General features: G+C 71.8%; 44 protein-coding genes, 2 tRNA genes and 1 pseudogene. 33 read left to right on the top strand and 14 right to left on the bottom strand.

Features of this window, described 5'->3' with window-relative positions; genetic code table 11:
• The first annotated feature begins 184 nt into the window (after positions 1–184).
• The 4 genes from ABZ135_RS32125 to ABZ135_RS32110 all read left to right on the top strand — a co-directional run bounded on the left by ABZ135_RS32125 (position 185) and on the right by ABZ135_RS32110 (position 3,370).
• Positions 185–1,051 carry a pyridoxamine 5'-phosphate oxidase family protein gene (locus tag ABZ135_RS32125; protein WP_356700767.1) on the top strand — a complete coding sequence of 289 codons (867 nt, stop codon included), beginning with the start codon at positions 185–187 and terminating at the stop codon, positions 1,049–1,051.
• A 28-nt stretch (positions 1,052–1,079) separates the two neighbouring features.
• Positions 1,080–1,625 carry an HPP family protein gene (locus ABZ135_RS32120; RefSeq protein ID WP_356700765.1) on the top strand — a complete coding sequence of 182 codons (546 nt, stop codon included), beginning with the start codon at positions 1,080–1,082 and terminating at the stop codon, positions 1,623–1,625.
• 9 nt (positions 1,626–1,634) lie between these two features.
• Complete coding sequence (locus ABZ135_RS32115) at positions 1,635–2,105, top strand: NUDIX hydrolase (protein ID WP_356700763.1); 471 nt, start codon at positions 1,635–1,637, stop codon at positions 2,103–2,105.
• A 104-nt stretch (positions 2,106–2,209) separates the two neighbouring features.
• Positions 2,210–3,370 carry a serine hydrolase domain-containing protein gene (locus ABZ135_RS32110; protein WP_356700761.1) on the top strand — a complete coding sequence of 387 codons (1,161 nt, stop codon included), beginning with the start codon at positions 2,210–2,212 and terminating at the stop codon, positions 3,368–3,370.
• Between the two features lie 21 nt (positions 3,371–3,391).
• Here ABZ135_RS32110 and ABZ135_RS32105 read toward each other — a convergent pair whose 3' ends face one another.
• Both ABZ135_RS32105 and pepN read right to left on the bottom strand, forming a co-directional pair.
• Entirely contained in the window at positions 3,392–4,222 is an 831-nt protein-coding gene (locus ABZ135_RS32105; protein WP_356700759.1) for a hypothetical protein, read from the bottom strand.
• Between the two features lie 187 nt (positions 4,223–4,409).
• Entirely contained in the window at positions 4,410–6,977 is a 2,568-nt protein-coding gene (gene pepN, locus ABZ135_RS32100) for an aminopeptidase N (protein WP_356700757.1), read from the bottom strand.
• Between the two features lie 134 nt (positions 6,978–7,111).
• Between pepN and ABZ135_RS32095 the strand changes: the two genes are divergently transcribed.
• Positions 7,112–7,747 (top strand): DsbA family protein, encoded by a 636-nt coding sequence (locus ABZ135_RS32095; protein WP_356700755.1) that lies wholly within the window; start codon positions 7,112–7,114, stop codon positions 7,745–7,747.
• A 157-nt stretch (positions 7,748–7,904) separates the two neighbouring features.
• Here ABZ135_RS32095 and ABZ135_RS32090 read toward each other — a convergent pair whose 3' ends face one another.
• Complete coding sequence (locus tag ABZ135_RS32090; protein WP_356700753.1) at positions 7,905–8,549, bottom strand: superoxide dismutase; 645 nt, start codon at positions 8,547–8,549, stop codon at positions 7,905–7,907.
• Between the two features lie 410 nt (positions 8,550–8,959).
• Here ABZ135_RS32090 and ABZ135_RS32085 point away from each other — a divergent pair, with 410 nt between their 5' ends.
• Together ABZ135_RS32085 and ABZ135_RS32080 are read left to right on the top strand one after the other, a co-directional pair.
• Positions 8,960–9,955 (top strand): hypothetical protein, encoded by a 996-nt coding sequence (locus ABZ135_RS32085; protein WP_356700751.1) that lies wholly within the window; start codon positions 8,960–8,962, stop codon positions 9,953–9,955.
• A 196-nt stretch (positions 9,956–10,151) separates the two neighbouring features.
• Complete coding sequence (locus ABZ135_RS32080; RefSeq protein ID WP_356700749.1) at positions 10,152–10,388, top strand: hypothetical protein; 237 nt, start codon at positions 10,152–10,154, stop codon at positions 10,386–10,388.
• A gap of 112 nt (positions 10,389–10,500) precedes the next feature.
• On the opposite strand, the gene ABZ135_RS32075 is transcribed toward ABZ135_RS32080, so the two are convergent.
• From ABZ135_RS32075 to ABZ135_RS32055, 5 genes are all read right to left on the bottom strand, one after another.
• Positions 10,501–11,277 (bottom strand): ABC transporter permease, encoded by a 777-nt coding sequence (locus tag ABZ135_RS32075; protein ID WP_356700747.1) that lies wholly within the window; start codon positions 11,275–11,277, stop codon positions 10,501–10,503.
• Positions 11,274–12,047 carry an ABC transporter ATP-binding protein gene (locus tag ABZ135_RS32070; RefSeq protein ID WP_356700745.1) on the bottom strand — a complete coding sequence of 258 codons (774 nt, stop codon included), beginning with the start codon at positions 12,045–12,047 and terminating at the stop codon, positions 11,274–11,276. Before ABZ135_RS32070 ends, ABZ135_RS32075 begins: the two co-directional genes overlap by 4 nt.
• A gap of 210 nt (positions 12,048–12,257) precedes the next feature.
• Positions 12,258–13,313: a polyprenyl synthetase family protein gene (locus ABZ135_RS32065; protein WP_356700743.1), complete on the bottom strand. Its 1,056-nt coding sequence runs from the start codon at positions 13,311–13,313 to the stop codon at positions 12,258–12,260.
• Between the two features lie 326 nt (positions 13,314–13,639).
• Positions 13,640–15,079 carry an amino acid permease gene (locus ABZ135_RS32060; RefSeq protein ID WP_356700742.1) on the bottom strand — a complete coding sequence of 480 codons (1,440 nt, stop codon included), beginning with the start codon at positions 15,077–15,079 and terminating at the stop codon, positions 13,640–13,642.
• A 147-nt stretch (positions 15,080–15,226) separates the two neighbouring features.
• Positions 15,227–16,612, bottom strand: coding sequence for an amino acid permease (locus ABZ135_RS32055; protein WP_356700740.1), 1,386 nt, complete (start codon positions 16,610–16,612; stop codon positions 15,227–15,229).
• Between the two features lie 261 nt (positions 16,613–16,873).
• On the opposite strand from ABZ135_RS32055, the gene ABZ135_RS32050 reads away from it, so the two are divergent.
• Positions 16,874–17,491 (top strand): biotin transporter BioY, encoded by a 618-nt coding sequence (locus ABZ135_RS32050; protein ID WP_356700738.1) that lies wholly within the window; start codon positions 16,874–16,876, stop codon positions 17,489–17,491.
• 24 nt (positions 17,492–17,515) lie between these two features.
• On the opposite strand, the gene ABZ135_RS32045 is transcribed toward ABZ135_RS32050, so the two are convergent.
• On the bottom strand, positions 17,516–18,829 hold the full coding sequence (locus ABZ135_RS32045; protein ID WP_356700736.1) for an FAD-binding oxidoreductase: 1,314 nt from the start codon (positions 18,827–18,829) through the stop codon (positions 17,516–17,518).
• A gap of 94 nt (positions 18,830–18,923) precedes the next feature.
• A complete protein-coding gene (locus ABZ135_RS32040; protein ID WP_356700734.1) occupies positions 18,924–20,384 on the bottom strand; it encodes an amino acid permease in 1,461 nt (486 codons plus the stop codon).
• Positions 20,385–20,590: 206 nt separating this feature from the next.
• Here ABZ135_RS32040 and ABZ135_RS32035 point away from each other — a divergent pair, with 206 nt between their 5' ends.
• Together ABZ135_RS32035 and ABZ135_RS32030 are read left to right on the top strand one after the other, a co-directional pair.
• Positions 20,591–21,082: a ribose-5-phosphate isomerase gene (locus ABZ135_RS32035; RefSeq protein WP_356700732.1), complete on the top strand. Its 492-nt coding sequence runs from the start codon at positions 20,591–20,593 to the stop codon at positions 21,080–21,082.
• A gap of 9 nt (positions 21,083–21,091) precedes the next feature.
• The gene (locus ABZ135_RS32030; protein WP_356700730.1) at positions 21,092–21,901 is read left to right on the top strand and encodes a DNA-formamidopyrimidine glycosylase family protein; all 810 of its coding nucleotides are present in this window, start codon (positions 21,092–21,094) and stop codon (positions 21,899–21,901) included.
• Positions 21,902–21,919: 18 nt separating this feature from the next.
• On the opposite strand, the gene ABZ135_RS32025 is transcribed toward ABZ135_RS32030, so the two are convergent.
• Positions 21,920–23,149 carry a GNAT family N-acetyltransferase gene (locus ABZ135_RS32025; protein ID WP_356700729.1) on the bottom strand — a complete coding sequence of 410 codons (1,230 nt, stop codon included), beginning with the start codon at positions 23,147–23,149 and terminating at the stop codon, positions 21,920–21,922.
• 109 nt (positions 23,150–23,258) lie between these two features.
• On the opposite strand from ABZ135_RS32025, the gene ABZ135_RS32020 reads away from it, so the two are divergent.
• From ABZ135_RS32020 to ABZ135_RS32010, 3 genes are all read left to right on the top strand, one after another.
• Positions 23,259–24,404 (top strand): PP2C family protein-serine/threonine phosphatase, encoded by a 1,146-nt coding sequence (locus tag ABZ135_RS32020; protein ID WP_356700727.1) that lies wholly within the window; start codon positions 23,259–23,261, stop codon positions 24,402–24,404.
• 4 nt (positions 24,405–24,408) lie between these two features.
• Positions 24,409–24,870 (top strand): HD domain-containing protein, encoded by a 462-nt coding sequence (locus tag ABZ135_RS32015; protein WP_356700725.1) that lies wholly within the window; start codon positions 24,409–24,411, stop codon positions 24,868–24,870.
• 159 nt (positions 24,871–25,029) lie between these two features.
• Positions 25,030–25,224 (top strand): hypothetical protein, encoded by a 195-nt coding sequence (locus tag ABZ135_RS32010; protein ID WP_345488297.1) that lies wholly within the window; start codon positions 25,030–25,032, stop codon positions 25,222–25,224.
• Positions 25,225–25,284: 60 nt separating this feature from the next.
• Here the strand turns inward: ABZ135_RS32010 and ABZ135_RS32005 are convergent, their stop codons facing one another.
• Positions 25,285–26,304 carry a hypothetical protein gene (locus ABZ135_RS32005; RefSeq protein ID WP_356700723.1) on the bottom strand — a complete coding sequence of 340 codons (1,020 nt, stop codon included), beginning with the start codon at positions 26,302–26,304 and terminating at the stop codon, positions 25,285–25,287.
• A gap of 210 nt (positions 26,305–26,514) precedes the next feature.
• Positions 26,515–26,585: transfer RNA gene (locus tag ABZ135_RS32000), tRNA-Gly, on the bottom strand.
• A 132-nt stretch (positions 26,586–26,717) separates the two neighbouring features.
• Here ABZ135_RS32000 and ABZ135_RS31995 point away from each other — a divergent pair.
• From ABZ135_RS31995 to clpX, 5 genes are all read left to right on the top strand, one after another.
• A tRNA-Pro gene (locus ABZ135_RS31995) sits at positions 26,718–26,794 on the top strand.
• A gap of 150 nt (positions 26,795–26,944) precedes the next feature.
• A complete protein-coding gene (gene tig / locus ABZ135_RS31990) occupies positions 26,945–28,333 on the top strand; it encodes a trigger factor (protein ID WP_356700721.1) in 1,389 nt (462 codons plus the stop codon).
• Between the two features lie 281 nt (positions 28,334–28,614).
• Complete coding sequence (locus ABZ135_RS31985) at positions 28,615–29,232, top strand: ATP-dependent Clp protease proteolytic subunit (protein ID WP_356700719.1); 618 nt, start codon at positions 28,615–28,617, stop codon at positions 29,230–29,232.
• Positions 29,233–29,295: 63 nt separating this feature from the next.
• Entirely contained in the window at positions 29,296–29,958 is a 663-nt protein-coding gene (locus tag ABZ135_RS31980; protein WP_345488304.1) for an ATP-dependent Clp protease proteolytic subunit, read from the top strand.
• A 168-nt stretch (positions 29,959–30,126) separates the two neighbouring features.
• Positions 30,127–31,410 (top strand): ATP-dependent Clp protease ATP-binding subunit ClpX, encoded by a 1,284-nt coding sequence (gene clpX / locus ABZ135_RS31975; protein WP_030494070.1) that lies wholly within the window; start codon positions 30,127–30,129, stop codon positions 31,408–31,410.
• A gap of 107 nt (positions 31,411–31,517) precedes the next feature.
• On the opposite strand, the gene ABZ135_RS31970 is transcribed toward clpX, so the two are convergent.
• Entirely contained in the window at positions 31,518–32,489 is a 972-nt protein-coding gene (locus ABZ135_RS31970) for a hypothetical protein (protein WP_356700717.1), read from the bottom strand.
• A gap of 138 nt (positions 32,490–32,627) precedes the next feature.
• Here ABZ135_RS31970 and ABZ135_RS31965 point away from each other — a divergent pair, with 138 nt between their 5' ends.
• The 15 genes and pseudogenes from ABZ135_RS31965 to ABZ135_RS31895 form a co-directional block, all read left to right on the top strand.
• A complete protein-coding gene (locus ABZ135_RS31965) occupies positions 32,628–35,249 on the top strand; it encodes a valine--tRNA ligase (RefSeq protein WP_356700715.1) in 2,622 nt (873 codons plus the stop codon).
• Positions 35,250–35,381: 132 nt separating this feature from the next.
• The gene (locus ABZ135_RS31960) at positions 35,382–36,518 is read left to right on the top strand and encodes an ATP-binding protein (protein WP_356700713.1); all 1,137 of its coding nucleotides are present in this window, start codon (positions 35,382–35,384) and stop codon (positions 36,516–36,518) included.
• 93 nt (positions 36,519–36,611) lie between these two features.
• Positions 36,612–38,111, top strand: a complete 1,500-nt coding sequence (locus tag ABZ135_RS31955; protein ID WP_356700711.1) for a folylpolyglutamate synthase/dihydrofolate synthase family protein — start codon at positions 36,612–36,614, stop codon at positions 38,109–38,111.
• Positions 38,112–38,114: 3 nt separating this feature from the next.
• Positions 38,115–38,471, top strand: a complete 357-nt coding sequence (locus ABZ135_RS31950; RefSeq protein ID WP_356700709.1) for a DUF4233 domain-containing protein — start codon at positions 38,115–38,117, stop codon at positions 38,469–38,471.
• Positions 38,472–38,536: 65 nt separating this feature from the next.
• Positions 38,537–38,950, top strand: a complete 414-nt coding sequence (ndk, locus tag ABZ135_RS31945; RefSeq protein WP_345488316.1) for a nucleoside-diphosphate kinase — start codon at positions 38,537–38,539, stop codon at positions 38,948–38,950.
• 282 nt (positions 38,951–39,232) lie between these two features.
• On the top strand, positions 39,233–40,252 hold the full coding sequence (locus ABZ135_RS31940) for a rod shape-determining protein (RefSeq protein WP_356700707.1): 1,020 nt from the start codon (positions 39,233–39,235) through the stop codon (positions 40,250–40,252).
• 105 nt (positions 40,253–40,357) lie between these two features.
• Positions 40,358–41,443 carry a rod shape-determining protein MreC gene (mreC, locus tag ABZ135_RS31935; protein ID WP_356700705.1) on the top strand — a complete coding sequence of 362 codons (1,086 nt, stop codon included), beginning with the start codon at positions 40,358–40,360 and terminating at the stop codon, positions 41,441–41,443.
• Complete coding sequence (gene mreD, locus ABZ135_RS31930; RefSeq protein WP_356700703.1) at positions 41,440–42,108, top strand: rod shape-determining protein MreD; 669 nt, start codon at positions 41,440–41,442, stop codon at positions 42,106–42,108. Before mreC ends, mreD begins: the two co-directional genes overlap by 4 nt.
• A gap of 19 nt (positions 42,109–42,127) precedes the next feature.
• Entirely contained in the window at positions 42,128–44,314 is a 2,187-nt protein-coding gene (mrdA, locus tag ABZ135_RS31925; RefSeq protein WP_356700702.1) for a penicillin-binding protein 2, read from the top strand.
• A 4-nt stretch (positions 44,315–44,318) separates the two neighbouring features.
• Positions 44,319–45,518: a rod shape-determining protein RodA gene (gene rodA / locus ABZ135_RS31920; RefSeq protein WP_356700700.1), complete on the top strand. Its 1,200-nt coding sequence runs from the start codon at positions 44,319–44,321 to the stop codon at positions 45,516–45,518.
• A 43-nt stretch (positions 45,519–45,561) separates the two neighbouring features.
• Complete coding sequence (locus ABZ135_RS31915) at positions 45,562–47,076, top strand: CYTH and CHAD domain-containing protein (RefSeq protein ID WP_356700698.1); 1,515 nt, start codon at positions 45,562–45,564, stop codon at positions 47,074–47,076.
• A gap of 51 nt (positions 47,077–47,127) precedes the next feature.
• Positions 47,128–49,059 (top strand): TIGR03960 family B12-binding radical SAM protein, encoded by a 1,932-nt coding sequence (locus ABZ135_RS31910; protein ID WP_356700696.1) that lies wholly within the window; start codon positions 47,128–47,130, stop codon positions 49,057–49,059.
• Positions 49,060–49,132: 73 nt separating this feature from the next.
• Complete coding sequence (locus ABZ135_RS31905) at positions 49,133–50,428, top strand: hypothetical protein (RefSeq protein WP_356700694.1); 1,296 nt, start codon at positions 49,133–49,135, stop codon at positions 50,426–50,428.
• A gap of 124 nt (positions 50,429–50,552) precedes the next feature.
• Positions 50,553–51,344, top strand: coding sequence for a TIGR03936 family radical SAM-associated protein (locus ABZ135_RS31900; RefSeq protein WP_356700692.1), 792 nt, complete (start codon positions 50,553–50,555; stop codon positions 51,342–51,344).
• A 233-nt stretch (positions 51,345–51,577) separates the two neighbouring features.
• A pseudogene (locus ABZ135_RS31895) lies at positions 51,578–52,137 on the top strand (ribonuclease E/G); the annotation flags it as partial.

Below are 52,137 nucleotides of genomic sequence, written 5' to 3'. Positions count from 1 at the left end.
CGCCGATGTCCCCCAGGCTTCGCCCGGGAGGTGCCCCCACCGCATGGACTCCCTCCTCCGCCTTGCGATCGCACGCACCAGACGCCGCTCCCTGACCCGGCCTGATCCAAAAGACACGGCCTAGCCCCCGCGCCGCCCACCCTGACCGACCTCACCCCACCCGTACCCGGAGGCCCCCGTGTCCGTGACCGCCTACCACCCCGGTTCCCTCGCCGTGCAGGACCGCCTCGGGGTCCGGCGGCTCGCCGAGCACGTGGGCCGCTCCATCGGGCCCGGCATCCGCCCCGTCGCCGCCGCCTTCCTGGAGGCGCAGCCCCTGCTGGTGCTCGGCGCCGCCGACGCGGACGGGCGGATGCGGGCGAGTCTGCTCACCGGTCGCCCCGGCTTCGTCCGGGCGACCGGCCCCCACACCGTCTCCGTGGCGGCCGACCTGCCCGAGGGCACCCCCGACGGCGCGCCCGTCGGCACGATCGCCCTCGACCCGCGCACCCGCCGCCGCATGCGGCTCAACGGCATCGCCCGGCGCAGCGCCCGCGGCTTCACCGTCGAGGCCGAGCAGGTCTTCTCCAACTGCCCCAAGTACCTCCAGAGGCGCGAGCTGTACGGCTTCGCCGACGCCCCCGGCCACCGGGCCGGTGCCGTGCGGCACGGCACGGCGCTCACCCCCGGCCAGGAGCGCCTGGTCCGTGCCGCCGACACCTTCTTCGTGGCGACCGCCGGGCCCGACGGCGCCGACGCCAGCCACCGCGGCGGCAACCCCGGCTTCGTCACCGTCGCCTCGCCCACCGAGCTGAGCTGGACCGACTACCCGGGCAACGCCATGTTCCTCACCCTCGGCAACCTGGAGGCCGACGGCCGCGCCGGCCTGCTCTTCCTGGACTGGGAGACCGGCACCACCCTCCAGCTCTCCGGCCGCGCGCACACCGTGTACGGCACGGGCGGCGACCGCGCCGTCCGCTTCCGCCTCGACCGGGTGACCGAGACCCCGGGCGCGAGCCCCCTGCGCTGGTCGGCACCCGAGTACTCCCCGGCCAACCCGCCTCTCTCCTGAAGCCAGGCCCCGAAGCCAAGGACCGCCCATGACCACGGCCCCACCGCCCACCCCCGCCACCCCGACCTCACCCGCCGCCCCGCCGCCGGCCCCGCCGCCCGCGAAGGCCCCCGCCCGCCCGCGCCCCCGCGTCCTGCTCGCCTCCACCGCCGTCAGCGTCACCGCGCTGCTCCTGCTGGTCGCCGTCGGCACCCTCCTCCACGAGCCGCTGCTCATCCCGCCGCTCGCCGCGAGCATGGCCCTCGTCGCGGGCGCGCCCGACCTGCCGCTCGCCCAGCCCCGCTCGGTCGTCGGCGGCCAACTCCTGTCCGCCCTCACCGGCTTTGCCGTCCTCGCCCTCACCGGCCCCGGCCTGTGGGGCGCGGCCGTCGCCGGCGGTCTCGCCCTCGGCGTGATGGCCGCCGCCCGCACCCCGCACTCACCGGCCGCGGCGACCGCCGTGATCGTCACCCTCCAGAATCCGCCGTTCCGGCCCTTCCTCGCCCTGCTCGCCCTCGCCGCCCTCCTCCTCGTCGCCACGGGCGTGGCCGGCGCCCGCGCGACGGGCCGCCGCTACCCCGCGTACTGGCTCTAATCTCCCTCTATGAAGACCGAGTTGAGGGTGGCGGCCTACGCCGTGTGCGTGCGGGACGGCGAGATACTCCTCGCCCGTTGGGTGACGCGGGACGGGCGCAAGCTCTGGACCCTGCCCGGCGGCGGGATGGACCACGGGGAGCTGCCCGTCGAGGCCCTCGTGCGGGAGGTCGAGGAGGAGACCGGGTACACGGCCGAGCCCGTCGCGCTGCTCGGCATCGACTCCATCCGCCGCCGCGACCGGACCACCCGCCTCGGCCGGCCCCTCGACTGGCAGGGCCTGCGGATCATCTACGAGGCCCGCGTCACCGGCGGCACCCTGCGCAACGAGGACGGCGGCTCCACCGACCTCGCCGCCTGGCATCCGCTGGAGGCCGTGCCCTCCCTCGACCGGGTCGAACTCGTCGACATCGGCCTCCAGCTCCGGCGCGACCGGCCGCCCGTGGGCCACTCGCACCTCTACGATCCGGCGAACGGCTGAAAACGGCTCAACCGTCGCGAGCGGTCTCAACCCGGCCCCCGCCTGCCGTGGTCCCCTCCCCCGACCGCAGCACAGCGATCAGCACAACGAACAGGGGAGCCCGTATGTCAGCCGCACGCACCACCCGCACCACCCGCACCGTCGTCGCCACCGCGCTCGTGGCCGGCCTCGCCGCCACCGCGCTCGCCGCCCCCGCCGTCGCCGCCGGCCCGCCGAAGCCGGGGGCGGGCCACGCGGCCACCCAGCAGGCCCTCGACGCCGCCGTGGCCGCGGGCGTGCCCGGCGCGGTCGCCCAGGCCCGCGACGGGAAGGACCGCTGGACCGGCACCGCGGGCGAGCGGAAGGGAAACGACCGCTACCGGGTCGGCTCCATCACCAAGACCTTCGTCGCCACCGTCCTGCTCCAGCTCCAGGCCGAGGGCCGGCTCGACCTCGACGACCCGGTCGAGAAGTGGCTGCCCGGCGTGGTCCGCGGCAACGGCAACGACGGCCGCAAGGTCACCGTCCGCCACCTGCTCAACCACAGCAGCGGCATCCACAGCTACACCGAGGACCCCGGCTTCCAGAAGAAGATCCTGGGCCCCGGCTTCCTGGAGCACCGCTACGACACCTGGACCCCGCGGCAGCTCGTCGACATCGCCATGACCCACGAGCCGGACTTCGCGCCCGGCACCTCCTGGAACTACTCCAACACCAACTTCGTCCTGGCCGGCATGGTGATCGAGAAGGTCACCGGCCGCCCGTACGGCAAGGCCGTCGAGAACCGGATCATCAAGCCGCTGAAGCTGCGCGCCACGAGCGTCCCCGGCACCGACGCCTCGATGCCGAAGCCCCACTCCCGGGCCTACTCGACGCTCACCCCCGACAACACCGCGGGCGAGGTGCACGACGTCACGCGCATGAACCCGAGCTTCGCGCACGCGGCGGGCGAGATGATCTCCGACTCCAACGATCTCCAGACCTTCTACCGCGCCCTGCTCAAGGGCCGGCTGCTGCCGAAGGCCGAGCTGCGCGAGCTCACGACCACGCTTCCGGTCTCCGCCGAACAGCCGCAGTACCGCTACGGGCTCGGGATCTCGTGGCAGAGGCTCGGCTGCGGCAAGGAGATCTGGGGGCACGGCGGCGGCATCCACGGCTCCCTCTCGGAGGCGCACGCCACCCGCGACGGCGAGCACTCCCTCGCCGTGAACATCAACGCCGACTGGACCGGCGACACGCAGAGCGTGCTCGAGGCCGAGTTCTGCGGAACGGCCCCGAAGAAGTAGGGCAGTCCGGACCCGGGAGGTTCAGCGGGGCAGGACGACGACGTAGGCGGCCGGCTGCCGGTCGGACGCGGCCATCAGGGCCGTACGGACCACGGTCGCCTGCTGGTCCATCGCCTCGCGCAGCTTGCGCGGGGTGATGTGGACGACGGTGATGCCGAGCCGCTCCAGGTGCTCGCGCTTGCGCGTGTACTCCGACCACAGCGCGTCGTCGTCCTGCCGGGGCGCCCGGGTGTCCAGCTCCACGGCGACCGCCTGGTCCGGCCAGTAGGCGTCCAGGCCGCCCAGGTGCGGGCCGCCCGGTAGCCGCAGGTCCACGTTCCACAGCGGGTCCGGCAGCCCGAACTCGCGCACCATCCGGTAGAGCCGCTCCTCGGCGATCGCCCGCCCCTCGGCGAGCAGCGCGTCCACCGCGTCCACCACATGCGGGCGGTTGAGCAGCCGGGCCCGGCTCAACTCCCGTACCACCGCGCCCGGTTCGCAGTGCCCGCCGCTCACCGCCTCGGTGAGCAGCCGGCGCACCACGCCCGCGTCGGACAGGGTCGAGACGGCGTCGGCGAGCGCGCGCGGGACCGGGGCGACCGGCAGCCCCTCGATCTCGGCGGCCCGCGGCAGCTCGGCGGTGCGCACCACCCGGACGTGACCGGTGGAGCGCGGCCGGCGGGTGCGGGCCACGAGGACGTCGACCCGGTCGACGAGACCGGGCGGGGGAGCGGAGGCGAAGCGGTGCAGGGAGAGCGCGGCGAGCCCGGTGATCATCCCCTCGGAGCGGGCGTGGCGCAGGGCCTCCCGGAACCGGTCGACACCGGTGTGGGGGAGGGGGGAGAGGGGGGCGTCGGGGGTGTTGTGGTTCATGCCGACGGTCTTCCGCCGTCCGGCGCTTCCTTAACCGCTGTTACACGCCCGTCGACAAACAGGGACAACCCCGCACTAAAGTACGTGCGTTCGAGTGCCGATGAACAGGGGTTTCCCACGCGAAGGCCCCCGGCGGCACATCCGCCGGGGGCCGTCAGCGCGTCGTGCGCCGGTCCGTCCGTACGGGCTACGCCGACGCGCGCCCGTCGCACTCCTGCGCCCGCAGCGCCCGCGCCAGGTCGTCGCGCGCCTCCAGGACGAGACGGCGCAGCGCCGGAGCGGCCGAGGCGTGCGCGGTCAGCCACGCGTCCGTCGCGGCCAGGGTCTCCGCACGGTCCTGGAGCCCCGGGAACAGGCCCCGCACCACGTCCATGCCGATCTGGATGGACCGGTCCGCCCAGATCCGCTCGATCGCCGCGAAGTACTTCTCCGCGTACGGCGCGATCAGCTCGCGCTGCGAGGGCTGCGCGAAGCCCGCGATCGTCGCCTCCACCAGCGCGTTGGACAGCGTGTCCGACTCGACGACCTGCGCCCACGCCTGCGCCTTGACCGCGGCCGAGGGCCGCGCGGCCAGGCAGCGCACCTGGTGGCGCTTGCCGGTCGCCGTGTCGTCCCGGGCCAGCTCCTCGCCGATCCGGGTCTCGTCGGCGCGGCCGTGCGCGGCCAGCGGCTCCAGGAACGCCCAGCGCAGCTCCTGGTCGACGTCGAGACCGTCGATCGCGGCCGTGCCGTCGAGCAGACCCTCCAGAAGCTGGAAATCGGCTTCCGTGGAGGCCACGGAGGCGAAGAAGCGCGCCCAGGTGAGCTGGTGCTCGCCGGCCGGCTCGGCGAGCCGCAGCTCGCGCAGACCGCCCTCGGCGAGCAGCCGCCCGCCCTCGGCCCGCCAGTCCGGCGCCGCGTAGTGGGTGACGGCCGACCGCGCCCAGGCGTGCACCATCTGGAGCACGCCGATGTCGGTCTCGCGGCCGGCGAAGTCGAGCACGACCTTGACGAAGTCACGGGCCGGCATGAGGCCGTCGCGGGTCAGGTTCCACAGCGCCGACCAGCACAGGGCGCGCGCCAGCGGGTCGGTGATGTCGCCGAGGTGGGCCCGCAGGGTGGCCAGCGAGCCCGCGTCGAAGCGGATCTTGCAGTAAGTGAGGTCGTCGTCGTTGACCAGGACCAGGTCGGGGCGCTCCTGACCGGCGAGCTCGGCCACGACCGTGCGGGTGCCGGTGATGTCCGCCTCGGCCCGCGCGTACCGGGTCAGCGTGCCGTCCGGCGCCACCCGGTAGAGGCCCACGGCGGCGCGGTGCGGGCGCAGCTCGTCGCCGTCCTGGAGCACGGCGAGCTCGGTGATCCGGCCCTCGGCGTCGTGGGTGACGGACGGCGTGAGGGTGTTGACGCCGGAGGTCTGCAGCCAGGACTTGGCCCACGCCTTCATGTCCCGGCCCGAGGTCTCCTCCAGGACGGTCAGCAGGTCCGCCAGAGCGGTGTTCTTGTAGGCGTGGCGCTTGAAGTAGCGGCGCGCGCCCTCCAGGAAGGCGTCCCGGCCCGCGTACGCCACGAGCTGCTTCAGGACGGAGGCGCCCTTGGCGTAGGTGATGCCGTCGAAGTTGAGCTTGGCGTCCTCCAGGTCACGGATGTCGGCCGTGATCGGATGCGTGGACGGAAGCTGGTCGGCGCGGTACGCCCAGGACTTGCGGTTGTTGGCGAAGGTCACCCAGCTATGGGTGAAGCGGGTCGCCTCGGCCAGCGAGAAGGAGCCCATGAAGTCGGCGAAGGACTCCTTCAGCCACAGGTCGTCCCACCACACCATGGTGACCAGGTCGCCGAACCACATGTGGGCCATCTCGTGCAGGATCACGTTGGCCCGGCGTTCGTACGCCGCCTGCGTCACCTTGCCGCGGTAGATGTACTCCTCGCGGAAGGTGACCATGCCCGGGTTCTCCATGGCGCCGAGGTTGTACTCGGGCACGAACGCCTGGTCGTACTTCCCGAAGGGGTACGGGTAGTCGAAGTGGTCGTGGAAGAAGTCGAAGCCCTGCTTGGTGATCAGGAAGACGTCGTCCGCGTCGAAGTGCTTCGCGAGCCCCTTGCGGCACATCGCGCCGAGCGGGATCTCGATCTCGGTGCCGTCGGCGAACGCGCGCTTGTAGGTGTCGGTGACGTAGTGGTACGGCCCCGCGACGACACACGTGATGTACGTGGAGATGGGCGCCGTCTCCGCGAAGCGCCACACCCCGTCCGCGCCCTGCTCGCCCACGCCGTTCGACCAGACCGTCCAGCCCTCGGGCGCGGTCACCTCGAAGCGGTACGGGGCCTTGAGGTCCGGCTGCTCGAAGTTGGCGAAGACCCGGCGGGCGTCGGCCGGCTCGTACTGGGTGTAGAGGTAGACCTCGCCGTCCTCCGGGTCGACGAAGCGGTGCATGCCCTCGCCGGTGCGGCTGTAGGCGCACTGGGCGTCCACCACCAGCACGTTCTCGTCGGCGAGACCGTCGAGCGCGATGCGCGAGCCGTCGAAGACGGCGGCCGGGTCGAGCGCCCGGCCGTTGAGGGTGACCGCGTTCACGGACGGGGCGATCAGGTCGGCGAAGGTGGCGTCGCCCTCGCCGGTCCGGCGGAAGCGGATCGTGGTCACCGAGCGGAAGGTGCGCACGTCCTCGGCGGACTCACCGACCGCCGAGCGCAGGTCGAGCGCGACCTCGTACCCGTCGACGGACAGCAGCGCGGCCCGCTCGTGGGCCTCGTCGCGGGACAGATTCTCACCGGGCACGGTCACTCCTTCGTGGCGCGTTCGAAACAGCACCGATCCTGCCATGTGCCACTGTCGCCCGGTACACGGGAATGCGGCCCGGTGGCCGTGATGTTGCCCTGCGTGGCGCACCCGACCACCTTCCGAGGAGTGACATGTCCGAGAACAGGACCACCGCCGACTTCTTCTTCGACCCGCTGTGCCCGTGGGCCTGGATGACCTCCCGGTGGATGCTGGAGGTGGAGAAGCTCCGCCCGGTCGACGTGCGCTGGAAGGTGATGAGCCTGGCCGTCCTGAACGAGGACCGCCTGGACGAGGTGTCGCCGGAGTACCGGGAGATGCTGGAGACCCAGGCGTGGGGCCCGGTCCGGGTGGTGATCGCCGCCCAGCAGTTGCACGGCGACGAGGTCGTCGGCAAGCTCTACACGGCGCTCGGCACTCGCTTCCACAACAACGGTGAGGGCCCGACCCGCGAGGCGATGGCCGGGGCGCTCGCCGACGTCGGCCTGCCGGCCGACCTGGTGGAGTACGCGGACAAGGACACCTACGACGCCGAGCTGCGCGCCTCCCACAAGGAGGGCATCGACAAGGTGGGCCAGGACGTCGGCACGCCGGTGATCTCCGTGCCCGGCGCGGACGGCACCGAGGTCGCCTTCTTCGGCCCGGTCGTCACCCCGACCCCGCGCGGCGAGGCGGCGGCGCGGCTGTGGGACGGCACCTTGCTCGTGGCGTCGACGCCGGGCTTCTACGAGATCAAGCGCACGCGGACGGCGGCGCCGAGCTTCGAGTAGCCGCCGCCCCCGCCGTACGGAAGAACCCCCGCGATTCACGTCATCGCGGGGGTTCTTCTTTCAACCGCCTGCCCGGTGAAGGTTGAGAAGACGATCACGAGCAGGACGTTCTTCGGGCCCCAGCCCCGGTCGGGCCCGAGGCGGGCCTGGTCGGGCCTCAGATGCCGATGAGCGGGGTGCGCCCCTTCGCGTCGGCGTAGCGCTTCTGCACGTCCTGCCAGTTGACGACCTGCCACATGGCGTCGATGAAGTCGACCTTCTGGTTCTTGTACTGGAGGTAGAAGGCGTGCTCCCAGGCGTCGAAGACCAGGATCGGGACCGAGCCCTGGCCGACGTTGCCCTGGTGGTCGTAGACCTGCTCGACGATCAGACGGCCGCTGATCGGCTCGTAGGCGAGGACGCCCCAGCCGGAGCCCTGGGTGGTCGCGGCCGCCTTGGTGAGCTGGGCCTTGAACTTGGCGAAGGAGCCGAAGGACTCGGTGATCGCGTCGGCGAGCTCACCGACCCCGTCGGCCGCCAGCGGCTCGCCGCCGCCGCCGTCCTTCGGGCTGTTCATGTTGTTCCAGTAGATGGAGTGCAGGATGTGGCCCGACAGGTGGAAGGCCAGGTTCTTCTCCAGGCCGTTGATCGCGCCCCACTGCTCCTTGTCGCGGGCCTCCTCGAGCTGCTCCAGCGTGTCGTTCGCACCCTTGACGTACGCGGCGTGGTGCTTGTCGTGGTGCAGCTCGATGATCTGCGGATTGATCACCGGCTCCAGCGCCGCGTAGTCGTACGGCAGCTCCGGAAGTGTGTAGATCGCCATGTGCCGAGCCCCTTCGACTGACTGCTTATTGCAACCTCTATGCAAGTGCAGGCTAGCAGCAGGTGCGACCGTTGTTGATCAGTCGCTGGTCCTAGGTCATCCGGTCCGCCGGGCACACCGGGTGGACCGGGTGGACCGGGGCGGCGCGGCGGCGCCCGCCCGCCGCCGGCGAAACGCACCGAGGAATCGTTTTTCTGAGGTCAACCGCGCGCTATTCCTTAGCTTTTTCGAGGGGCGTGCGGATAAAACGTGCGCATGCCTTTCCCGGGGGCGGCTTCCGGTGTCGAGTATGGAGGAGTCCAGACGCCGTACGGGAAGGTGCACCGGTTTTGTCTCAGTCATTGAAGGGCGTGGAACTCCCACCCCTCTATTGTCCGCTGGAATCGGCCGTCCACCCCCGTGTGCGGGAGGTGGAGAAACGAGCGGTCGCCTGGATCGCCGAGAGCGGTATGTGCGCCGACGAGGAGGAGCGGGCGTGGGTGGTGGCCACGCACAGCACGGACTTCTTCGGCCGCTTCGCGCCGGTGGCCGACGACGACCGGCTCCTCGCGACCTCGCTGTGGGTGTACTGGGGCTTCGGGTTCGACGACGCCCGCTGTGACAACGGCCCGCTGAGCACCCGGCCCGCCCAGTTCAACGCGCTGGCCGGCGCGGTGCAGCGCGCCGCGGAGGCGCCGACGGCCGTCGACGGCGGCGAGCGTTTCATCCGCCCGCTGCAGGACATCATCGGCCGCTTCAGATCACTCGGGACCGCGCCCCAGGTGCGCCGCTTCCTCGTCGCCCAGCGCGCCTGGCTGTCCGGGGTGGCCTGGCAGATCGGCAACCAGGCGGCGGGCCGGATGCCGGACCTGGACGAATACCTCGCCATGCGGCTGCTGTCCAGCGGCGGCGAGCCGACCTTCGCGATGCTGGAGCTGGCGACCGGGGCGGAGGTGCCCGACGCCGAGCTGCACCGGCCCGCGGTGCGGGCGCTGACCGAGATGGCGATCCTGGTCGCGGCCCTGGACAACGACCGCCACTCCCTGCACAAGGAACTGTCGCGCGGTCACGCCGACCAGAACATCTACAGCGTGCTGACCTACCACCGGCAGCTCCCCCTGGCCGAGGCGGTGGCGGAGGCCGCCCGGATCCGGGACCGGGTGCTGACGCGGTTCCTGCGGCTGCGCGACCGGGTCCGCCCGCACGCCGGCGCGGAGCTCGCCCGCTATCTGGAGGGCCTCGGCCACGGCGTACGCGGCAACGCCGAGTGGGGGCTGCGGGTGCCGCGGTACCTGAGCCTGGGGCGGGTGCCCGACCCGATGGACGAGGAGCCGCTGGAGTGGGCCCCGGCCCCGGCGGACGACCGCGCGGCACCGCTGCCCGGCGCGCCCTCGGTGGCCTGGTGGTGGGACGACGTACTGGCCTGACCGCCGGAGGAACCGCCGTCGTACAAAAGAAAGAAATGGGCGGGGACCGGGCGGAAAAATGGATACGCATATTGATGGTCCAATGCGCCGCCTCCCGCCTCCTTCGAGCGAATCACGCTCGGATTCCCTCGCCGGCGACCGGCCGGCGGATAAGCTCGCCGATGTTCCCCATTCCGTTCTTTCAAGGAGGAATTCCATGTCCGTCATTCGTCGCGCGGCGGTGGTTTCCGTACTGGCGGCCGCACTCGTCACCGGAGCCGCCGGTGCCCAGGCGTTCGCCGCGTCCGCCGCGCCGGCCACGATCGGTGACTTCGACGGGCCGGGCCGCGGCCACGACCGCCCCATCATGTTCGGCCCCTTCGAGATCCCCCGGAACGGAAGCGTCGGCTTCCACTGGGGAACCTCCAACCGAGGCGGCGGCATGGGCTTCTGACGAAGCCGGCCGCCACGCGCGGGGCGGCGTCTCTCCCGGTGGGGTACGGCACGACGGGGCCGTACCCCACCTTCGCGCGTCCGGGGCCGAACGGCCGCCCGCCGCCGCGGACTCAGCGCTTGAGCGTGGCCGCGCTGGCCACCAGGACCCCGATGACACACACCAGGATCAGCACGGCGTCGCGGACGAAGACACCCGTGACGCCCTCGTGCGTGGCCGCCTCGGTGGCCGCCTGCACCGCGTACGTCATCGGCATGAGCATGGCCAGGCCGTCGAGCGCGTCGTGCATCTCGGCCCGGGGCACGAACAGACCGCACACCAGGAACTGCGGCAGCACCCCCGCCGGGAGGAACTGCACGGCCTGGAACTCGTTGCGCGCGAAGGCGCTGACGAGCAGACCGAGCGCCAGCCCCAGCAGCGCCCCGAGCATGGCGATGACCATGAGGAGATACGCGGGCCCCTTGATGTCGAGGCCGAGGGGGCCGATCGCCAGCAGGGTCGAGAGCACGGCCTGGAGCAGGGCGAGGAAGGCGAAGGCCAGGCTGTAGCCGAAGACGATGTCGAGGCGCTGGACCGGCAGCGTCAGCAGGCGCTCGGCCGTTCCCGAGGTGCGCTCCCGCAGGGTCGAGACCGAGGCCACCAGATACATCACGATGACCGGGAAGATCCCGAAGACCTGCGGGCCCACGCGCTCGAAGCTCTCCTCGGCGTCGCGGAACATGAGCTTCAGCAGGACCATCAGCATGCACGGGATGATCAGCATCAGCGCGGCGCTGCCCCGGTCCCGGGAGATCTGGAGCAGGACGCGCTGGGCCGTGGCCGCGGTGATGCCGGGGGAGAAGGGGAGGGGGCGTCCCCGGAACCGGGGGACGGGCTGATGCGATGTCACCGTCGACCTTCGGAGGCGAAGAACGGGCCGTCGTGCTGGGGCACGTCGTCGCTCATCAGCGGTTGGGGGATGGACTGGGAAACCGGCCGGGGGCGGGCCTCGGCCTGGGCCGCGGCGGCGACCAGATGCATGAAGGCGGCCTCCACGTTCGCGCGGCCGGTGTGGCGGAGCAGGTCCTCGCGCGTGGCGGCCGCCAGCAGCCGTCCGTTGCGCATGAGCAGCAGCCGGTCGCAGCGGTCGGCCTCGTCCATGACGTGACTGGACACGAGCAGGGTCGTCCCCTCCTCGGCGAGCCGGCCGAACACCTCCCAGAGCTCGTGGCGCACGAGGGGGTCGAGCCCCACGGTCGGCTCGTCCATCACGAGCAGATCGGGCGTGCCCAGCAGGGCGACGGCGAGGGAGACCCGGGAGTACTGCCCGCCGGAGAGCTGCGAGACCAGCTTGTCGGCGTAGTCGGCGAGCGCGACCTCCTTGACGACGCGGACCACGGCGTTCTCCCGGCGCCAGCCGCGCATGCCGAGGGCGGCGGCGAAGTACCGCAGGTTCTCCAGCACGGTCAGGTCGGCGTAGACCGAGGGGGCCTGGGTGACGTAGCCGACCCGGCAACTGAGCGCGGGAGAGCCGGCGGGAGAGCCGAGGACCTGGACGTGTCCGGCCGACAGCGGCTGGATGCCGACCAGCGAGCGCAGCAGCGTCGTCTTGCCGCAGCCGCTCGGACCGAGCAGACCGACGATCGAGCCCTGGGGCACGGAGAAGCTGACGTCCTGCAACAGGACCTGCCTGCCCCGTGTGACGTGCAGGCCGTACACGCTGACAGCCGGAGGGCAGCCGGACACTCCCCGCCCTTTCCCTGAATGACGTCGGTCTGGTTCCCGGTCGATTGCGTCGCACCGCTCACGCCCGGGACGCGAGAGTCGCGTGACGTGGCGGCTGCATGGCAACGCCGTGGAGGCGCCGTTGGTTACGGACCCGTGGTCCGTTCAGTGGTCGCGGCCGGTGAGCAGCAGCGCCAGGTCGTGCAGCCGCCGGTACGCCTCCGGGCTCGGCTCGGCCCGGGCCAGGGCCCGCATCGCCGCCGACGTCTGCCGCCTGACCTCCTGTTCGGTCCGCTCCCGCCCGCCGGCCCGCTCCACCAGCTCCACCGCCCGGGCGACCTCCGCCTCCCCGAGCGGGCCGGGCCGCTGCAGGAGCTCGGCGAGGCACCGGCCCGCCTCGCCCGGGTCGGCCAGGGCCGCCACCACCGGCAGCGACTTCTTACGCGCCGCGATGTCGGCGCCGACCGGCTTTCCGCTGCGGTCGGAGGCGCCCCAGATGCCGAGCAGGTCGTCCACGCACTGGAAGGCCACCCCCAGGCACCGGCCGAAGTCCCTCAGCCCGTCCACCCGCCGTTCCGGCGCGCCGGCGAGCAGACCGCCGAGGGCACAGGCCGTCCCCATCAGGGCGCCGGTCTTGCCGGCGGCCATCGCGAGGTACTGGTCGACCTCGACGCTGCGGCGGTCCTCGAAGGCCACGTCCTGGCTCTGGCCCACCATGAGCTCGGCCAGCATCGACAGCATCTCCCGTACCGCCAGGTGCCCGGCCGGGGCCGGGATCCGGCCGAGGGTGCGCAGGGCGCAGACCAGCAGGGCGTCGCCGGTGAGCACGGCCGCGGGCGTGCCGAACACCGTCCAGGCCGCGGGCCGGTGGCGGCGCAGCCGGTCGCCGTCGATGACGTCGTCGTGCAGCAGGGAGAAGTCGTGGACCAGCTCCACCGCGACCGCGCCGGGCACCGCGTCCTCGGCCGCGCCGCCGACGGCCTGGGCCGAGAGCAGGACGAGGGCGGGCCTGACGGCCTTGCCGCCGCCGGCCGGCCCGGCCGGGAGCGGGGTGCCGTCCGCCTCGGTCCAGCCGCGGTGGTAGCCCACCACCCGCGCCTCCGGCGCGGGCACGTTGCCGACCTCGTCCCGCAGCGCCGGGGTCACGAGATCCCGGGCCCAGCCCAGCAGGGGGCGCGCCGCCGCCGGCGCGCTCCTGTCCCTGGTGGCGATTCCGCTCATGCGCGACTCCCGGTGTGTCCTGCTGGGGAGGACGCTCCCGGGATGCCCGCAGGGGCATCGCAGCGTCCGTGTGCGTGCGTCATGGCTCCACCTAAGCGAGTCGACGGGCGCCCGCCCCGGCTGCGCTGCCGCGAAACCGGAAAGATCACCTCAGCAGGGGACGGGGGGCTGATCTGCGGATTGTCCACTGGCCCTATCGGCGCGCGCCCGGCGCATTCCGCGCACGCCCGTGAGCCGTCGTGACGACGAAGAACCCCCGGACCGGTCGGGTCCAGGGGCTCTTCGTCCAGGGGTTCTCGAGGGCGGGTGTACGGGCCCGGGGCCGGTCAGACCTGCTCGGCCGCGGTCTCCCGCTCCTTCGCCGCCTTCTCCCGCGCCTTCTGCAGCGCGAAGCCGACCGCCGCGAGCAGCAGTGTCAGACCGCCCGTGTAGTAGAGCTGGATCCGGGTGCCTTCCTCGCGGGCCATCAGGAAGAAGATCCCCGCCATGCCGGCCAGCGCCACCCAGGTCAGCACCGGGAAGCCCCACATCTTCACGACCAGCTTCTCCGGCGCCTCGCGCTCGGTCCGCCGGCGCAGCACCAGTTGGGAGACCGCGATGAAGAACCAGACGACCAGGATGATCGCGCCGATGGTGTTGAGCAGCCAGATGAACGCCTTGTCGGGCGACCAGTAGCTGAGCAGCACACAGCCGAAGCCGAAGACCGAGGACACCAGCACGGCCGGCCGCGGCACGCCGCCGAAGGTGCGGCCGAGCGCCTTCGGGCCCTGCTCGCGGGCGACCAGCGAGCAGGCCATGCGGGAGGCGCCGTAGATGTTGGCGTTCATGGCCGACAGGAGCGCGACCAGGACGACCACGTTCATGATCTGGCCGGCGGCCGGGATGCCCAGGTGGTCGAGGGTGGCCACGTACGGGCCCTTGTCGACGACCGCCTTGTCGCCCCACGGGACGAGGGTGACGATGACCGCCATGGAGCCGATGTAGAAGACCGCGATGCGCCACATCGCCGTACGGACGGCCTTGGCGACGCCCTGCACGGGGTGCTCGGACTCGGCCGCGGCGATCGTGACGGTCTCCAGACCGCCGTACGCGAAGACCGAGGCGAGCAGACCGACGATCAGGCCCTCGGAGCCGTTCGGGAAGAAGCCGCCCTCGCCCGTCAGGTTCGCCGTGCCCGGGGCGTCGGCGCCCGGCAGGACACCGGCGATGGCGAGGACGCCGATGCCGAGGAAGAGGACGATGGCGCCGACCTTGAGGGCGGCGAACCAGAACTCGAACTCGCCGAAGTTCTTCACGGCCGCGAGGTTGGTGGCGCAGAAGACCAGCATGAAGAGGGCCACCCACGCCCACTCCGGGGTGCCCGGGAACCAGCCCGTCATGATCTTCGCCGCGCCGATGCCCTCCAGACCGACCGCCACGCACAGCAGGAACCAGAAGGCCCAGCCCGCCGTGAAGCCGGCCCACGCGCCGAGCGCCCGCTCGGCGTGGACGGAGAAGGAACCGGAGGCCGGATTCGCCGCCGACATCTCGCCCAGCATCCGCATGACCAGCATGACGAGCACACCGGAGATCGCGTAGGCGAGGACGATCGACGGGCCGGCCGCGGCGATGCCGGCGCCGGAGCCGACGAAGAGGCCGGCGCCGATGACGCCGCCGAGCGCGATCATGGACAGATGGCGCTGCTTGAGGCCGTGGGCCAGGCCGCCGGCGGGTGCGGTCGCGTCGTCCTTGCGATCGTCCGGCGCGGGCGCGGTGGTCCGAGACATGGGCGAGCCCTGTTCGCTAGCTGAGACGGGGAGGGTGGCCCACAGTCTGTGGCTCGGCACCGCTCACGGGGAACGGATGTCCGCTATACGGGCACGACCTTCACACAAGGTGAAGATTCCGTAGCGCTTCGTCGAGGAATCCGTGGCTCAGTCGCCGCGGCCCGCGCGGGCGCCGCGCAGCTCCCGCACCCACGCCACCGCGAGCACCGCCGCCGTCGCCCCGGCCGACCACAGCACCTGGGGCCGCGCCCCGTCGTCGAGCAGCATCAGCACGAGCACCGCCGCCATCGCGGCCAGCGCCGTCCAGGTCAGCCACGGGAAGCCCCACATCCGCAGGTTCAGGGTCTGCGGCGCCTCGCGCTCGATCCGGCGCCGCAGCCGCAACTGCGACACCGCGATCAGCGCCCACACGAACAGCAGCACCGCGCCGACCGCGTTGAGCATGTAGAGGAAGACGGAATCCGGCCACTTCAGATTGAGCAGGACGGAGAGGAAGCCGAAGGCCACCGAGGCGAGCACCGCCCGGCGCGGCACCCCGCCGCCCGAGACCCTCAGCAGGCCCTTCGGCGCCTCGCCGCGCTCGGCCAGCGAGAACACCATCCGCGAGGAGCCGTACAGATTGGCGTTGAGCGCCGACAGCAGCGCCACGAACACCACCACGTTCATGATCTGCCCGGCCGCCGGCACCCCGATCGCGTCAAGGACGGCCACGTACGGCGACTCGCCCGGCCGCATCGCGGTCCACGGCAGCAGGGTCACGATCACCAGCATCGAGCCCACGTAGAAGAAGAGGATCCGCCACACCGCGCTGCGCACCGCCCGCGCCACGTTGCGGGCCGGGTCGTCCGACTCGGCCGCCGCGATCGTCACGACCTCCAGACCGCCGAACGCGAAGACCACGGCGAGGACGCCGGAGACGACGCCCTCCCAGCCGTGCGGCAGGAAGCCGCCCTGCCCGGTCAGATTCGCCAGGCCCACCGGGTCAGTCTCGGGCAGCCATCCCCCGATCGCCAGCACGCCGAGCACCAGGAACAGCACGATCGCGCCGACCTTGAGGGCGGCGAACCAGAACTCGAACTCGCCGAAGTTCCTCACCGCCGCCAGATTGGCGGCCGTGAACACCAGCATGAACACCAGCACCCAGCCCCACTGCGGGATCCCCGGCACCCAGCCGTGCGCGATCCGCGCCGCGCCCGTCGCCTCCACGGCGAGCACCACGACCAGCAGGAACCAGTACAGCCAGCCCACCGAGAAACCGGCCCAGCGGCCGAGCGCCCGCTCCGCGTGCACCGAGAAGGCGCCGGAGGCCGGCATCGCCGCCGACATCTCGCCCAGCATCCGCATGACCAGCATCGCGAGCGCGCCCGCGAGCAGATACGAGACGACGATGCCGGGACCGGCGACGGCGATCCCCGCGCCGGAGCCGACGAAGAGACCGGCGCCGATCACCCCGCCGAGCCCGAGCATCGTCAGGTGACGCTGTTTCAGCCCGTGCGAGAGCGGCTCGGGTTCGGGGGCGAGGGAGTCGGGCATGGAGGAATCGCTCTCGGACGGTTTATGGAGACCCCACAGTCTCTCCGGTGACAGGCCGATGGCGCAAAAGGGACCTGCGGGCAGGACTGCCCAGTGACAAGCGTCACGCTGCATCCGGTGGGGAAACTGCGCTTTGTTTGATCTCCACGAAGGGCTCGGCCCGTGCTTTGTGGGCGGCTGACCGTGATCGGCCGTTCACTCCTGGCATACGGTCGAGCCTGACCGTCCCGTCCCTGTCCCCGTCACCCTCACGGAGTACCGATGAGCACCGCCGCCGCCCCCGTCTCCTCCCTCCGGTCCGGCGGGGTACCCCCTACCGAAGGTAAGGGGACCCTCGCCGACCTGATCCCCGCCGGCCGCGTCCGCGACATCGCGCTGGTCGCCGGCGGCGCCGCGCTGACCGGCCTGGCCGCGCAGCTCTCCGTCCCGGTCCCGGGCTCCCCGGTCCCGGTCTCGGGCCAGACCTTCGCCGCCCTGCTCGTCGGCACCGCGCTCGGCGCCCGCCGCGGCTTCCTGGCGCTCGGCCTGTACGCCGTGGCCGGCGTGGCGGGCGTGCCGTGGTTCGCCCAGGCCACCTCCGGCTGGGCCATGCCGTCCTTCGGCTACATCCTCGGCATGCTGCTCGCCGCCACCGTCGTGGGCGCCCTCGCCCGCCGCGGCGCCGACCGCTCCGTGCGGCGCATGGCCGGCACCATGGTGCTCGGCTCCGCGATCATCTACGCGGTCGGCGTCCCGTACCTGGCCCTGGCCACCGGCATGTCGCTCGGCCAGGCCGTCGCCGCGGGCCTCACCCCGTTCCTCATCGGCGACGCCCTCAAGGCGGCCCTCGCCATGGGCGCCCTGCCGGCCGCCTGGAAGCTCATCGGCCGCAAGGGCTGAGCGCCCGGCCCCGTCCCCGGGGCCTCAGCGCGTCCCGAACCCCCCGAAGAGGTTCGCCGGGTCGAGTTCCCCCTTGACCGCGGCGAGCCTCTTCGCCGTCCCGGCGTCGTACAGCCCCTCCGTCCGCCCGCCGTCGCCGAAGGCGAAGGCCGCGGCCCGGCCGATCGCGTGCGGCGCCAGGGCCTGCGCCACGCGCGCGTGCAGCGCGCCGACCGGCGCCACGCCCTCCTCGTCGAGCGGGTAGAGCGCGCGGACCAGCCAGCCCGCCTCGCGGTACGCGGCCGGGTTCGGCACCGGCGCCCCGGCCGCCAGGGCCCCGCCCAGATGGTTGAGCTGCACCACCGCCATCCGCCCGGCCCCCGGCCCGGTGAGCCGCAGCACCCGGGCGAGCGCGTCCTCGTCGAGGGCGTCGAGGAGGATCCCGTCGCCCCAGTAGGCGTGCGGGAAGTCCGGGTCGGCGTGGATGGTGTGGCTCTCGGTGTACGGCAGTTCCCGCAGCGAGTCGGCGAGGGCGGGCCCGATCGCCCGCAGCGGCGCCACCAGCCGCTCGCCCTCGGCCGCGTCCCCGGTGAAGGCGACCCGCACCGACAGGACGTGCCGGCCGCGCAGGTGCGGCGGCAGCGCGGGCGCGTCGGGGTAGACCAGGGCGGCGAGCGAGGAGGTCAGCGTCTCCGGCAGCTCCCGCGCCCACGCCGCGTAGCCGCGCAGCACCTCGGCCGGGTCCACCACGGCCCCGTCGAAGGAGACCGAGCCGCCGTAGAGCCGGGCGACCGGCAGCAGGCCGATCTCCACGGAGGTGACCACCCCCAGGCCGTGGCCGCCGCCGAGCACCGCCCCGAAGAGCTCGTCGCCCGGTGCGAGCCGGCGCGCGGTGCCGTCCGCCGTCACCAGGTCGAGCGCGCGGACCCGGTCGGCGGCCCAGCCGTACGTACGGCCGAGGATGCCCAGGCCGCCGCCGAGCAGGTAGCCGACCACGCCGACGCCCGGCGAGGAGCCGTTCAGCGGGGCGAGGCCGTGCGGCGCGGCGGCCTCGATCACCTGGCCCCAGCGGGCCCCGGCGCCGACCCGCGCGGTGCGGGCCGCCGGGTCGACGAGGACCTCGTCCATCCGCCGGGTGCCGAGGAGCAGCCCGCCCTCGACCGGGCCGCGGCGGCCGTGCCCGGTGGACTCGACGGTGACCGTGAGGCCGTGCTCGGCGGCGTACCGGACGGCGGCGCGGACCTCCTCGGGCCCGGTGGGCTCCACGACCCGGTCGGGCCGCACGGGGAAGGCGGTCTGGAATCCGGTGATCTGCCCGGCGGTGGCGGTGGCGGTGGCGGTGGTCGGCGCTTCGGACATGGAAAGGCTCTCCGTTCCCGAGGTGGTCGGTGTACGGAGAGCCTTTCGCGGATACCTGACAGCCTCCGTCAGGTATGGACAGCGGTCGTGCGGATCAGATCCGCTCGCTCTCGCCGCGCTTGCGCAGCCGCTCCTTGACGAGGCCGATCGCGAGCACGAGCGCGGCCACCAGCAGCGAGAGCACGACCTGCTCGCGGTTGCTGCCGCCGGCGTAGACCATGTAGCCGAGGACGAAGACGATCATCGCGGCGGTCGCCCAGGTCAGGTACGGGAAGAGCCACATCTTCACGACCAGCTTCTCGGGCGCCTCGCGCTGGATGATCCCGCGCATCCGCAACTGGGTCAGGCAGATGACCAGCCAGACGAAGAGGGCGACGGCGCCGGAGGAGTTCAGCAGGAAGGCGAAGACGTCGTCCGGCCGCCAGTAGTTGAAGAAGACCGCCACGAAGCCGAAGACCACGGAGGCGAGGATCGCCGTCACGGGGACGCCGCGGGGGTTGGCGCGGGCGAAGGACTTCGGCGCGTCGCCGCGCTGGCCGAGGGAGAAGGCCATGCGGGAGGCGGTGTAGAGGCCCGAGTTCAGGCAGGACAGCACGGCGGTCAGGACGATCACGTTCATGATCTGGCCGGCGGCCGGGATGCCGATGGAGTCGAGGGCGGCGACGTACGAGCCCTTCTCGGTGATCGACTTGTCGTTCCACGGCAGCAGGGTGAGGACGACGAAGATCGAGCCCAGGTAGAAGACGCCGATCCGCCAGATCACGCTGTTGGTCGCCTTGGTCACGGCGCGCTGCGGGTCCTCCGACTCGCCTGCCGCGAGGGTGACGATCTCGCTGCCCATGAAGGAGAAGACGACCATCAGCACACCGGTGAGGATCGCGCCCGCCCCCATCGGGAAGAAGCCCCCGGTGTCGGTGAGATGGGCGAAGCCCGCGCCCGGGTTGTCCGAGCCCGGCAGCACGCCGAAGACGCCGAGCAGGCCGATGACGACGAAGGCGGCGATGGCGACCACCTTGATGCCGGCGAACCAGAACTCGAACTCGCCGTACGAGGCGACGGAGCCGAGGTTGGTGGCGGTGAGGACCACCATCACGATGAGCGCCCAGGCCCACTGCGGGACGGCCGGGATCCAGCTCTCCAGGATCACGGCGCCGGCGGTCGCCTCGACCGCGAGCACGACGACCCAGAAGAACCAGTACAGCCAGCCGATGGTGAAGCCGGCCCAGCGGCCGAGCGCCCGGTCGGCGTAGGCGGAGAAGGAGCCGGAGGAGGGGCGGGCGGCGGCCATCTCGCCGAGCATCCGCATCACGAAGACGACCATGGCGCCGACGAGCGCGTAGGAGAGCAGGATGGCGGGGCCGGCCGCCGCGATTCCGGAGCCGGAGCCGACGAAGAGACCGGCGCCGATGACGCCGCCGATGGCGATCATCGACAGGTGGCGGTTCTTGAGGCCGGCCTTGAGGCCGTCGGAGCCGTGGGCGGCGGGGGAGTCCTGGGAGTGGCCGGGGTTTCCGGTGTTCCCGCCTTCCTTCGCCAGGGTCGGCTGCGTGTTCATGAACGCTTCCTTCGGGTGTGGGGGCTGCTCGGGTCGCGAGCCGGAGACATGTAACCCGGAGACCGGTCAGTACGGAAGAGATGATTCCGGATCGTGATTCAGGACATATGCCGGAGAAAAGGTCCGGACCAGCGGGACGAAAGCCCCGGACGAAGGTCCCGACCCCGCTGACCGCTACCCCGCCCCGGCCGTGCCACACTCGGACCATGCGCGTCTACCTCGGCTCCGACCATGCCGGCTACGAACTCAAGAACCACCTTGTCGAATGGCTGAAGGCCCACGGCCACGAGCCCGTCGACTGCGGTCCCCACATCTACGACGCCCAGGACGACTACCCGCCGTTCTGCCTGCGCGCCGCCGAGAAGACGGCCGCGGACCCGGACAGCCTCGGCATCGTGATCGGCGGCTCCGGCAACGGCGAGCAGATCGCCGCCAACAAGGTCAAGGGCGTCCGTGCCGCCCTCGCCTGGAGCGAGCAGACCGCCGCCCTCGGCCGCGAGCACAACAACGCCAACGTGATCTCCATCGGCGGACGCATGCACTCCCAGGAAGAGGCGACCAAGTTCGTCGAGATCTTCCTGAGCACCCCCTACTCGGGCGACGAGCGCCACACCCGCCGCATCGACATGCTGAGCGCGTACGAGACCACCGGCGAGCTCCCCCCGATCCCGGCCCACCACCCGCAGCACGAGGTCTGATCAGCACCCATGCCTGAGGGGCACACCATCCACCGGCTGGCCGCCGACTACCGGGAACGGTTCGGCGGCCGGCCGGTGCGCGTCACCAGCCCGCAGGGCAAGTTCGCCGACTCCGCCGCCCTCCTCGACGGCACCGTCCTCGCCCGCACCGAGGCCCACGGCAAACACCTCTTCCTTGGCTTCCCCGGCGACGAGTGGATCCACATCCACCTCGGCCTCTTCGGCAAGGTCGGCTTCGGCGACGCGCCCGCGCCCCCGCCCACCGAAACGGTCCGCCTCCGGCTCGCCGATACCCACTCGTACGTCGACCTGCGCGGGCCCACCACCTGCGCGCTCATCACCGACGGCGAGAAGCGGGCGATACACGACCGGCTCGGCCCCGACCCGCTCCGCGACGGCGACCGCCCCGACAAGGCGTGGCAGCGGATCTCCCGCTCCCGCACCACCATCGCCGCCCTGCTCATGGACCAGAAGGTCATCGCCGGCGTCGGCAACGTCTACCGCGCCGAGGTCCTCTTCCGGCACGGCATCGACCCGTACCGCGCGGGCAAGGACCTGACCGAGCGGGAGTGGCGCGCGATCTGGGACGACCTCGTGGCCCTGATGCGCGAGGGCGTGCGGCTCAACCGCATCGACACCGTCCGCCCCGAGCACACCCCCGAGGCGATGGGCCGCCCGCCGCGCGTCGACGACCACGGCGGCGAGGTCTACGTCTACCGCCGGGCCCACCTGCCCTGCCACATCTGCGGCGGCGAGATCCGCACCGCCGACCTCGCCGCCCGCAACCTCTTCTGGTGCCCGGCCTGCCAGAGCGCCTAGCAGGCCCCTCCGGGGCCCCTAGAAGCCGTGCGGCAGCCACGGGGCGACCGGCGAGCCGAAGGCGACGGACGCCTCCACCAGCGCGCCCTCGCGCAGCTCCCGCACCCGCCCCGCCGCCGCGAGCGACAGCAGCGACACCCCGCCCAGATACGCCGAGCCCAACTCCCGTACGGACAGCGACAGGTCGGCCGGCTCGTCCGTACGGACGCAGACCGCGCCCTTCGCGTCACCCGTCAGCCGCCAACGCCCCTCGTTCCACGGGCAGAAGGCGTCCTCGACCTCGAACACCATGTCCACCGGGGCCTGGTACGTCCGGGCCTCCAGGGCCGCGCCGACCTCCACCAGACGCACGTGCAGCCCGTCCCGCAGCGTCATCGCGCACCGCCGGACGTCCGAGACCAGGTGCTGCCAGCCGTCGTCCACGGGACGGCTGCGGAAACGGACCTCCGAGGTCAGATCCACCGAGCACAGGAAGCGCCACAGCGCGGCCTCCGCCGCCGGGTCCAGACCCGCCAGCTCCTGCACCGCGACCACACCGCTCGCGCCCGTGTAGTCCCACTGCGGCTTGATCGCGTAGTGCGCGAAACCCACGACCTCCCCGTCCCGCTCGGCGAGCACACAGTGCCGCGGCGAAGCGCCGTCCCGGTCGCCCGGTGGGTCGATCAGCGGCAGCCGCTCCCAGCCGGGGCGGCGGGCCAGCATGCCGGGGCGGCGCGGCACGAGCCGCGCGTACACCGCCTCGCAGGCGCCGGCGGCCTCCGCCAGGCCCGCCCGCCGCAGCGTCACCCCGTCCGTCTCCGGCGGCACCGTCAGCCGCACCCGGGTGGTGTCGATCGACCCGTAGGCCGAGTACGCGGCGACGCCGTACCCGAACCGTCCGTAGATCTCCGGCTCCGACGCCGTCAGGACCGCCAGCGGCTCGCCCCACGCGCGGACGTCGTCCAACTGACGCCGCATCATCGAGGTGAGGATGCCGCGCCGCCGGTGCGTCCCGGCCACGCTCACCATCGTCACCCCCGCCGCCGGCACCGCCGCGCCGCCCGGCACGGTCAGGCGGAACGTGAACGCGCCCGCCGTACCGACGCACAGATCCCCGTCCCAGGCGCCGATCGACCGCTCGGGCTCGGTCAGCTCCCGCCAGAGCGCGCGCTCCTCCGCCGACTCCTCCACACCCCCGAACGCGAGCTCCAGAACCCCGTACCAGTCGTCCCACACGGCGGGGTCGAGCACCCGCAGTTCAGTCGTCATATGCCATCGATATCAGCGCCCCACGGACCGACGCGACCCGATTTCGAATGCAATGTCACCTGGGTACCCCCCTGCACGAGCCCGGACCGGGTGGATAGGGTCCAGGCCAATGGGACGTCGCGGTGGAGTGGACTCGTACGCGGCCCGGATGCGCAGGAGCGCCCACCGGGTCCGCGTCGCGCTGCGCAGATCCGGCGTCGACTACTTCCGCGGCGACGGCTCCGACTGGGTCGCCCTCGCCGGCCTCCTCCTCACCGTCCCCGCCATCGCCGTCGGCACCATCGTCGACCCCGTCTGGTGCGCGCCCGCCGCCCTCGTCCTGCCGATCGTCGCCGGCGGGCTGCTGCTGCGCCCCGCCAGCCTCCTCGGCCTGTACGCGGCGGCCGCCGGCGCCCTGATCGTCGAGTCCGTCGTCCTCGGGCCCTACACCCAGGGACCCGCCCGGGTCACCCCCGGCACCGTCCTCGTCGTCGCCGCCTGCGGCTTCTTCGGACTGCTCATCGCCCAGTTCCGGGCCCGCGTCGGCGTGCCCTGGCGGCGCGGCGGCACCATGCTCTTCGACCTGCGCGAACGCATCCGGGTCCAGAGCGCCCTGCCCCGCCTCCCGGCCGGCTGGCACCGCGAGATGGCGCTCCGCCCGGCCGGCGGCCAGTCCTTCTCCGGCGACTTCGTCGTCGCCGCCCGCACCAACGGCGGCCGCACCCTGGAGGTCCTCCTCACCGACGTCTCCGGCAAGGGCATGGACGCGGGCTCGCGCGCCCTGCTGCTCTCCGGCGCCTTCGGCGGACTCCTCGGCTCGCTGCCCCCGCACGGCTTCCTGCCGGCCGCCAACGCCTATCTGCTGCGGCAGGACTGGGACGAGGGCTTCGCCACCTCCATCCACCTCGTCCTCGACCTGGAGTCCGGCGACTACGAACTCCTCTCCGCCGGCCACCTGCCCGCCCTGCAGCTCCACGCGGGCAGCGGACGCTGGGAGGAGAAGGCCGCCGAAGGGCCCCTCCTCGGCGTGTACGACGGCGCCGAGTTCCACCCGGTCAAGGGCTCCCTGCTGCCCGGCGACGTCCTCATGCTCTTCACCGACGGCCTGGTCGAGAGCGCCGAGCGAGACATCGCCGAGGGCATCGACCGGCTCACCGGCGAGGCCGACCGCTATGTCGCCGCCGGTTTCGAGGGCGCCGCGTGGCACCTCATCGAAGCCTGCGCCAAGGACGTCAACGACGACCGCGCGCTGCTCCTCATCAGCCGCAAGGGATGACGCCATGACCGGTACGCCGCACCTCACCCTCGCCGAGGTCGAGGCCCTCGCCGTGGCCGCCCACGCCGGGCAGACCGACAAGGCCGGCCGGCCCTACGCCGAGCACCTGCGGGCCGTCGCGGAAGGGGTACGGGTCCGCGGCGGCAGCCCCGAGCAGATCGCGGCGGCCTGGCTGCACGACGCCGTCGAGGACGACGCCCTGTCCGAGGAGTGGCTCGCGGCGGCGGCCCTGCCGGCTCAGGTCAAGGACATGGTGCTCGCGCTGACCAAGCGCCCCGGCGAGGAGCTGGAGGACTACACCCGCCGGATCCTCGCCGTCCCCGGCGCCCTCCTGGTCAAGGAGGCCGACCTGGCCCACAACGCCGACCCGGCCCGGCTCGCCGTCCTCGACCCGGCGACCCGGGACCGCCTCACCGCCAAGTACGCCCGGGTCCGCTCCCTGCTCGGCCTCGCCCCACGGACATGATCAGGACGGAATTCGTCACCTTGGCCTGAAATCGACGGCGACGATTCGTCACCCCACCGTGCGGGGCAGGAAGTTGGTGGCACGATAGATGCGGCGGGGGTGTTCTGTGACGTGCGCTCCCCGGCGGCAAGGCGGGACCGACCGAGGGTGTGATCAGTTGTGGCCATTTCACTGTCCGTGGTGCTGCTGTTGGCGATCATCCTGGTAGTGCTGATCCGCGGCGGAAACCTGAAGGCCGGCCCGGCCGTCGTCGCGGTGCTCTTCGGCTTCTTCCTTGCCTCCACGGGCATGGCCGACGACATCCAGCGCTTCCTCGACTCGATAACGCGCACCATCGGAGCGATCAAGTTCTGAACCGGCCAAGGGCCCCCGCCGCGAACGGCGGGGGCCCTCGGCCGGATTCCTCACCCGGACTCAGAACAGCCGGACGCCCGCGAAGCCCGAGCCCGACGCCAGCGCCACCGGCGCGCCCAGCGTGCCGTCCTCGTGCGCCGGGTGCAGCACCAGACCGCCCCGCGGGTCGGCCGTGACCAGATCGATCCGCTCGTCACCGGTCAGGTCCCCGGCCGCGACCAGCGCCGGCACCTCCGCCTCGCCCCAACCGGACCCGGCCACGGCCACCGGCTCCACCAGGACGTACGGAGCCTCCCAGCCGTAGTCGACACCGGCGAACTCCAGCGAGCCCCGGACCGCGTCCCGGGCCAGCACACCCGCCGGCAGCCACTCGGCCCTCCCGTCCGAGGCGACGATCGTCCGCCCCGCCCAGCCGCTCGCCGCCAGCACCGTCGGCTCGCCCGCCCGCAGCTCCGCCCCCTCGTAGAGGTCGAACACCAGCAGCCGGTCGCCCTCGACCGCCACCAGCCTCGGCAGCCCCGCGGCCGTCCGGTTCAGAGCGATCCCGGTCACCCCGGACCAGTCGTAGCCCGCGATCTCGGCCGGAGCCCCGAAGCCGCCCTTGCCGTCGCCCGGGTACACGAACAGCTTCGCGCCCCGCCGGGCCACGAGGTCGTTGCGCACGTCATTGGGCTCCTGCGGCCCGTACCGGTTGATCAGGTGTCCGGCCCGCGCCACCACCGCGCCCGACCAGTCCCGCGCGTCGGCGACCACGGGCGCCGCGAAGCCGCCCTCGACGCCGGCGGCCAGCGTCAGCCGCCCGTGCCCGTCCACCCCCAGCAGATCGGCCCGGCCGTCGCCGTCGTAGTCGCCGAACGGCTCCGGAAACGGCGACGTGACCCAGTACTCGGCGCTCCCCGCGTCCGAGAGGTTGCCCGCCCGGTCCACCGCCCGCGCCCAGAACGTCGCCGGACCGGACCGCTCGGGCGTGACGAAGGTCGTGGTGGCCGTCCCGTCGGCGCCGACCGGCACCCGCTCACCGGCCGGGCAGGACAGCGGCTCCGAGGCGTTCGGATACGGGGCGGCATCGAGGAAGCTCACCGCCGGGGCGGCCGGCCGCGTGTGATCCGTCGAGAACCGCGCCCCCGGTGGTAGGCCCGGTAGGCCCGCCGCAGGGCGTGCAGTCCACCCGCACAGGCTCACGTCGGTCGTCCCCCACCCAGGGTGCAGTTGATCACTGCGGGAGCGACGCTGACGACGACGGCCCGGGCCGGTCCATCGAAATGAACCGGCCCGGGCCGTGACCGTCAGAGCGGGCGACGGGAATCGAACCCGCGTAGCTAGTTTGGAAGACTAGGGCTCTACCATTGAGCTACGCCCGCGAAGCGGCGCCGAAGGCTGTGAGGGCCTCGGCACGGACGCCATCGTAGCGGGTCCCGGCGGGTGCCCGCACGCCCCTCGAAAAGAGGGGGCGTCGCACCGTCCCCGTCCATGTACCCTACGTGTCGCACCGACGGGGTGTGGCGCAGCTTGGTAGCGCGTCCGCTTTGGGAGCGGAAGGCCGTGGGTTCAAATCCCGCCACCCCGACCACCAGCCAAGATCACGTTGTGGGGCGCCAGCCGCTTGCGGTTACTATGCAAGCTGCGTGCCCGTGTGTCTCTCTGACCGGGCCGATCGGCAGGAACCGCCCCCTGGTGGTGCCGCCGGAAACCAGGAATCAGTCACCAAGGAGACCGAACCGTGAAGAGCGCCGTGGAGACCCTGAACCCGACTCGGGTTCGGCTCACTGTCGAGGTGCCCTTCGAGGAGCTCAAGGACAGCCTCGACGCGGCGTACAAGAAGATCAACCAGCAGGTCACGGTCAAGGGCTTCCGCAAGGGCAAGATCCCCGCGCGCGTCATCGACCAGCGGTTCGGCCGTGGTGCGGTGCTGGAGGAGGCCGTCAACGACGCCCTCCCGAAGCTCTACACCGAGGCGGTCAACGAGGCCGAGGTGAACCCGCTGGGTCAGCCCGAGGTCGACATCACGGAGCTGAAGGACGGCGAGCTGCTGGCCTTCACCGCCGAGGTCGACATCCGCCCGACCATCGAGATCCCGGACTACTCCGGCATCGAGGTCGAGGTGGACGCCATCGAGGTCACCGACGAGGACGTCGAGAAGTCCGTGCAGCAGTTGCGCGAGCGCTTCGCCTCCACCAACCCCGTCGAGCGCCCCGCGGCCGAGGGTGACGTCGTCACCATCGACCTCGAGGCCAAGGTCGACGGCGAGGTCCTGCCCGACGGTGTCGCCAGCGGTGTCTCGTACACCATCGGCTCCGGCGAGCTGCTCGACGGCATCGACGAGGCCGTCACCGGCCTGGAGGCCGGTGGCGAGGCCACCTTCACCTCGAAGCTGAAGGGCGGCTCCGCCGAGGGCAAGGACGCCGAGGTCACCGTCAAGGTCACCGCCGTCGCCGCCCGTGAGCTCCCCGAGCTGGACGACGAGTTCGCGCAGATGGCGTCGGAGTTCGACACCCTCGACGAGCTCAAGGCCGACAGCCGCAAGCGCCTCGAGAACATGAAGCAGTTCGACCAGGCCACCCAGGCCCAGGAGCGCGTCCTGGAGAAGTTCCTGGAGCTGGCGGAGATCCCCGTTCCCGAGAAGCTCCTCGAGGACGAGGTCAACACCCGCAAGCACAACCTGGAGCACCACCAGCTCGGTCAGATGGGCCTGACCCTCGAGAAGTACCTGGAGTTCCAGGGCAAGACGGTCGAGGAGTTCGAGGCCGAGACCAAGGAGCAGGCGGTCAAGGGCATCAAGACCCAGTTCCTGCTCGACGAGCTGGTCTCGCAGGAGAAGCTGAACGTGGACCAGGAGGAGCTCACCGAGCACCTCATGCGCCGCGCCGCCTCCTCCGGCATGTCCCCCGACCAGTTCGCCCAGGCCGTCGTCCAGGGCGGCCAGGTGCCGATGCTGGTCGGCGAGGTCGCCCGCGGCAAGGCCCTCGCGGTCGTCGTCGAGGCCGCCAAGGTCGTCGACACCAACGGCAACGTGGTGGACCTGTCCGACGAGGACGAGGAGCAGGCCGCCGAGGCGGCCAAGGCCGCCTCCGGCGAGGCCGAGGGCTCCGAGGGCTCCGAGGAGAAGTAAGCCCCACCAGGCTTCACAGGCTCACCGGGAGGCCCGCGCCTCGCGCTGAAGCCCGCGCCACGGGCCCGGACGCACACCTGTGCGTCCGGGCCCGTGGACGTAGCGGGACCCCTTCGTGACCGGATCATGCGCGCCCAACTACCTTGCGCTCCCAGCGAACAGTTCGGTAACCGGGATGGCGCCCGCCTACCAGCGCGTTAGGGTCCATGAATACGGGGGCACTGCCCTCAGAACGAGACGCTGAGACGGCACGTGGCCGTCGGAGACGAGCAGGTGGATACGTGACGAATCTGAAGCCTTACGCCGCGGGTGAGCCGTCCATCGGTGGTGGCCTCGGCGACCATGTCTACAACCGGCTGCTCGGCGAGCGCATCATCTTCCTCGGCCAGCAGGTCGACGACGAGATCGCCAACAAGATCACCGCACAGATGCTCCTTCTCGCCGCCGACCCGGAGAAGGACATCTACCTGTACATCAACAGCCCCGGTGGCTCGGTGACGGCCGGCATGGCCATCTACGACACCATGCAGTACATCCCCAACGACGTCGTGACCATCGGTATGGGCATGGCGGCCTCGATGGGCCAGTTCCTGCTCACCGGCGGCACCGCCGGCAAGCGCTTCGCGCTGCCGAACACCGACATCCTGATGCACCAGGGCTCCGCCGGCATCGGCGGCACCGCCTCGGACATCAAGATCCAGGCCGAGTACCTTCTCCGTACGAAGAAGCGCATGGCCGAGATCACCGCGCGCCACTCCGGCCAGACCGTCGAGGCGATCATCCGCGACGGCGACCGCGACCGCTGGTTCACCGCGGAGGAGGCCAAGGACTACGGCCTCATCGACTCCATCATCACGCACGCCGCGGGCGTTCCCGGCGGCGGCGGCACGGGCGCCTGAGCCCGGCAGCCCGCCGAAGAGCCCCAGCCCCCGCCGAACGCCACCAGGACGGTGAACACCCAGATGCAGAACAACCTCTCCCCGAGCGGCCTCTACACCGGCGCGCCGATGGACAACCGCTACGTCGTTCCGCGCTTCGTCGAGCGCACCTCGCAGGGCATCCGCGAGTACGACCCGTACGCGAAGCTCTTCGAGGAGCGCGTGATCTTCCTCGGCGTGCAGATCGACGACGCCTCCGCCAACGACGTCATGGCGCAGCTTCTGTGCCTGGAGTCGATGGACCCGGACCGCGACATCTCGATCTACATCAACAGCCCCGGTGGTTCGTTCACCGCGCTGACGGCCATCTACGACACGATGCAGTTCGTGAAGCCGGACATCCAGACGGTCTGCATGGGCCAGGCGGCCTCCGCCGCGGCCGTGCTGCTCGCCGCCGGCACCCCCGGCAAGCGGATGGCCCTGCCGAACGCCCGCGTGCTGATCCACCAGCCCTCCGGCGGCACCGGCCGTGAGCAGCTCTCCGACCTGGAGATCGCGGCCAACGAGATCCTGCGCATGCGCAGCCAGCTCGAGGAGATGCTGGCCAAGCACTCCTCGACGCCGATCGAGAAGATCCGCGACGACATCGAGCGCGACAAGATCCTGACGGCCGAGGACGCCCTGGCGTACGGCCTGATCGACCAGATCGTCTCGACCCGCAAGAGCACGGCCGCCGCGGCAGCCTGACGCTCGACCTTCCCTCGGTGCGGTGGGCATGGCGGGAGGCATGGCCGAATCCCGACCATGCCAACCGTGCCAAGGGGGGCCCGAACGGGGGGCCCGGCAAGGTACCGTCGAATATGAGGCACCAGGAGTCGCTGAACCAAGCGCTCCACGGCGAAGGGGAAGCACCTCGTGGCACGCATCGGTGATGGCGGCGACCTGCTCAAGTGCTCGTTCTGCGGAAAGAGCCAGAAGCAGGTGAAGAAGCTCATCGCGGGACCCGGTGTGTACATCTGCGACGAGTGCATCGACCTCTGCAACGAGATCATCGAGGAAGAACTCGCGGAGACGAGCGAGGTGCGCTGGGAGGAGCTTCCCAAGCCCCGCGAGATCTACGAGTTCCTCGAGGGGTACGTCGTCGGGCAGGAGCCCGCGAAGAAGGCCCTCTCGGTCGCGGTGTACAACCACTACAAGCGCGTCCAGGCCGGCGAGAACGGCGGCGCGCAGGGCCGGGACGACGCCATCGAGCTGGCGAAGTCCAACATCCTGCTGCTCGGCCCGACCGGCTCCGGCAAGACGCTCCTGGCGCAGACCCTGGCCCGGATGCTCAACGTGCCGTTCGCCATCGCCGACGCCACCGCGCTGACGGAGGCGGGCTATGTCGGCGAGGACGTCGAGAACATCCTGCTCAAGCTGATCCAGGCCGCCGACTACGACGTCAAGAAGGCCGAGACCGGCATCATCTACATCGACGAGATCGACAAGGTCGCCCGTAAGAGCGAAAACCCGTCGATCACCCGCGATGTCTCCGGCGAGGGCGTGCAGCAGGCCCTGCTGAAGATCCTGGAGGGCACCACCGCCTCCGTCCCGCCGCAGGGCGGACGGAAGCACCCGCACCAGGAGTTCATCCAGATCGACACGACGAACGTGCTCTTCATCGTGGGCGGCGCCTTCGCCGGCCTGGAGAAGATCATCGAGTCGCGGGCCGGCGCCAAGGGCATCGGCTTCGGCGCGACCATCCGCTCCAAGCGGGAGATCGAGGCCAGCGACCAGTTCCAGGAGGTCATGCCGGAGGACCTGGTGAAGTTCGGGATGATCCCCGAGTTCATCGGCCGTCTCCCCGTCATCACCTCGGTCCACAACCTGGACCGCGAGGCCCTGCTGAAGATCCTCGTCGAGCCGCGCAACGCGCTGGTCAAGCAGTACCAGCGCCTCTTCGAACTCGACGGCGTGGAGCTGGACTTCGACCGCCCGGCCCTGGAGGCCATCGCCGACCAGGCCATCCTCCGCGGCACCGGCGCGCGCGGTCTGCGCGCCATCATGGAGGAGGTCCTCCAGTCGGTGATGTACGAGGTCCCGTCCCGCAAGGACGTGGCCCGCGTGGTCATCACGGCGGACGTGGTCCGGAACAACGTCAACCCGACGCTGGTCCCGCGGATCGTGAAGAACGACGGCAGGCACGAGAAGTCGGCCTAGCCGTACGGAGATCACCGCACGGACGACAGAAGGGGCGCCCCGCTTCGCGCGGGGCGCCCCTTTCCGATGTACGCGGTCGGGCGGTCGGGCCGTGGGGCCGTCGGGCCTCAGAGCTTGACGCGGATCTCCTTGCGGAGCTTGGCGGTGAGGGCCGCCGCCTCCTCGCCCGAACGGGCCTTGCCCGCGAGCATGTCGGCCATGTCCACCGGGACGACGAAGCCCACGGTGCTGTGGTCGGCCCACACGCACATGGTCATGCTGAACGCCGGGGTGCCCGCGGCGGCGTCGGGCTTGGTCTTGGCCTCCTGGCACTTCAGGACGGCGCCGTCGGCCTCGGCCGGCGTGTACTGCTGCGGGCTGCCGACCAGTTCGGGGGTGTCCTTGTCCTTCTCCTTGTCGGACTCGGCCTTGACGGCGGCGAAGACGTCGTCGACGACCTTCGACGGGTCGTCGATCTCGCCGTAGAGGCCGCTGAAGGAGAGGAGCTTGCCGCCGAGCGGGTTGGTCTTGTTCTCCACCTTGTAGCTCGCCTCGACCTGCGTGGCGTTCTTGACGCCGGTCTGGGCCTCCTTGAGGGAGTCCTTGCCGGCCGAGTCGCCGCCCTTGGCGTCCTTCTTGTACTCGCCGAGCACGATGTCCGGGGTGGTCAGCTTGTGCGGGCCGTCGTTCGCCACGTCGGAGGCGCCGCCGCCGAGCACGAAGTACGCGCCGACGCCCAGCGCCGCCACGACCGCCACCGCGCCGACGATCCAGCCCGCCTTGCTTTTTTTCGCGGCCGGCGGGGGCGGCATGTAGCCGCCGGGGCCCTGCGGGGCGCCGTACGGCGGCTGCTGCGGAGGCTGGCCGTACGGGCCGGGCTGCTGGGGCTGCTGCCCGTAGGGGCCGGGCTGGCCGTACGGGCCGGGCTGCTGCGGCGGGACGCCCTGCGGGGCCTGCTGCGGGTAGCCGTAGCCGGGCTGCGGGGCCTGCGGCTGACCGTACGGCCCCGGCTGGGGCTGCTGGCCGTAGGGACCCGGCTGGCCGTACGGCCCGGGCTGCTGGGGCTGGCCGCCGTACGGGCCCGGCTGGTTGTAGCTCATGGACAGGTTCCCCTCACAGGATGTTTATGCGTAGCGAACATCCTGTCGGAAGCCGTGCGGCACCGGGGCGGTGGGGGTCACACCGTTACCGAACAATCGAGTTTCAGGACCATGCCGGGACACCCCTAAACTGACCCCGTGACCGAGAACACTCAGCAGCAGACAGCAGCCACTCCCGAATTGCCGACCCAGTACGCGCCGGCCGAGGTAGAGGGGCCGCTGTACGAGCGCTGGGTGGAGCGGGGTTACTTCGAGGCGGACGAGAAGAGCGACAAGCCGCCGTACACGATCGTCATCCCGCCGCCGAACGTCACCGGCTCGCTCCACCTGGGCCACGCCTTCGAGCACACGCTCATCGACGCCCTCACCCGCCGCAAGCGGATGCAGGGTTACGAGACGCTGTGGCAGCCGGGCATGGACCACGCCGGCATCGCCACCCAGAACGTCGTCGAGCGCGAGCTCGCCAAGGAGGGCAAGTCCCGCCACGACCTGGGCCGTGAGGCGTTCGTCGAGCGCGTCTGGCAGTGGAAGGCCGAGTCCGGCGGCCAGATCTCCGGCCAGATGCGCCGTCTGGGCGACGGCGTCGCCTGGTCCCGCGAGCGCTTCACCATGGACGAGGGCCTGTCCCAGGCCGTCCAGACCATCTTCAAGAAGCTCTACGACGACGAGCTGATCTACCGCGCCGAGCGCATCATCAACTGGTGCCCGCGCTGTCTGACCGCCATCTCCGACATCGAGGTCGAGTACCAGGACGACGACGGCGAGCTCGTGTCCATCCGGTACGGCGAGGGCGACGCCGAGATCGTCGTCGCCACCACCCGCGCCGAGACGATGCTCGGTGACACCGCCGTCGCCGTCCACCCGGACGACGAGCGCTACCAGCACCTGATCGGCACCGAGATCGAGCTGCCGCTCACCGGCCGCCGCATCCCGGTCGTCGCCGACACCCACGTCGACCCCGCGTTCGGCACCGGCGCCGTCAAGGTGACCCCGGCGCACGACCCGAACGACTTCGAGATCGGCCAGCGCCACAGCCTGCCGTCGATCGCCGTCATGGACGAGCACGCGGTCATCACCGTCCACGGCCCCTTCCAGGGCCTGGACCGACTGGAGGCCCGCTCCGCCATCGTCGCCGCGCTGCGCGCCGAGGGCCGGATCGTCGCCGAGAAGCGCCCGTACACCCACTCCGTCGGCCACTGCTCGCGCTGCAAGACCACCATCGAGCCGCGTCTGTCGATGCAGTGGTGGGTCAAGGTCGGCCCGCTCGCCAAGGCCGCCGGTGACGCGGTCCGCGACGGCAAGGTCAAGATCCACCCGCAGGAGATGGAGAAGCGGTACTTCGACTGGGTCGACAACCTGCACGACTGGTGCATCTCGCGCCAGTTGTGGTGGGGCCACCGCATCCCGGTCTGGTACGGCCCGAACGGCGAGGTCGTCTGCGTCGGCCCCGACGAGGAGCCGCCGGCCGGCGAGGGCTGGCACCAGGACACCGACGTCCTCGACACCTGGTTCTCCTCCGGCCTGTGGCCGTTCTCCACGCTGGGCTGGCCGGAGCAGACCGAGAGCCTCGCGAAGTTCTACCCGAACTCCGTCCTCGTCACCGGCTACGACATCCTCTTCTTCTGGGTCGCCCGGATGATGATGTTCGGCCTCTACGCGATGGACGGCACCCCGCCGTTCCACACCATCGCCCTGCACGGCATGGTCCGTGACCAGAACGGCAAGAAGATGTCGAAGTCCTTCGGCAACGTGGTCAACCCGCTGGACTGGATGGACGAGTACGGCTCCGACGCCGTCCGCTTCACCCTGGCCAACGGCGCCAACCCGGGCGTCGACGTCCCGATCGGCGAGGACTGGGTCAAGGCATCCCGGAACTTCGCCAACAAGATCTGGAACGCGACCCGCTTCGCGCTGATGAACGGTGCCACGATCGAGGGCGAGCTGCCCCCGGCCGAGCGGCTGTCCGCGACCGACCGGTGGATCCTCTCCCGCCTCAACAAGACCGTCGCGCAGGTCGACGCGTTCTACGAGGACTACCAGTTCGCGAAGCTCAGCGACGCGCTGTACCACTTCGCCTGGGACGAGGTCTTCGACTGGTACGTCGAGCTGTCGAAGACGACCTTCTTCGCCGGCGGCGAGCAGGCCAAGGTCTCCGGCCGGGTCCTCGGCGAGGTCCTCGACGTGATGCTGCGCCTGCTGCACCCGATCGTCCCGTTCGTCACCGAGGCCCTGTGGACCACCCTCACCGGTCGCGAGTCCCTCGTGATCGCCGAGTGGCCGACCGACTCGGGCTTCCGCGACGACGCCGCCGAGGCCGAGATCGAGAACCTCCAGAAGGTCGTCACCGAGGTCCGCCGCTTCCGCGCCGACCAGGGCCTGCAGCCCGGCCAGAAGGTGCCCGCCCGCCTGGAGCTCGACGGCACCCCGCTCGCCGCGCACGAGGCCGCCATCCGTCAGCTCCTGCGCCTCCAGCCGGAGGGCGAGGGCTTCGCCGCCACCGCCTCCCTGCCGGTCGCCGGTGCCACGGTCTCGCTCGACCTGTCCGGCACCATCGACGTCGCCGCGGAGCGCAAGCGCCTCGCCAAGGACCTGGCCGCCGCGGAGAAGGAGAAGGCGCAGGCCGAGGCGAAGCTCGGCAACGAGGCGTTCCTGGCCAAGGCGCCGGACAACGTGGTCGACAAGATCCGCACCCGGCTCGCCAAGGCGGACGAGGACATCGCCCGCATCCAGGCGCAGCTCGAGCGGCTGCCGCAGGGCTAGCCCGTACGGCTGAAGGGGCCCGGAACCGGTGACGGTTCCGGGCCCCTCCCGTATGTCCGAAGTGTCCGACCTCACACGGGCTGGGACCAAAGTCCGTCAACTCGGGCCGAACGACCTTGGATGATGGAAGACATGCTCCGCCTCCCCGCCCTCCGCGCGCTGCGCCGCTGTGTGGACCGGTGGGCGGGGTCGCCCCGGGCCATGGACGTCGTCGCCGCGCTCAGCGCCTTCGGCCTCATGCTCCTGGACGTCCCCGGGCTCGCCCGCGCCGACAACTCGCTCACCGGGGTCACCGCCACCCTGGTCCTCGCGGGCGGCGCGGCCACGCTGGTGCTGCGGCGCAAGCTGCCCTGGCTGCCGTTCCTGGTGGCGCTCGGCCTGATGGGCTGGCTGCACGAGCTCACGATGGTCCAGTTCGCGCTGTACTCGCTGGGCCGCTTCCGGGGCCGCCGGACCGCCGTCCTCGCCACCCTGCTGTACGTGGGCACCGCCTACGCCTACTTCCACACGCCCGGCTGGCCCGCCCGGCACGGTGAGACCCTCAGCGACTTCCTGAGCCTGGTCGTCCCCATCGGCGTCCTCGCCGCGGGCGTCGGCATCGCCGCCTACCGCCAGGACCTCGTGCGCGCCCTGGAGGCCCAGCGCCGCGAGTCCGCCGCCCGGCAGGCCGTCCAGGAGGAGCGGATCTCGGTCGGCCGCGACGTCCACGACCTCGTGGGCCGGGAGCTGACCGTCCTCGCGGTGCGGGCCGAGGTGCTCGCCGTACGGGCCAGGGGAGAGGCGCACCAGCGCGACTTCGAGGAGCTCGCCGACACCGCCCGGCGCGCCCACCACATGCTCAACGAGACCATCGTGCGGCGCGGCGACGCGGCCGACGCCACCCCGGGCCTGGAAGGTCTCGCCGCGCTCGCCGAGGAGAGCGAGCGGATGGGCAGCCCCGTGGAGGTCACCGTCGCGGAGGAGGCGAAGGCGCTGTCGCCGCTGCGGCAGACGGCCGTCCACCGGGTGGTCAAGGAGTGCCTGACGAACGCGGCCAAGCACGCGCCCGGCCTGCCCGTGACGGTCTCCATCACCGTCGAGGGCCACTCCCTGCGCGTCGAGGTCCGCAACCCGCTCTCCCCGACCCCGCCGGACCGCGCCCCGGTGTCGACCGGCACCGGCCTGTTCTCGATGGAGGAGCGCGTCACCAGCATGGGCGGCTCCCTGACCGCCCGCCGCGAACACGGCGCCTACGTGGTGACCGCCCTGCTGCCGAGCGGGCTGCGCTAGGCCGGGTCTTTCGGATCAGGCCGGGTCCGTGCGGGGCGGGGCCGCGAGGGGTGGGTCCGTGGTCCTGTCGGTGCGCCTCCGTAGACTGGACGCGTGAGTGAGCCGAGCGACCCGAGCGACCAGTTCGACGACATCGTCGACGCCGAGACCGACCGTGACCCGGACCTGGCGGTGATCGAGGCCGGCAGCCGCACCCTGCGCGCGATGGCCGGGCCGCCCCAGGGTGACCCGGTGCCCTCCCGCCCCGCCGACCCCGAGGTCGACAAGGCGCTGCGCGAGGTCGAGACCGAGCTGTCGACCCGCTGGGGCGAGACCAAGCTGGAGCCCTCGGTCAAGCGGATCGCGGCCCTGATGGACGTGCTGGGCGACCCGCAGCGCGCGTATCCGTCGATCCACATCACCGGCACCAACGGCAAGACCTCCACGGCCCGCATGATCGAGGCCCTGCTCGGCGCCTTCGACCTGCGCACCGGGCGGTACACCTCGCCGCACGTGCAGACCATCACCGAGCGGATCAGCCTGGACGGCGCCCCGATCGACCCCGAGCGCTTCGTCGAGACGTACCGGGACGTGAAGCCGTACGTGGAGCTGGTCGACGCCCGCGAGGAGTACCGCCTCTCCTTCTTCGAGGTGCTCACCGGTATGGCGTACGCGGCCTTCGCCGACGCCCCGGTCGACGCGGCCGTCGTCGAGGTCGGCATGGGCGGCACCTGGGACGCCACCAACGTCATCGACGCCTCCGTCGCCGTCGTCACCCCGATCGACCTGGACCACACCGACCGGCTCGGCGGGACGACCGCCGAGATCGCCGGCGAGAAGTCCGGGATCATCAAGGAGGGCGCGACCGTCATCCTGGCCCAGCAGCCGGTGGACGCGGCGCAGGTGCTCCTGAAGAAGGCCGTCGACGTGGACGCCACCGTGGCCCGCGAGGGCATGGAGTTCGGCATCGTCTCGCGCGAGATCGCGGTCGGCGGCCAGTTGCTGACCCTGCGCGGCCTCGGCGGCGAGTACGACAACGTCTTCCTGCCGCTCTACGGGGCGCACCAGGCGCACAACGCGGCCGTGGCGCTCGCCGCCGTCGAGGCGTTCTTCGGCATCGGCGCTCAGCACGCCCGCACCCTGGACGTGGACACGGTCCGCCGGGCCTTCGCCCAGGTGGCCTCGCCGGGCCGCCTGGAGGTCGTGCGGTCCTCGCCGACGGTCATCCTGGACGCGGCGCACAACCCGCACGGCGCGCGGGCGACGGCCGAGGGCATCACCGAGTCCTTCGGCTTCTCCCGGCTCATCGGCGTGGTCTCCACGAGCGCCGACAAGGACGCCAAGGGCCTTCTGGAGGCATTCGAGCCGATCTTCGCGGAGGTCGTGATCACGGCGAACTCCAACCCGCGGGCCACCGACGTCGACGCGCTCGCCGCGATCGCGGTCGAGGTCTTCGGCGAGGACCGGGTGGTCGTCGAGCCGCGGCTCGACGACGCCATCGAGGCGGCGATCACGCTCGCCGAGGAGGAGGACGAGTACGCGGGAGCGGGCGTCCTCGTGACGGGATCGATCTTCACGGTCGGCGACGCCCGACTGCTGCTGAAGCGGGGCTGAGCCATGCGGGTGCTGTGTTCCTCGACGCTGATCGGCGAGTTCTTCGTGATCGGCTTCGCCGGGCTCGTCGCGATGAAGGACGACTCCCTGGCGATGTCGACGGTGTGGACGGTCTGCGGGATCGCCATGGTCCTGTCGGTGCTGCTGTGCGGGATGATCACCCGTCCGGGCGGTGTGCACCTGGGCTGGGCCCTGCAGATCGGTCTGGTCGCCAGCGGCTTCGTGGTGCCGGTGATGTTCTTCCTGGGCGCGCTCTTCGCGGTGCTCTGGTGGGCCTCCGTGCACTACGGCCGCAAGATCGACGAGATCAAGGCCGGCTGGGCCGCCTCCGAAGGCTCCGCAGGGCCTGACGCTGCGTGATCGTGCCCGGTGCGGGCCCTGTAGCCTCTTCAGTCCCGCACACCGTTGTCTGAAGGAGTTCCCCCGTGAGCCAGCGCACGCTCGTCCTGCTCAAGCCCGACGCCGTCCGCCGTGGCCTGATCGGCGAGATCATCGGCCGTATCGAGCGCAAGGCCGGCTGGACCATCGCGGCCCTGGAGATGCGCGAGCTGGACCAGGAGACGCTGGAGCAGCACTACGGCGAGCACAAGGGCAAGCCGTTCTACGAGCCGCTGATGGGCTTCATGGCCTCCGGCCCGGTCGTCGCGCTCGTCGTCGAGGGCGAGCGGGTCATCGAGGGCCTGCGCACGCTCGCCGGCCCGACCGACCCGATCGCCGCCGCCCCCGGCTCGATCCGCGGCGACTACGGCACCATCGTCCGCGAGAACCTGATCCACGCCTCGGACTCCGAGGAGTCCGCCATTCGGGAACTGAAGATTTTCTTCCCGGGCCTCGTCTGACCCCGCGTCAGCCGAACAGCGCCACCCCCTGGGGCGACCGAAGGAATTTCGGTCGCCCCCAGGCATATGAACGCCGAACTCGGGAACGGATCGGCGCATCACTCCGTCACCTATACAGAGGTGGACTGGGGCGGTCCGCCGCGCGGTATCCGTGCGGGCGGCACTACGATGGGGAAACTCCACGCCGCACCACCTTCAGCCACCACCTCGCCGACCTGAGAAGCCGTCAACGCTCCGCTAGGGAAGGCCCGACGCATCCTCATGGGAAACAAGGGGAACTCAATGTCGTTCATCGGCCGTGACATGGCTGTCGACCTCGGGACCGCCAACACGCTGGTGTACGTCAGGGGTCGAGGCATCGTTCTGAACGAGCCGTCCGTCGTCGCGATCAACACCAACACCGGCGGCATCCTCGCGGTCGGTGCAGAGGCGAAGAAGATGATCGGCCGGACCCCCGGCAACATCGTCGCCGTCCGCCCGCTCAAGGACGGCGTGATCGCCGACTTCGAGATCACCGAGCGGATGCTCCGCTACTTCATCCTCAAGATCCACAAGCGCCGCTATCTGGCCCGTCCCCGGGTCGTCGTCTGCGTGCCCTCCGGCATCACCGGGGTGGAGCGCCGCGCCGTCATCGAGGCGTCCACCCAGGCCGGCGCCCGACAGGTGCACATCATCGAGGAGCCCATGGCCGCCGCCATCGGCTCGGGCCTCCCGGTCCACGAGGCCACCGGCAACATGGTCGTCGACATCGGCGGCGGCACCACCGAGGTGGCCGTCATCTCCCTCGGCGGAATCGTCACGGCACAGTCCATCCGGGTGGCCGGCGACGAGCTCGACAACGCGATCATCCAGCACGTCAAGAAGGAGTACTCGCTCCTCCTCGGCGAGCGCACCGCCGAGCAGATCAAGATCACCATCGGTTCGGCCTACGACCTCGACCAGGACGAGCACACCGAGATCCGCGGCCGCGACCTGGTCTCCGGCCTGCCCAAGACCGTGGTCATCTCCGCCGCCGAGGTCCGCAAGGCCATCGAGGAGCCGGTCAACGCGATCGTCGACGCGGTCAAGACCACCCTCGACAAGTGCCCGCCGGAGCTCTCCGGTGACGTCATGGACCGCGGCATCGTTCTCACGGGTGGCGGCGCCCTGCTGCGCGGCCTCGACGAACGGCTCCGCCGCGAGACCGGCATGCCGATCCACATCGCCGAGGACCCGCTGGACTCGGTGGCGCTCGGATCCGGCAAGTGCGTCGAGGAGTTCGAGGCGCTCCAGCAGGTGCTCGACGCCCAGCCGCGCCGCTGACCCGGCCGGCGGTCCCGTGACGACCGCGTCACCCCACAACTCCATCACCCCCCGGGCCCCGGCCCGGGGGCCCGTATCGAACGAGGAAAGGCACGGCCGCCGCACGTGAGGGACACACGAGAGAGCCGGCTGCTCCTGGTACTGCTGATCGCCATCGCGTTCGCACTGATCACGGTGGACATCCGAGGAGGCCAGGAGTCACCGGTCGACGGTGCCCGGCAGGCCGCGGCCGCGGTCTTCGGCCCCGTCGAGAACGGAGTCGCCTCGGCGGTCGACCCGATCGGCAACGCGATAGGAGCGGTCCGCGACTCCGGGGAGCGGCACAACCGGATCGCGGCCCTGGAGCAGGAGAACGCCGCCCTCAAGGCCAAGCTGGGCAGCGACGACCGCAACCGCAGCCGGCTGCGCGAACTCGACACCCTGCTCAAGACCGCCGGCGCAGGGCAGTACGGCATCAAGGGCGCCCAGGTCATCGCCATAGGAGCGGCCCAGGGCTTCTCCTGGACCGTCACCATCGACGCCGGCGCCCGCGACGGCATCCGGCGCGACATGACCGTCCTCAACGGCGCCGGACTCGTCGGCCGGGTCACCACCGTCGGCCCCTCCACGTCGACCGTGCTGCTCGCCAACGACCCCGACTTCACCGTCGGCACCCGCCTGGAGAAGACCGCCGAGCTCGGCTTCGCCACCGGCCAGGGCAACGGCCCGCTGCTCGTCCAGCTCCTCAACGGCAAGGCCAAGGTCAAGCCCGGGGACCGGCTCGTCACCTTCGGCTCGCACGGCGCCAAGCCCTTCGTGCCCGGCGTGCCGGTCGGCGAGGTGGTCCGCGTCGACCCGCTGGGCGGCGGCCTGACCCGTAACGTCTACGTCCGCCCGTACGTCGGCTTCAGCAAGCTCGACATCGTCGGCGTCGTCGTCCAGGCCCCGCGCACCGACCCCCGCGACACGGTGCTGCCGCCGAAGCCCAAGCCGGCCCCGACCGTCACCGTCACGGTCACCCCGCCGCCCCCGCAGCAGAACCCGCAGAACCCGCAGGAGGGGCAGGCCCGGCAGCAGGGCGACCAGCCCGCGCTGAAGCCGGACGAGCAGAACCAGCAGCCCCAGCAGCAGAACCAGCAGGCACAGCCGCAGGACCAGCAACAGGCGCAGCCACAGGACCAGCCGCAGGACCAGGGGGAGGAAACGCCGTGAAGTTGAACCGCATCCTGCTGTCGGCCGCGCTGGTCGTCGTCGCCCTCGTCGTCCAGGTCTCCGTCCTCGCCCGCCTCCAGTTGCCCGGCGCCGTCCCCGACCTCGTCCTGCTCACCGTCGTCGCGCTCGCGCTGGTCCACGGACACGTCACCGGCGCCCTCGTCGGCTTCACCGCCGGCCTGCTCGCCGACCTCGCCCCGCCCGCCGACCACGCCGCCGGCCGCTACGCCCTCGTGCTCTGCGTCGTCGGCTACCTCGTCGGCCTCGCCCGCCCCGAGAACGGCCGGCTCAAGTCCGCCGCCGGCCCCATGGCCGTGGTCGCCGTCGCCGCCGTCGGCTCCACCCTCCTCTACGCCGGCGTCGGTGCCCTCGTCGGCGACACCGCCGCCCGCCACGTCGGCCTGGGCTTCCTGCTGTTCACGGCGGCCCTCTACGACCTGCTCCTCGCGCCGTTCACCGTGCCGCTCATCATGGCCATCGCCCGGCGCGCCGAGAACGACCCGATCGCCGAGGCCACCGGGGGGAACGGAGCCGACGTCTCCTCCGGCTGGCTCGCCTCCGGCACCGGCCTGAGGATCGGCACCCAGCGCAGCGGCCTGCTCGTCAAGGCCGCCCGGACCCGCGCCTCACGCGCCGGACGCATCAAGGGAGTCAAGCGACTGTGACCGAGGGGGTACCGGCAGCATGAGTAACATCCCGGAGACCGGACGGACCCCCAGGGTCCAGATCCGGCTCGTCGTCATCCAGGTCCTCGTCTTCTCCCTGCTCTTCACCCTCGCCGGACGCCTCTGGTACCTCCAGATCCGCGAGGGCAAGGAGTACACCGACGAGGCCAAGAACAACCACGTCCAGCAGGTCGTCCAGCCCGCCGTACGCGGCTCCATCCTCGACGCCCGCGGCGTCCCGCTCGCCGACAACGAGACCCGGCTCGTGGTCTCCGCCTCGCGCACCGAGCTGATGAAGATGAAGGACGACGGCAAGGCCGTCCTCACCCGGCTCGCCGGCGTCCTGGGCATGAAGCCCCAGGACGTCATGAACAAGATCAGGCTCTGCGACTCCGAGACGCCCAAGCCCTGCTGGAACGGCTCCCCGTTCCAGCCCATCCCGGTCACCGACAAGGCCACCACCCAGCAGGCCCTGACGATCCGTGAGGCGTCCGAGGACTTCCCCGGCATCACCGCCGAACTCGCCGCCGTACGCCGCTACCCGGCGCCCGGCAAGGCCCGCACCGCCCAGGTCCTCGGCTACCTCTCGCCCGTCACCGACGAGGAGATCGAGAAGGCCAAGGACACCGACTCGCCCTTCCTCCGCTCCGACCAGGTCGGCCGCTCCGGCATCGAGCGCACCTACGACAAGGAGCTGCGCGGCAAGGCCGGCGTCACCCGCTACGAGGTCGACAACCTCGGCCGCGTCATGGGCCAGACCAAGTCCGACCCGGGCGTGCCCGGCTCCACCCTCGTCACCAGCATCGACGCCCGCGTCCAGGCCGTCGCCGAGTACGAGCTCCACCAGGCGATGAAGACCGTCCGGGGCGAGACCGACAAGATCACCGGACGTCCGTACGAGGCCGACGCGGGCGCCGTCGTCGTCATGGAGTCCCGGACCGGCCGGGTCGTCGCGATGGCCTCCCAGCCCGACTACGACCCCAACGCCTGGGTCGGCGGCATCTCCGCCAAGGACTACGCCGCGCTCACCAGCAAGGACTCCAACTACCCGCTCCTGAACCGGGCCATCCAGGGCCAGTCGCCCGCCGGCTCCGTGTTCAAGGTGGTGTCGGCGAGCGCCGCCGTGCGCGCCGGGCACGACTTCAACGACAAGTACCTGTGCAGCGCCTCGTACAGCATGGGCAACCGCAGCTTCGCCAACTTCGAGTCCAAGGGGCACGGCCCCATCACCCTCGGCGACGCCCTCAAGTTCTCCTGCAACACCGTCTTCTACCGGCTCGGCCACCAGGAGTGGCAGCGCGACGGCGGCCTCAAGCCCAAGAAGGACGCCAAGGACTGGTTCTACCGGACCGCCCGCGACTTCGGCTTCGGCAGCGAGACCGGCATCGACCTGCCCAACGAGGTCAGCGGCCGCATCCCGGACCGCCAGTGGAAGCAGAGCTTCTGGGAGGCCAACAAGGACGCCTGGTGCAAGCAGGGCAAGAAGGGCGGCACCTACGTCGAGCAGATCGCCTACGAGAGCTGCCTCGAAGGCAACCAGCTCAAGGCATTCGACAGCATCAACTTCGCGATCGGCCAGGGCGACGTCCTCATCACGCCCGTCCAACTGGCCACCGCCTACGCGGCCATCAGCAACGGCGGCACCCTCTACAACCCGACCGTCGGCAAGGCCGTCATCAGCCCCGACGGCAAGCGGATCCGGGAGATCCCGCCCAAGCCGCACGGCCGGCTGCCGGTCGACGCCCAGACCGTCAAGGACCTCGACAAGGGCCTGCGGTCCGTCGTCGAGCCCGGCGGCACCGCCGCCTGGCGGTTCGGCGGCTGGCCCCAGGACAAGATCCCGATGCACGCCAAGACCGGCACCGCCCAGGTCTACGGCAAGCAGACGACGTCCTGGCTGGCGACGTACACCAAGGACTTCACCATCGTCATGACGATCTCCCAGGGCGGCACCGGCTCCGGCGCCTCGGGACCCGCCGTGCGCAACATCTACGACGCCATCTACGGCCTCGACGACGCCGGCAACCAGGACCTCAAGCGGGCCCTGCTGCCCCAGCCGCAGAAGACCCTGCCGAAGATCAACCCCGACGGCACCATCGACGCGCCCGAGGTCAAGCCGTACGACCCCAAGTCGCAGCTCGTCGACCCCGCCGAGGGCGGCGTGGTGCCGCCGCTCGCGGGCCCGCCCCCGTACCTGAGGGACTGACCCGATGACCGCCCCCCACGGCTTCTCCGTCTCCCGCTACGCACCCGAGCGCGGGCCGCTCGCCCGGCTCACCGCCCGCGACTCGGTGCTGCGCAGGCTCGACTGGCCGATCCTGCTGTCCGCGCTCGCCCTGTCGTTCCTCGGCGCGCTGCTCGTGTGGTCCGCGACCCGCAACCGCACCGAGCTCAACGGCGGCGACCCGTACGCCTTCCTGTTCCGGCACTCCCTCAACACCGGCATCGGCCTCGTCCTGATGATCGGCACGATCTGGCTCGGCCACCGCACCCTGCGCGGCGCGGTGCCGGTCCTCTACGGCATCTCGATCCTGCTGATCCTCGCCGTCCTCACCCCGCTCGGCGCCACCATCAACGGCGCCCACGCGTGGATCCAGCTCGGCGGCGGCTTCTCGATCCAGCCCAGCGAGTTCGTCAAGATCACGATCATTCTGATCATGGCGGTGCTGCTGGCGGCGAAGGTCGACGCGGGGGACCAGATCCACCCCGACCACCGCACCGTCGCCAAGTCCCTCGCGCTCGCCGCCCTGCCCATGGGCATCGTCATGCTGATGCCCGACCTCGGCTCCGTCATGGTCATGGCGGTCATCGTGCTCGGCGTGCTGCTCGCCTCCGGCGCCTCCAACCGCTGGGTCCTCGGCCTGATCGGCGCGGGCGTCCTCGGCGCCGTCCTGGTGACCACGCTCGGGATGCTCGACGAGTACCAGATCAACCGCTTCGCCGCCTTCGCCAACCCCGAACTCGACCCGGCCGGCGTCGGCTACAACACCAACCAGGCCCGCATCGCCATCGGCTCCGGCGGCCTGTACGGCGCCGGACTCTTCAACGGCCACCAGACCAGCGGCCAGTTCGTGCCCGAACAGCAGACCGACTTCATCTACACCGTCGCCGGCGAGGAGCTCGGCTTCGTCGGCGCCGGACTGATCCTCGCCCTCCTCGGCGTGATCCTCTGGCGGGCCTGCCGCATCGCCCGCGAGACCACCGAGCTCTACGGCACCATCGTGGCCGCCGGCATCATCGCCTGGTTCGCGTTCCAGTCCTTCGAGAACATCGGCATGACGCTCGGCATCATGCCCGTCGCGGGCCTGCCGCTGCCCTTCGTCTCCTACGGCGGCTCGTCCATGTTCGCCGTGTGGATCGCGATCGGACTCCTGCAGTCCATCAGGGCGCAACGCCCCATGACGGCCTGACGCGCACTGCCGCCGCACCCGCCTCGCGTTCTAGGCTCGATGCATGGAGGACACCAAGCGCGAGATCGAGCGGAAGTACGAGGCCGCCGAACAGGCCGCCGTCCCGGACCTCGACGGGATCCCGGGCGTCGCCGCCGTCCGGGACGAAGGCGTCATGGAACTCGACGCCGTCTACTACGACACGCCCGACCTGCGGCTCGCCGCCGGCGCGCTCACCCTGCGCCGGCGCACCGGCGGCTCGGACGCCGGCTGGCACCTGAAGCTCCCCGTCGCCCCCGGGACCCGCGACGAGATCAGAGCCCCGCTCGCCGACACGCTGCCGCGCTCCCTGGAGCGACTCCTGCGGTCCCGGGTCCGCCGCGAGGACGTCGTCCCCGTCGTCCGCCTCCGCTCCCGCCGCGACGTCCGCCACCTGCTCGACGCCGACGGCTCCCTGCTCGCCGAACTCTCCGTGGACACCGTCCACGCCGACCGCCTCACCGGCGGCGGGAAGGCCGCCTGGACCGAGATCGAGGTCGAACTCGCCGACGACGCCGACGAGGCCGTCCTCGACGCCGTCGAGAAACGCCTCAAGAAGGCCGGCATCCGCCCCTCGCACGCACCCTCCAAACTGGCCCGCGCCCTCGCCGAGACCGGCGGCGGCCCCACCGAGCCCCCGCCGGCCGCCGCCCCCGGCACCGCCGGCCACGCCGTCCTCGCGTACGTACGGGAACAGATCGAGGCCGTCGTCGCCCACGACCCCGCCGTCCGCCGCGAGGTCCCCGACGCCGTCCACAAGATGCGCGTCGCCACCCGACGGCTCCGCAGCGCCTTCAAGACCTACCGCAAGGTGCTCGACCGCCGCGTCACCGACCCGATCGGCGAGGAGCTGAAGTGGCTGGCCGGCGAGCTCGGCGTCGCCCGGGACGAGGAGGTGCTCCACCAGCGGCTCTCCGACCGGCTCGACGCGCTCCCCGACACCCTCCTCCTCGGCCCCGTCCACGCCCGGCTGCGCGTCCACGGCCTGAAGCGCGCCGAGGAGGCCCGCCGCACGGTGCTCGCCGCCCTCGACTCCGACCGCCACCTCGCCCTCCTCGACCGCCTCGCCGCGCTCCTCGCCGACCCGCCGCTGCGCAAGGCGGCCGCCCACGACGCCCCCGAGGTCCTCGCCCGCGCCGCCCGCAAGGACTTCGACCGCCTCGCCGGCCGGATCGACCGCGCCCTCGCCCTCGGCCCGGGCCCCGAGCGCGACCGCGCCCTCCACGAGGCCCGCAAGGCCGCCAAGCGCGCCCGCTACGCCGGCGAGTCCGCCCGCCCCGTCCTCGGCAAGCCCGCCAAACGGTTCGTGAAACGCGTCAAGGCCGTCCAGTCCTGCCTCGGCGACCACCAGGACAGCGTCGTCACCCGCGCGGCCCTCCGCGACCTCGCCGTCCGGGCCCACGCGGCCCGCGAGTCCGCCTTCACCTGGGGCGTCCTCTACGGCCGCGAGGCGGCGGCGGGGGAGGCGCGGGAGCGGGAGCTGCCGGAGTTGTGGGAGTGGGCCTCGGCCCCGGAAATCCGGGCGGCACTGAGCCACTGAGCACCGGGGTACGCTTGAGAGTCGCCCCCTGCCAGCTCACGAAGGTTCGAGATGTCTGCTGCCGAGTCTGTCTTCCCGCAGCTCGAAGCTCTGCTCCCGCACGTGCAGAAGCCGATTCAGTACGTCGGTGGAGAGCTGAACTCCACGGTCAAGCCGTGGGAGTCCGCCGACGTCCGCTGGGCGCTGATGTACCCGGACGCGTACGAGGTCGGCCTGCCCAACCAGGGCGTCATGATCCTCTACGAGGTGCTGAACGAGCGTGACGGCGTCCTCGCCGAGCGCACGTACAGCGTGTGGCCGGACCTCGAGGCGCTGATGCGCGAGCACGGCGTGCCGCAGTTCACGGTCGACAGCCACCGCCCGGTCGGCGCCTTCGACGTGTTCGGTCTGTCCTTCTCGACCGAGCTCGGCTACACCAACATGCTCACCGCCCTCGACCTCGCCGGCATCCCGCTGGAGTCGAGGGACCGGACCGTCGACCACCCGATCGTGCTCGCCGGCGGCCACGCCGCCTTCAACCCCGAGCCGATCGCGGACTTCATCGACGCGGCGATCATCGGCGACGGCGAGCAGGCCGTGCTCGACATGACCGAGATCATCCGCCGGTGGAAGGCCGAGGGCCGGCCCGGCGGCCGCGAGGAGGTCCTCCTCCGCCTCGCCAAGACCGGCTCGGTCTACATCCCGGCGTTCTACGACGTGGAGTACCTGCCGGACGGCCGCATCGGCCGCGTCGTCCCGAACAGGTCCGGCGTGCCGTGGCGCGTGTCCAAGCACACCGTCATGGACCTCGACGAGTGGCCCTACCCCAAGCAGCCGCTCGTCCCGCTCGCCGAGACCGTCCACGAGCGGATGTCCGTCGAGATCTTCCGCGGCTGCACCCGCGGCTGCCGTTTCTGCCAGGCCGGCATGATCACGCGCCCCGTGCGGGAGCGAAGCATCACCGGCATCGGCGAGATGGTGGAGAAGGGCCTCAAGGCGACCGGCTTCGAGGAGGTCGGCCTGCTGTCGCTGTCCTCGGCCGACCACTCCGAGATCGGTGACATCGCCAAGGGCCTCGCCGACCGCTACGAGGACGACAAGGTCGGCCTCTCGCTGCCGTCGACCCGCGTGGACGCCTTCAACGTCGACCTCGCCAACGAGCTGACCCGCAACGGCCGCCGCTCCGGTCTCACCTTCGCCCCCGAGGGCGGCTCCGAGCGCATGCGCAAGGTCATCAACAAGATGGTCTCGGAGGAGGACCTGATCCGGACCGTCTCCACCGCGTACGGCAACGGCTGGCGCCAGGTGAAGCTGTACTTCATGTGCGGCCTGCCGACGGAGACCGACGAGGACGTCCTCCAGATCGCCGACATGGCGATGAACGTGATCGCCGAGGGCCGCAAGGTCTCCGGCCAGAACGACATCCGCTGCACCGTCTCCATCGGCGGCTTCGTGCCCAAGCCGCACACGCCGTTCCAGTGGGCCCCGCAGCTCTCCGCCGAGGAGACCGACGAGCGCCTGGCGAAGCTCCGCGACAAGATCCGCGGCGACAAGAAGTACGGCCGCTCCATCGGCTTCCGCTACCACGACGGCAAGCCCGGCATCGTCGAGGGCCTGCTCTCGCGCGGTGACCGCCGCGTCGGCGCCGTCATCCGTGCGGTCTACGAGGACGGCGGCCGTTTCGACGGCTGGCGCGAGCACTTCTCGTACGACCGCTGGATGGAGTGCGCGGAGAAGACCCTCCCCGAGTTCGGCGTGGACGTGGCCTGGTACACGACCCGCGAGCGCACCTACGAGGAGGTCCTGCCCTGGGACCACCTGGACTCCGGTCTCGACAAGGACTGGCTCTGGGAGGACTGGCAGGACGCGCTCGACGAGACCGAGGTCGAGGACTGCCGCTGGACGCCGTGCTTCGACTGCGGTGTCTGCCCGCAGATGGACACGCACATCCAGATCGGCCCGACGGGCAAGAAGCTGCTGCCGCTGTCGGTCGTGAACAAGTAGTCCCCGCACGGCGATCGTGTGACGGCCCGGCGGAGGGTGAACCCTCCGCCGGGCCGTCGGCGTCCTGTGGGACATGAGCACGGAAAACCCGGCGCCGGTCCCGCCCGCCCCGCACGCCCTGATCCGCATCCCGGTCAGGTTCGTCGTGCTGGTCCTCGTCCTCCCGGTCCGCATGGCCTGGGACGCCCTCAAGGCCGCCGGCCGCCTCCTCGACCGCACCCTGCTCCGCCCCACCGGCCGGGCCCTCACCTGGCTCTGCCGCCACCTGCTGAAGCGCCCGGCCGTCTGGCTGTACGAGCACCTCCTGACCCCGACGGGCCGGGCCCTGACCTGGGCCGCCCGGGGCATCGGCCGGGGCATCGGGTGGGTGTTCGGCGGGCTGTGGCGCGGGCTGGCGTGGGTGTTCGGTGGGCTGTGGCGCGGGTCGGCGTGGGTCTTCGGCGGCCTCTGGCGTGGTCTTTCCTGGCTGCTCGGTGGTCTGTGGGGCGGGCTGGCCCGGGCGTTCCGGGGGCTGGGCGCCGGCCTCGGGTGGCTGGGGCGCGGGCTGTGGGCCGGAGCGGTGCTGCTCGGCAAGGTGCTCGCCCTGCCCTTCTCCGCCTTCTGGCGGTACGTCCTCGTCCCCGTCGCCCGCTACGGGTTCGCCGTCCCGGCCGTCTGGCTGTACCGGGCGGTACTGGCCCCGGTGGGGCGCGGGATCGCCTGGGTGCTCGTCCGTGCGGGGCGGGCCCTGGCGTGGGTGTGCACCGGGCTCGCGCGGGCCATCGCGACCGGCGCCGGCCGGCTGGGCCGCGGGCTCCTGACCGCCGCCCAAGGGCTCCTCACCGTGCTGGTCCTGTGGCCGTGGCGGTACGTGCTCGTGCCGCTCGTGACGTACGGGATCGCCCGGCCGGCCGTCTGGCTGTGGCGGCGCGTCCTGGCGCCCGTCGGCCGTGAGATCCGCGACGCGCTCGCCATCTGCTGGCGCGCCGCCGGGTTCCTGTCCCGGGCCGTCGGCCGCGGCCTCGCGTGGCTCGCCCGGAATCTCGTCGCGCGTCCCGTCGCCTGGGTCGCCCGCAACCTGTTCGTGCGGCCCGCCGCCTGGGTCTACCGCGAGGTGTGCACTCCGGTCGGCCACTGGGTGCGCGACGCCGTCTGGGTGCCCGCCCGCAAGGCCCTCGCCGAGGGGCGGCAGGCGGCCCGGGCGGCCCTCGCCTCCGCCCGTGACGCCGTCCGTCGGGCCCGGCTCGACACCTGGCGCGCCCTGGTCGGGGAGGCCCGGTCGGACCGGCCCGGGGAACCTCAGGTGGCCCGGGCGCGTACTCTGGGTAGTACAACGAACGTCCCCGGCGCGGCGCCCGCCCCCGAGATCTCCCCGCAGACGCGGGGGTGAACCGGGCGGACCCCCCAGGGCACACCCGCATCTCGTGGGCGGTGCGCCACCCGCGCCCGCCCCGCACCGAGGAGAAGAACCACTGGGCAAGCGACAGCCCGAAGGCCCGCCGCCCGCACCGGCGGTGCAGCGCATCCGACTGCGCTACACCAAGCGCGGCCGCCTCCGGTTCACCAGCCACCGTGACTTCCAGCGCGCCTTCGAGCGTGCGCTGCGCCGTGCCGAGGTGCCCATGGCGTACTCGGCAGGGTTCACCCCGCACCCCAAGGTGTCGTACGCCAACGCCGCCCCGACGGGTACGGGCTCCGAGGCCGAATACCTCGAGATCGCCCTCACCGAGGCCCGCGACCCCGAGACCCTGCGCGCCCTGCTCGACGAGTCGATGCCGAGCGGCCTCGACATCGTCGACGCCGTCGAGGCCCGGACCTCCGGCCTCGCCGACCGGCTCACCGCCTCCGTGTGGGAGCTGCGGCTCGACGGCGTCGACGTCGAGGACGCTCGCAAGGCCGTCGACGCGTTTCTCGCGGCCGAGAGCGTGGAAGTACAGCGCAAGACCAAGAACGGTCTGCGCACGTTCGACACCCGCGGTGCCGTCGTGGAGCTGACCGCGGCCCCCACCCCGGGCGATCCCCAGGGTGATAGGCCGCTGGACAGCGCCTGTGCGATACTGCGGCTGGTTGTTCGGCACGTGACACCTGCCGTGCGACCCGACGACGTCCTGTCCGGTCTCCGAGCTGTGGCCGACCTGGCGCCGCCGGTCCCCGCAGCGGTGACCAGGCTGGCGCAGGGGCTCTTCGACGAGGAGTCCGGCACGGTGACCGACCCGCTCGCGCCCGACCGCGAGGCAGTCACGGCCGCTCCACCCACGGCCGCCGCGACCTCCTCAGCGACGGCGCCGGGTGACGGCACCGCGTAGGGAGCGGTCGTTGTAGCGCCGCCCTGGCACTCGGGAGCCACCTGGGTCGGGCAGCGCACTGACCAGGAGACTTTCGCCAGGCCGTACGCACGGTGCGTACGGAACCGGCGAGCCAGACACAGAGCTCCCGTGCGGCGCCCGCGCCCCGGACGGCGGCACCGCGCAACTCGCGCGTTCGTGCCGCCGGACCGGAACCAGACGCGGCGCCCGGGAGCGTGACGGGAGAACCCCGCATGCTCGAAGAGAACGACACCAACGCACCCGGTGACAAGCTGCCGCCGCGCCGCCGGCGCCGCGCCGCTTCCCGGCCGGCCGGTCCGCCGGTGACGGCCGAGGCCGGCACCGAGGCCCCCACGGAGGTCGTCGAGACCCCCCTCGCACCGGCCGCTCCGGCCGCCGAGACCCCGGCCGCCGAGGAGCCGGCGCCCGCGCGTCCGCGCCGCCGCGCCACTCGCAAGGCCACCGCACCCCAGACCGCCCCGGCCGAGGCTCCGGCCGCCGAGGACACCCCCGCCGCGGCGCCCGCCGCCGAGTCTGCTCAGCCGGTCGAGGAGGCCGCTCCGGCGCCCCGTACGCGTCGTCGCGCCACCCGTGCCACGGCGACCCCGGAGCCGATCGAGGCCCCGGCCGCCGAGGCCGCGCCTGCCGCGCCCGCCGCCGAGGCTGCTCAGCCGGTCGAGGAGGCCGCTCCGGCGCCCCGTACGCGCCGCCGGGCCACCCGTGCCACGGCGACCCCGGAGCCGATCGAGGCCCCGGCCGCCGAGGCCGCGCCCGTCGCGCCCGCCGCCGAGCC

The sequence above is a fragment of the Streptomyces sp. NPDC006339 genome (genome assembly GCF_040612775.1).
GTDB lineage: Bacteria > Actinomycetota > Actinomycetes > Streptomycetales > Streptomycetaceae > Streptomyces.
This window is presented reverse-complemented; position numbering and strand designations above follow the sequence as displayed.

Coding starts and splice junctions, on each gene's coding strand:
- rodA (WP_356700700.1), top strand. CDS start 44,319: ATGACCGCCCCCCACGGCTTCTCCGTCTCCCGCTACGCACCCGAGCGC.
- ABZ135_RS31905 (WP_356700694.1), top strand. CDS start 49,133: ATGAGCACGGAAAACCCGGCGCCGGTCCCGCCCGCCCCGCACGCCCTG.
- ABZ135_RS31950 (WP_356700709.1), top strand. CDS start 38,115: ATGCGGGTGCTGTGTTCCTCGACGCTGATCGGCGAGTTCTTCGTGATC.
- ABZ135_RS32045 (WP_356700736.1), bottom strand. CDS start 18,829: ATGTCCGAAGCGCCGACCACCGCCACCGCCACCGCCACCGCCGGGCAG.
- ABZ135_RS31960 (WP_356700713.1), top strand. CDS start 35,382: ATGCTCCGCCTCCCCGCCCTCCGCGCGCTGCGCCGCTGTGTGGACCGG.
- ABZ135_RS32025 (WP_356700729.1), bottom strand. CDS start 23,149: ATGACGACTGAACTGCGGGTGCTCGACCCCGCCGTGTGGGACGACTGG.
- ABZ135_RS32015 (WP_356700725.1), top strand. CDS start 24,409: ATGACCGGTACGCCGCACCTCACCCTCGCCGAGGTCGAGGCCCTCGCC.
- ABZ135_RS31980 (WP_345488304.1), top strand. CDS start 29,296: ATGCAGAACAACCTCTCCCCGAGCGGCCTCTACACCGGCGCGCCGATG.
- ABZ135_RS32030 (WP_356700730.1), top strand. CDS start 21,092: ATGCCTGAGGGGCACACCATCCACCGGCTGGCCGCCGACTACCGGGAA.
- ABZ135_RS32080 (WP_356700749.1), top strand. CDS start 10,152: ATGTCCGTCATTCGTCGCGCGGCGGTGGTTTCCGTACTGGCGGCCGCA.
- ABZ135_RS31940 (WP_356700707.1), top strand. CDS start 39,233: ATGTCGTTCATCGGCCGTGACATGGCTGTCGACCTCGGGACCGCCAAC.
- ABZ135_RS32035 (WP_356700732.1), top strand. CDS start 20,591: ATGCGCGTCTACCTCGGCTCCGACCATGCCGGCTACGAACTCAAGAAC.
- ABZ135_RS32095 (WP_356700755.1), top strand. CDS start 7,112: ATGTCCGAGAACAGGACCACCGCCGACTTCTTCTTCGACCCGCTGTGC.
- ABZ135_RS31915 (WP_356700698.1), top strand. CDS start 45,562: ATGGAGGACACCAAGCGCGAGATCGAGCGGAAGTACGAGGCCGCCGAA.
- ABZ135_RS32060 (WP_356700742.1), bottom strand. CDS start 15,079: ATGTCTCGGACCACCGCGCCCGCGCCGGACGATCGCAAGGACGACGCG.
- ABZ135_RS32090 (WP_356700753.1), bottom strand. CDS start 8,549: ATGGCGATCTACACACTTCCGGAGCTGCCGTACGACTACGCGGCGCTG.
- ABZ135_RS32065 (WP_356700743.1), bottom strand. CDS start 13,313: ATGAGCGGAATCGCCACCAGGGACAGGAGCGCGCCGGCGGCGGCGCGC.
- ABZ135_RS31970 (WP_356700717.1), bottom strand. CDS start 32,489: ATGAGCTACAACCAGCCGGGCCCGTACGGCGGCCAGCCCCAGCAGCCC.
- ABZ135_RS32110 (WP_356700761.1), top strand. CDS start 2,210: ATGTCAGCCGCACGCACCACCCGCACCACCCGCACCGTCGTCGCCACC.
- ABZ135_RS32040 (WP_356700734.1), bottom strand. CDS start 20,384: ATGAACACGCAGCCGACCCTGGCGAAGGAAGGCGGGAACACCGGAAAC.
- ABZ135_RS32120 (WP_356700765.1), top strand. CDS start 1,080: ATGACCACGGCCCCACCGCCCACCCCCGCCACCCCGACCTCACCCGCC.
- mrdA (WP_356700702.1), top strand. CDS start 42,128: ATGAGTAACATCCCGGAGACCGGACGGACCCCCAGGGTCCAGATCCGG.
- ABZ135_RS32020 (WP_356700727.1), top strand. CDS start 23,259: ATGGGACGTCGCGGTGGAGTGGACTCGTACGCGGCCCGGATGCGCAGG.
- ABZ135_RS32055 (WP_356700740.1), bottom strand. CDS start 16,612: ATGCCCGACTCCCTCGCCCCCGAACCCGAGCCGCTCTCGCACGGGCTG.
- ABZ135_RS31910 (WP_356700696.1), top strand. CDS start 47,128: ATGTCTGCTGCCGAGTCTGTCTTCCCGCAGCTCGAAGCTCTGCTCCCG.
- ABZ135_RS32050 (WP_356700738.1), top strand. CDS start 16,874: ATGAGCACCGCCGCCGCCCCCGTCTCCTCCCTCCGGTCCGGCGGGGTA.
- ABZ135_RS32105 (WP_356700759.1), bottom strand. CDS start 4,222: ATGAACCACAACACCCCCGACGCCCCCCTCTCCCCCCTCCCCCACACC.
- ABZ135_RS32115 (WP_356700763.1), top strand. CDS start 1,635: ATGAAGACCGAGTTGAGGGTGGCGGCCTACGCCGTGTGCGTGCGGGAC.